General features: G+C 74.7%; 44 protein-coding genes and 1 tRNA gene (1 of these 45 running past the window's edge). 13 read left to right on the top strand and 32 right to left on the bottom strand.

All coding sequences use genetic code 11. The features are described 5' to 3' along the window. The 9 genes from AB0C99_RS05880 to AB0C99_RS05840 all read right to left on the bottom strand — a co-directional run. Positions 1-619, bottom strand: partial view of a GntR family transcriptional regulator gene (locus AB0C99_RS05880; protein WP_362469861.1) — the 5' portion only. Its footprint begins 98 nt before the window's first position; only the first 619 of its 717 coding nucleotides appear in the window; it begins with the start codon at positions 617-619; its stop codon lies off the left edge, out of view. Positions 620-680: 61 nt separating this feature from the next. After that, positions 681-1670 carry an ornithine cyclodeaminase family protein gene (locus tag AB0C99_RS05875; RefSeq protein WP_362469858.1) on the bottom strand — a complete coding sequence of 330 codons (990 nt, stop codon included), beginning with the start codon at positions 1668-1670 and terminating at the stop codon, positions 681-683. Next, positions 1667-2722 (bottom strand): proline racemase family protein, encoded by a 1056-nt coding sequence (locus AB0C99_RS05870; protein WP_362469856.1) that lies wholly within the window; start codon positions 2720-2722, stop codon positions 1667-1669. The genes AB0C99_RS05875 and AB0C99_RS05870 overlap by 4 nt, the downstream gene beginning before the upstream one ends. Further along, positions 2719-3723 (bottom strand): proline racemase family protein, encoded by a 1005-nt coding sequence (locus AB0C99_RS05865; protein ID WP_362469853.1) that lies wholly within the window; start codon positions 3721-3723, stop codon positions 2719-2721. The genes AB0C99_RS05870 and AB0C99_RS05865 overlap by 4 nt, the downstream gene beginning before the upstream one ends. A gap of 136 nt (positions 3724-3859) precedes the next feature. Beyond that, the gene (locus AB0C99_RS05860; RefSeq protein WP_362469850.1) at positions 3860-4795 is read right to left on the bottom strand and encodes a dihydrodipicolinate synthase family protein; all 936 of its coding nucleotides are present in this window, start codon (positions 4793-4795) and stop codon (positions 3860-3862) included. 83 nt (positions 4796-4878) lie between these two features. After that, a complete protein-coding gene (locus AB0C99_RS05855; protein ID WP_362469847.1) occupies positions 4879-6270 on the bottom strand; it encodes an FAD-dependent oxidoreductase in 1392 nt (463 codons plus the stop codon). Further along, positions 6251-6562, bottom strand: coding sequence for a (2Fe-2S)-binding protein (locus AB0C99_RS05850; protein ID WP_362469844.1), 312 nt, complete (start codon positions 6560-6562; stop codon positions 6251-6253). Before AB0C99_RS05850 ends, AB0C99_RS05855 begins: the two co-directional genes overlap by 20 nt. Before the next feature lie 178 nt (positions 6563-6740). Then, positions 6741-7889 (bottom strand): FAD-dependent oxidoreductase, encoded by a 1149-nt coding sequence (locus AB0C99_RS05845; protein ID WP_362469841.1) that lies wholly within the window; start codon positions 7887-7889, stop codon positions 6741-6743. Positions 7890-7960: 71 nt separating this feature from the next. Further along, complete coding sequence (locus AB0C99_RS05840) at positions 7961-10309, bottom strand: collagenase (RefSeq protein WP_362469838.1); 2349 nt, start codon at positions 10307-10309, stop codon at positions 7961-7963. 208 nt (positions 10310-10517) lie between these two features. Here AB0C99_RS05840 and AB0C99_RS05835 point away from each other — a divergent pair, with 208 nt between their 5' ends. The 6 genes from AB0C99_RS05835 (at position 10518) to AB0C99_RS05810 (ending at position 19513) form a co-directional block, all read left to right on the top strand. Further along, positions 10518-11264 (top strand): hypothetical protein, encoded by a 747-nt coding sequence (locus AB0C99_RS05835; protein ID WP_362469835.1) that lies wholly within the window; start codon positions 10518-10520, stop codon positions 11262-11264. Positions 11265-11314: 50 nt separating this feature from the next. Then, complete coding sequence (locus AB0C99_RS05830) at positions 11315-11908, top strand: TetR/AcrR family transcriptional regulator (RefSeq protein WP_362469832.1); 594 nt, start codon at positions 11315-11317, stop codon at positions 11906-11908. A gap of 139 nt (positions 11909-12047) precedes the next feature. Further along, entirely contained in the window at positions 12048-14114 is a 2067-nt protein-coding gene (locus AB0C99_RS05825; RefSeq protein WP_362469829.1) for a discoidin domain-containing protein, read from the top strand. Between the two features lie 381 nt (positions 14115-14495). Continuing rightward, positions 14496-15626 carry an ATP-binding protein gene (locus AB0C99_RS05820; protein ID WP_362469826.1) on the top strand — a complete coding sequence of 377 codons (1131 nt, stop codon included), beginning with the start codon at positions 14496-14498 and terminating at the stop codon, positions 15624-15626. Next, positions 15614-16270: a response regulator gene (locus AB0C99_RS05815; RefSeq protein ID WP_362469823.1), complete on the top strand. Its 657-nt coding sequence runs from the start codon at positions 15614-15616 to the stop codon at positions 16268-16270. Before AB0C99_RS05820 ends, AB0C99_RS05815 begins: the two co-directional genes overlap by 13 nt. Before the next feature lie 141 nt (positions 16271-16411). Then, positions 16412-19513, top strand: coding sequence for an AAA family ATPase (locus AB0C99_RS05810; RefSeq protein WP_362469820.1), 3102 nt, complete (start codon positions 16412-16414; stop codon positions 19511-19513). Positions 19514-19559: 46 nt separating this feature from the next. Here AB0C99_RS05810 and AB0C99_RS05805 read toward each other — a convergent pair whose 3' ends face one another. The 4 genes from AB0C99_RS05805 to AB0C99_RS05790 all read right to left on the bottom strand — a co-directional run bounded on the left by AB0C99_RS05805 (position 19560) and on the right by AB0C99_RS05790 (position 26544). Then, on the bottom strand, positions 19560-21110 hold the full coding sequence (locus AB0C99_RS05805; protein WP_362469817.1) for an ATP-binding cassette domain-containing protein: 1551 nt from the start codon (positions 21108-21110) through the stop codon (positions 19560-19562). After that, positions 21107-24013 (bottom strand): lanthionine synthetase LanC family protein, encoded by a 2907-nt coding sequence (locus AB0C99_RS05800; RefSeq protein WP_362469814.1) that lies wholly within the window; start codon positions 24011-24013, stop codon positions 21107-21109. Before AB0C99_RS05800 ends, AB0C99_RS05805 begins: the two co-directional genes overlap by 4 nt. A gap of 368 nt (positions 24014-24381) precedes the next feature. Further along, positions 24382-25113 (bottom strand): DUF1524 domain-containing protein, encoded by a 732-nt coding sequence (locus AB0C99_RS05795; RefSeq protein ID WP_362469811.1) that lies wholly within the window; start codon positions 25111-25113, stop codon positions 24382-24384. A 90-nt stretch (positions 25114-25203) separates the two neighbouring features. After that, entirely contained in the window at positions 25204-26544 is a 1341-nt protein-coding gene (locus AB0C99_RS05790) for a hypothetical protein (RefSeq protein ID WP_362469808.1), read from the bottom strand. Positions 26545-26659: 115 nt separating this feature from the next. On the opposite strand from AB0C99_RS05790, the gene AB0C99_RS05785 reads away from it, so the two are divergent. From AB0C99_RS05785 to AB0C99_RS05775, 3 genes are all read left to right on the top strand, one after another. Next, complete coding sequence (locus tag AB0C99_RS05785) at positions 26660-27592, top strand: aminoglycoside phosphotransferase family protein (RefSeq protein WP_362469805.1); 933 nt, start codon at positions 26660-26662, stop codon at positions 27590-27592. Between the two features lie 156 nt (positions 27593-27748). Further along, entirely contained in the window at positions 27749-28234 is a 486-nt protein-coding gene (locus AB0C99_RS05780; RefSeq protein WP_362469802.1) for a TrkA C-terminal domain-containing protein, read from the top strand. A gap of 3 nt (positions 28235-28237) precedes the next feature. Continuing rightward, positions 28238-29536, top strand: a complete 1299-nt coding sequence (locus AB0C99_RS05775; protein ID WP_362469799.1) for a cation:proton antiporter — start codon at positions 28238-28240, stop codon at positions 29534-29536. 164 nt (positions 29537-29700) lie between these two features. Here AB0C99_RS05775 and AB0C99_RS05770 read toward each other — a convergent pair whose 3' ends face one another. After that, on the bottom strand, positions 29701-30423 hold the full coding sequence (locus AB0C99_RS05770) for an NADP-dependent oxidoreductase (protein ID WP_362469796.1): 723 nt from the start codon (positions 30421-30423) through the stop codon (positions 29701-29703). 205 nt (positions 30424-30628) lie between these two features. Between AB0C99_RS05770 and AB0C99_RS05765 the strand changes: the two genes are divergently transcribed. Next, the gene (locus AB0C99_RS05765; RefSeq protein ID WP_362469793.1) at positions 30629-31567 is read left to right on the top strand and encodes a helix-turn-helix domain-containing protein; all 939 of its coding nucleotides are present in this window, start codon (positions 30629-30631) and stop codon (positions 31565-31567) included. On the opposite strand, the gene AB0C99_RS05760 is transcribed toward AB0C99_RS05765, so the two are convergent. Together AB0C99_RS05760 and AB0C99_RS05755 are read right to left on the bottom strand one after the other, a co-directional pair. Next, complete coding sequence (locus AB0C99_RS05760; RefSeq protein WP_362469790.1) at positions 31528-32307, bottom strand: DUF2071 domain-containing protein; 780 nt, start codon at positions 32305-32307, stop codon at positions 31528-31530. The genes AB0C99_RS05765 and AB0C99_RS05760 overlap by 40 nt on opposite strands. Further along, the gene (locus tag AB0C99_RS05755; protein ID WP_362469787.1) at positions 32304-32723 is read right to left on the bottom strand and encodes a metalloregulator ArsR/SmtB family transcription factor; all 420 of its coding nucleotides are present in this window, start codon (positions 32721-32723) and stop codon (positions 32304-32306) included. The genes AB0C99_RS05760 and AB0C99_RS05755 overlap by 4 nt, the downstream gene beginning before the upstream one ends. A gap of 172 nt (positions 32724-32895) precedes the next feature. Here AB0C99_RS05755 and AB0C99_RS05750 point away from each other — a divergent pair, with 172 nt between their 5' ends. Beyond that, on the top strand, positions 32896-33504 hold the full coding sequence (locus AB0C99_RS05750; protein ID WP_362469784.1) for an isochorismatase family protein: 609 nt from the start codon (positions 32896-32898) through the stop codon (positions 33502-33504). Positions 33505-33588: 84 nt separating this feature from the next. Here the strand turns inward: AB0C99_RS05750 and AB0C99_RS05745 are convergent, their stop codons facing one another. After that, on the bottom strand, positions 33589-34884 hold the full coding sequence (locus AB0C99_RS05745; RefSeq protein ID WP_362469781.1) for an alpha/beta hydrolase: 1296 nt from the start codon (positions 34882-34884) through the stop codon (positions 33589-33591). A 135-nt stretch (positions 34885-35019) separates the two neighbouring features. Here AB0C99_RS05745 and AB0C99_RS05740 point away from each other — a divergent pair, with 135 nt between their 5' ends. Then, on the top strand, positions 35020-35769 hold the full coding sequence (locus AB0C99_RS05740; RefSeq protein ID WP_362469778.1) for a hypothetical protein: 750 nt from the start codon (positions 35020-35022) through the stop codon (positions 35767-35769). 70 nt (positions 35770-35839) lie between these two features. On the opposite strand, the gene AB0C99_RS05735 is transcribed toward AB0C99_RS05740, so the two are convergent. The 15 genes from AB0C99_RS05735 to AB0C99_RS05665 all read right to left on the bottom strand — a co-directional run bounded on the left by AB0C99_RS05735 (position 35840) and on the right by AB0C99_RS05665 (position 57170). Beyond that, entirely contained in the window at positions 35840-36637 is a 798-nt protein-coding gene (locus AB0C99_RS05735) for a phosphate ABC transporter ATP-binding protein (RefSeq protein ID WP_362470254.1), read from the bottom strand. Between the two features lie 160 nt (positions 36638-36797). Next, positions 36798-37742: a sortase gene (locus tag AB0C99_RS05730; RefSeq protein WP_362469776.1), complete on the bottom strand. Its 945-nt coding sequence runs from the start codon at positions 37740-37742 to the stop codon at positions 36798-36800. Then, the gene (locus AB0C99_RS05725) at positions 37739-39043 is read right to left on the bottom strand and encodes an Ig-like domain-containing protein (protein ID WP_362469773.1); all 1305 of its coding nucleotides are present in this window, start codon (positions 39041-39043) and stop codon (positions 37739-37741) included. The genes AB0C99_RS05730 and AB0C99_RS05725 overlap by 4 nt, the downstream gene beginning before the upstream one ends. 33 nt (positions 39044-39076) lie before the next feature. After that, entirely contained in the window at positions 39077-40003 is a 927-nt protein-coding gene (locus AB0C99_RS05720) for a hypothetical protein (RefSeq protein WP_362469771.1), read from the bottom strand. A 46-nt stretch (positions 40004-40049) separates the two neighbouring features. Continuing rightward, a complete protein-coding gene (locus tag AB0C99_RS05715) occupies positions 40050-41873 on the bottom strand; it encodes a DUF916 domain-containing protein (protein WP_362469768.1) in 1824 nt (607 codons plus the stop codon). Between the two features lie 120 nt (positions 41874-41993). After that, positions 41994-43568 (bottom strand): Ig-like domain-containing protein, encoded by a 1575-nt coding sequence (locus AB0C99_RS05710; RefSeq protein ID WP_362469766.1) that lies wholly within the window; start codon positions 43566-43568, stop codon positions 41994-41996. Positions 43569-43612: 44 nt separating this feature from the next. Continuing rightward, on the bottom strand, positions 43613-44611 hold the full coding sequence (locus AB0C99_RS05705) for a substrate-binding domain-containing protein (RefSeq protein ID WP_362469764.1): 999 nt from the start codon (positions 44609-44611) through the stop codon (positions 43613-43615). 111 nt (positions 44612-44722) lie between these two features. Continuing rightward, positions 44723-47293, bottom strand: a complete 2571-nt coding sequence (locus AB0C99_RS05700; protein ID WP_362469761.1) for a hypothetical protein — start codon at positions 47291-47293, stop codon at positions 44723-44725. Further along, complete coding sequence (pstS, locus tag AB0C99_RS05695) at positions 47290-49023, bottom strand: phosphate ABC transporter substrate-binding protein PstS (RefSeq protein ID WP_362469758.1); 1734 nt, start codon at positions 49021-49023, stop codon at positions 47290-47292. Before pstS ends, AB0C99_RS05700 begins: the two co-directional genes overlap by 4 nt. Positions 49024-49132: 109 nt before the next feature. Next, on the bottom strand, positions 49133-50386 hold the full coding sequence (pstA, locus tag AB0C99_RS05690) for a phosphate ABC transporter permease PstA (RefSeq protein WP_362469755.1): 1254 nt from the start codon (positions 50384-50386) through the stop codon (positions 49133-49135). Positions 50387-50388: 2 nt separating this feature from the next. Beyond that, positions 50389-51393: a phosphate ABC transporter permease subunit PstC gene (pstC, locus tag AB0C99_RS05685; protein WP_362469752.1), complete on the bottom strand. Its 1005-nt coding sequence runs from the start codon at positions 51391-51393 to the stop codon at positions 50389-50391. Beyond that, on the bottom strand, positions 51390-51821 hold the full coding sequence (locus tag AB0C99_RS05680) for a hypothetical protein (RefSeq protein WP_362469750.1): 432 nt from the start codon (positions 51819-51821) through the stop codon (positions 51390-51392). The genes pstC and AB0C99_RS05680 overlap by 4 nt, the downstream gene beginning before the upstream one ends. A 227-nt stretch (positions 51822-52048) precedes the next feature. Beyond that, positions 52049-55243 (bottom strand): M20/M25/M40 family metallo-hydrolase, encoded by a 3195-nt coding sequence (locus tag AB0C99_RS05675; protein WP_362469748.1) that lies wholly within the window; start codon positions 55241-55243, stop codon positions 52049-52051. Positions 55244-55411: 168 nt separating this feature from the next. Continuing rightward, a complete protein-coding gene (locus tag AB0C99_RS05670) occupies positions 55412-56878 on the bottom strand; it encodes a helix-turn-helix domain-containing protein (RefSeq protein ID WP_362469745.1) in 1467 nt (488 codons plus the stop codon). Positions 56879-57082: 204 nt separating this feature from the next. Next, positions 57083-57170 (bottom strand) — tRNA-Leu (locus tag AB0C99_RS05665). Between the two features lie 240 nt (positions 57171-57410). Here AB0C99_RS05665 and AB0C99_RS05660 point away from each other — a divergent pair. Continuing rightward, on the top strand, positions 57411-57620 hold the full coding sequence (locus AB0C99_RS05660) for a cold-shock protein (RefSeq protein ID WP_362469742.1): 210 nt from the start codon (positions 57411-57413) through the stop codon (positions 57618-57620). Positions 57621-57671: the final 51 nt, after the last annotated feature.

Raw genomic sequence — 57671 nt, 5'->3', positions numbered from 1 at the left:
GCATGCAGTCCTCCGCGCCCCGCACGTCCCCGGCGATCATCAGGTCGAGGAGCTCCAGGTGCTCCTCGGCCGAGGAGACCAGCTTGCCGGCCTCGTCCAGGCCGGTCAGCCCGTACAGCCGGGAGCGCTTGCGCAGGTCGCCCACGGTCTCCACGAGCCGGTCGTTCCCGGCCAGGCCGAGGAGGGTGAGGTGGAAGAGCCGGTCCGCCTCCAGATAGCCGATGAGGTTGTGCTCACGGGCGTTGGTGACGATCTCCTGCGCCAGCGGGCGCAGCTCCTCCAGCCGCTCGGGCGCGGCCAGGGCGGTGACCCGGCCGATCGTCGGCACCTCGATCAGCATCCGCAGCTCGGTGCACTGGTCGAGCTCGCGCTCGCTGACCTCGGTGATCCGGAAGCCCTTGTTGCGGACCGGCTCGACCAGGCCCTCGCGGGCGAGGTCGAGCATGGCCTCGCGCACGGGTGTCGCCGAGACGCCGAGCTCGGCGGCGAGGCCGGGCGCCGAATAGATGCTTCCCGGCCGTAGTTCGCCCGCTATCAAGGCGGCCCTCAGGGCATGACCGACCTGGTCACGCAATCGTTCCTGGGCCTTGATGAGACTGTGCTGCTTCAGGTCACCCACGCTGTTCCTCCGAGAACTCGCAGGAGGACAGCGTACAATGTCACGTTTCGCGGGCCGAGGGTCAGGGCACCTCCGGGTTTCCTTCCGGGCCCGTCTCCGTTCGCGCCGCCTTGTACACGGCCACCGCGATCGCCAGGTCCTCCCAGGCCATGCCGACGCTCTTGAAGAAGCGCGGCGCCGCCGGGTCCGCCGGGCCGCGCCCCGCCACCAGGTCGGCCAGCGTGCCCGCGATGTGCCCGGGGCCGATCGCGCCCTCGGCCTCGGGGATCAGCAGGTCCCCCGCCTCGCGCAGCGCCGCCGTCCGCGACTCGACGTACACCTCGGCCCGGCGGACCAGCGCCGTGTCGACCTCCCGGGCGTCCGGCTCGTGCGAGCCGACCGCCACGACGGTGGCCCCGGGGCGCACCAGCCGGCCGTCGAACAGCGGCTCGCGGGCCGTGGTGCAGCAGACCACCAGGTCCGCCTCCGCCACGTCCTCCGCCGTGCCCGTACGGACCTTCGGCACGCCCAGCGCCTCGGCGTGCCGGGCCAGCGCCGCCGCCCGCTCCGGGTTCCGGGCGACGACCACCACCTCGGCGAGCTCCCGCACCTCGGACAGCACGTCCAGGTGCGCGTACGCCTGCGGGCCCGAGCCGAACAGCACGAGGCTCAGCGGCCGGTCCGCGGGGGTGAGGTGACGGACCGCCAGGGCGGAGACCGCCGGGGTGCGCAGCGAGGTGAGCGCGATGCCGTCGAGCAGCGCCACCGGGAGCAGCGAGGCGCCGTCCAGGAGGAGGTAGCCGCCGGTGATCCGGGGCAGCCCGAGGGCCGGGTTGCCGGGGGCGATGCCGACGACCTTGACCCCCGCCCAGGCGTCCGAGGCGGCGGGCATCAGCAGCACCTCGCCGGCGGGCACCGGGGTCGAGGTGCGCTGCGGGCCGGACTCCGGGTCGAGGCCCTCGCGGAGCGTGTCCGCGAGCGCGTCGACCGCCGCGTTCGGCGACGCCAGCCGGGCCACGGCCTCGGCGTCGATCCAGAGCGGGGCGCCGGAGCCCCGCGGGGTGGCGGTCACAGGGCGAACCCCGAGCCGATGAGGTCGTACGGGTCGAGCGTGAAGAGGTGCTCGCCGGTGCGGTGCGCGGTGCCCGTCACGGTGGTGACCAGTCCTTCCGGTGTGGCGCCGCCCGGGGCGATCCGGCCGGTGAAGACCGTGCCCACGACCGACTCGTGGGTCAGTGTGTCGCCCTCCTTCAGGCGGCCCTCGTCGGCGAGGAGGGCGAGCCGCGCGGAGGTGCCGGAGCCGCAGGGCGAGCGGTCGATCTGGCCGTCGGCGAAGACGGTGACGTTCCGCTGGCTCGGCCCGGCCGGGGTGTCCGGCAGCTCCTCGTACAGGATCACCCCGTACACCCCGGACAGCAACGGCCGGCCCGGGTGGCGGGTCGCCGGGTGGCCGGAAAGCGCGGCGCGGATCTCCCGGCCGGCGGCCACCAGCGCGGGCAGGTCGGCGCGGTCCACGCGCAGGCCGAGCGCGGCGGCGGCGACCGAGGCGTAGCAGGCGCCGGCGTGCGCGATGTCGACCCGGACGGTGCCGAGGGCCGTGGCCACCTCGACGGACCGGGCAGTCACCTGGGCCGGGACGTTGCGGAAGGTGACGCCGGTGGTGCGGCCTCCCGCGCGGTGGACGGTCGCGGCGACCCGGCCCGACGGGACGTCGATCCGCACCTCGACGTCCCGGCCCGCCCCCCGGTCCTCGGGGACGGGGACCAGGCCCGAGTCCACGGCCCAGGCGCCGAGCGCCATCGTGCCGTGGCCGCAGGCGGTCGAGTAGCCGTCCTTGTGCCAGAACAGGACGCCCAGGTGGGCCCCGTCGTCGTCCGGGGGCACGACGAAGCCGCCGTACATGCCCGCGTGGCCGCGGGGCTCCTGGACGAGCAGCCGGCGCAGCCCGTCCAGCGGGCCGGGCCGGGGCGCCGTGCCGTCGCCGCCCGGGCCGAGGAGGGTGGCCCGGCGCTCGGCGACCGTGTCGCCCGGCAGCGGCGGCAGGCCGGCGGCGGCCAGGTCGACGATCCGGAACGGTTCGCCGGCCGTGTGGTAGTCGGTGGTCCGCACCTCCGTGGAGCTCACAGCAGGAATCCCGCGGGGAACGGGTCCGTCGGGTCCAGGAAGTACTGGCCCGTGCCGGTGATCCAGGCCCGGCCGGTGACCGTCGGCACGATCGCCGGGAGGCCGCCGACCGTGGTCTCGCCGACGATCCGGCCGGTGAACTCCGTGCCGATGAAGGACTCGTTGACGAAGTCCCGCTCCGGGGACAGGAGTCCGCGCGCGTGCAGCTGGGCCATCCGCGCGCTGGTGCCCGTACCGCACGGGGAGCGGTCGAACCAGCCCGGGTGGATCGCCATCGCGTGCCGCGAGCGGCTGGCGTCCGAGCCGGGGGCGGCGAGGTAGACGTGCTTCACGCCGCCCTGCCGGGGGTCCTCCGGGTGGACCGGGCGGTCCGGGCCCGCGTTGATCGCGTCCATGAGGGCCAGGCCGAAGGCCAGCAGGTCTTCCTTGCGGTCGCGGTCGAAGGGCAGGCCGATCGCGTCGAGTTCCACGAAGGCGTAGAAGTTGCCGCCGTAGGCGAGGTCGTAGGTGACCGTGCCGAAGCCGGGGACCTCGGTCTTGAGGTCGAGTCCGGCGCTGAAGGCGGGGACGTTGGTGAGGGTGACGGAGCGGGCCGCCCCGTCCTCCACCTGTACGTCCACGCTGACGAGTCCGGCCGGGGTGTCCAGGCGGACCGTGGTCACCGGCTCGGTGACCGGGACCATGCCCGTCTCGACCAGGACGGTGGCCACGCCGATGGTGCCGTGGCCGCACATCGGGAGCAGGCCCGACACCTCGATGAACAGGACGCCGTAGTCGGCGTCCGGGCGGGTCGGCGGCTGGAGGATGGCGCCGCTCATCGCCGCGTGGCCGCGCGGTTCCAGCATGAGCAGGGTGCGCAGGTGGTCCAGGTGCTCGATGAAGTGGACGCGCTTCTCGGCCATGGTGGCGCCGGGGATCACCCCGACTCCCCCGGTGATCACGCGGGTCGGCATTCCCTCGGTGTGGGAGTTGACCGCGTGGTAGACGTGAGTGGTGCGCATGGTTCCCCTCGGTCGGTGATGGGCCGGCGGATTCGCTTCGGTTGCGCTTTTGCCCTTGTTGCGCTTTCGCCCTTGTTGCGCCTTGTTTCTTGCGCTTTGGCTTTCTGCGCTTTGCCTTGGCTGGTGCCTTTGGTTTTTAGCGGTGGCCTTCAGCGATCGCCTTTTCCGTCGCGGAGCGTACGGCCGTCAGGGTCTCGCCCGCGAGGGGGTGGCGGGGCGGGCGGGTGGCGCCGCCGGGGCGGCCCGCCAGGTCCATCGACAGCTTGATCGCCTGCACGAACTCGGTCTTCGAGTCCCAGCGGAGCAGCGAGTGCAGCGACTTGTAGAGCGGCAGCGCGGTCGTCAGGTCGCCCTGGACGGCGGCGTGGTAGAGCTCGGCGCACGACGCCGGGAACGCGTTCGGGTAGCCGGCGATCCAGCCGACCGCGCCGGCCAGCGCCAGCTCCAGGAGCACGTCGTCGGCGCCGATCAGCAGGTCGAGCTCCGGGGCCAGTTCGGCGATCTCGTAGGCGCGTCGGACGTCGCCGCTGAACTCCTTGACGGCCACGATCGTGCCGTCGGCGTGCAGCCGGGAGAGCAGGCGGGGGGTCAGGTCCACCTTGGTGTCGATCGGGTTGTTGTACGCGACGATCGGCAGGCCGGCCTTCGCGACGTCCGCGTAGTGGGCGCGGACGGCCTCCTCGTCGGCGCGGAACGCGTTCGGCGGGAGGAGCAGGACCGAACCGGCGCCCGCCTCGGCCGCCTGCTCGGCCCAGCGGCGGGACTCGGCGCTGCCGTACGCGGCGACGCCCGGCATCACCCGCGCGCCGTCGCCCGCCGCCTCGACCGCGGTGCGGACGACCTGGGCGCGCTCCTCGTCGGTCAGGGTCTGGTACTCGCCGAGCGAGCCGTTGGGGACGACGCCGTCGCAGCCGTTGTCGATGAGCCAGCGGACGTGGGCCCCGTAAGTGTCGAAGTCCACGGAGCGGTCCTCGCGCAGGGGGAGGGCCGTGGCGACCATGATGCCTCGCCAGGGGCGGGTGGGGGTCCAGGTGCCGGTGGTGGGGGTGGTGTTGGTGTTGTTCTCGGTCATTCTTTTCTCCTTTGTAGTGTGTGACATTTTACTGACGGGTGTGGGGTGCCCACAAGAGGGTGCGGGCAATCCGTTCCGCCTGATCAGGCCGGGTCGGTGGGGAGCTCCGTCAGGTGCCGGAGCGGGACCGGGCACGCCAGCGGGCGGCGGTCCGGGGACGCGCCCCCGCCGCACAGCGCCGCCACCGCCGGGCCGCACATCCTGCCCTGGCACCAGCCCATGCCGGCCCGGGTCAGGAGCTTCACCGTACGGGGATCCGACGCGCCCAACTCCGTTGTCGCCTCTCGGATCTCACGTGCCGTCACCTCCTCGCAGCGGCACACGTCCGTGGTCTCGCGCAGCCACTCCGTCCAGCCCTCGCCGGGGCGGTGCGCCGCGCCCATCGCGTCCGCGAAGGACCGCAGGCGGTCCCTCGTGCGGTGCAGGCGGGCCGTCTCTTCGCCGTCCGCCTGTCGGCCCAGGCTCGCCGCGATCGTGTGCGCCGCCAGTTCGCCTTCTGTTATGGCCAGTTGGGCGCCGCCCACGCCGCCCGTCTCGCCCGCCGCCCACAGGCCCGGGACCGAGGTGCGCTGGTCCCGCGTCAGGGCCAGCGCCACCGTGCCGTCCGTCGCCGTCCGGGTCGCGCAGCCCAGGCTCGTCGCCAGCGACAGCTCCGGGACCAGGCCGTGGCCCACCGCGAGCGCGTCGCACGGGATGCGGCGGGCGGTGCCCGGTACGGGGCGCCAGTCGCGGTCCAGGCGGGCGACCGTCACCGCCTCCACGCGGGCCGTGCCGTGCGCCTCGACCACCGCGTGCCGGGTGAGCGGGCGCACGTGGTGGCGGGCCAGGGCGGCGCCGTAGCGGGCGCCCTCGAACAGCTTCGCCGGGTTGCGCAGGAGGGTGGCGGTGCTGCGGGCGTAGCCCGTGTACGCCCCCGCCTCCACGACCGCCGGGACGCGGGCGCCCGCCGACGCCAGGGTCGCCGCCACCGCGAGCAGCAGCGGGCCGCTGCCCGCCACTACGACGCGGCGGCCCGGGAGCACCAGGCCGCTCTTCAGCATCGCCTGGGCGCCGCCCGCGCCGACCACGCCGGGCAGCGTCCAGCCCGGGAAGGGGAGTTGGCGCTCGTAGGCCCCGGTGGCCAGCAGGACCGTGCGCGCGTGCACCGTGACCGGGGCGTCCGCCTGGGTGCGGGCGTGCAGCGTCCAGCCCTCGTTGTTCGGCAGGACCGTCCACACGTGGGTCTCCGCGAGGTGCTCGACCCCCGAGTCACGGAGGCGCTTCTCGCGGGTCGCGAACGCCTGCCAGTCGTGGTGCAGCGCCTGCGGGCGTTCGGCGCGCAGGCCCGGGGCGGGGCTGCGGTAGAACTGCCCGCCGGGGCGGCTCGCCGCGTCCAGGAGGACCACCGTCAGGCCCAGCTCCGCGGCGGTCACGGCGGCGGCGAGGCCCGCGGGGCCCGCCCCGACGATCGCCAGATCAGCAGCCGAGTTCGGCACGGCCGGTTCCCTCCTGGGTGGTGATCGAGTCGTCCGGGTTCGCCGGGACGAGGCAGGCCCTGCGGTTGGGCTCGCCGTTGACGGTGACCAGGCAGTCGAAGCACTGGCCGATGCCGCAGAACACACCCCTCGGCGCGTTCTTTCCCCTGGTCGTGCGCCAGGACATGATCCCCGCGGCCCAGAGGACCGCGGCGATGGTCTGGCCCTCTTCCGCGGGGAGTTCGCGGCCGTCGAAGGTGACGGTGTGCGGGGTGGGGGGCGTGCCGCCCACCAGGTCGCGCGGGGTGGTCATCTCGGTGCTCCGTGGGTGGGGGCGTGGGGGAGGCTGCGGGGGCGGCGTCCGGGACTGCATGATTTACGGCGCGGTCCTGGCCCTGGATGCGTGGCCGTGCTGGTTCCGCGCCACAAATCACGCTTGACGTCCCCGACGCCGCCCCCGCAGCCTCCCCCACTCCCGCCGGTGGGGCGCCTCACACCTCGTCCGGGAACGGGCGGTCCGGGCGGAACGGGGCCGGGTCCAGCAGGGGCTCCCGGCCGGTGAGTTGCGCCGCTATCAGGCTTGCCGTCGCCGGGGCCAGGCCGATGCCCGCGCCCTCGTGGCCGCAGGCGTGGTAGAGGCCCGGGACCCTCGGGTCCGCGCCGATCGCCGGCAGGTGGTCCGGGAGGTACGGGCGGAAGCCGTGGTAGACGCGCTGGACCTCGACGTCGGCCAGGAACGGGAAGAGCGCTCGCGCCTGGGTCGCCAGGCGCCTGAGGGCCTCGGTGGAGAGGGTGCGGTCGAAGCCGACCCGTTCCCTGGTCGCGCCGATCAGGACCGGGCCCGCCGGGGTGCCCTCCACCACCGCGGACGACTGGAGCGACGCCGCGTCGCTGGCCACGTCCGCCACGTAGTCCGCCGCGTACACCTTGTGGCGCACCACCCTCGGCAGCGGCTCCGTCACCAGGACGAAGCCCTTGCGGGGCAGGACCGGGAGCGTGGTGCCCGCCAGGGCCGCCATCTCGCCGCCCCATGTGCCCGCCGCGTTCACCACGGCCGGGGCCAGCAGGTCCCGGCGGGGTGTGCGGATGCCCCGGATGCTGTTGGCGGGGTCCACGAGGATTTCTGTTACCTGTTCGCCCAGGTACGTTGTCGCCTTCGACGCTTCCAGGAGGCGGGCCGCCGCCTTCGCCGGCTGGACCTGTGCGTCCTGGGGGTAGTGGAAGGCGCCCGCCAGGTCCGGGGCCAGGTGCGGCTCGTAGGTGTGGAGGGTGTCGGCGGGGACCTCGGTGTTCCTCACGCCTGCTGTCCGTTGTGCCTCCGCGTAGGCGCGGAGGGCCTTCAGGGTGGTCTCGTCGTGCGCCACGACGAGACCGCCCTTCGGCTCGTACTCGGTGTCCGGCAGTTCGCCGGCCAGCTCGTGCCACAGTCTTGTGGACAGCAGCGCGAGGTCGAGCTCGGGGCCCGCCTCCTTGTCGGAGACGAGCAGGTTTCCTTCCCCCGCACCCGTGGTGCCGCCCGCGACGGGACCGCGGTCGACTACGGCGACGGAGAGGCCGGCGCGGGCCGCGTAGTAGGCGCAGGCTGCTCCGACCACGCCGGCACCGATGATCACGACGTCCAGGGAGTGTCTCTTGGGCACGGCAGTAATATGTCACATTCTTTAGGTGCTGCCCAGACCCTTCCGGGCCTGGGCAGCGGTGGGTTGCGCGATCAGGTGCGGAGCGGGCCTTCGCAGGTGAACGAGGAGGTGCCCGCCACCCGGTTGGACCAGATGTCCACCGGGCCGAAGGAGCAGTTCATGTCGGCCAGGTTGTTCGAGGCCGCGCCGGCCCGGTCGAGGATGAAGTAGTCGACCGTCTCCGACATGTCCTTGAAGACCTGGTCCTGGCTGCCCGCGTCCTTCAGGTTGGCCGTGATCCGGCCCGTACAGACGAAGCGCTTCTTGCCGGGGTCGCCGTTCTCCACGCAGTCGGGGTTGTTGTACGTGGCGGTGGAGAACGCCGCCCGGACGGACGAGGCGGACGTGTCGCGGAGCTGGTCGTTGGCGGTGAAGGTGGTGTTCGGCACGTAGAGCTTGTCGACCTGGGCGATCTGGGTGTCCAGGAAGCGGTCGTAGGCCGCCTGGAGGCCCGGGTCGGCGCTCAGGCGCTCGCGCCAGGCGTCGTAGCCGGCCACGTCGTTGGCGCGCAGGTTCGTGTACATCTCGCGCAGCAGGGACGGGCGCTCGGTCCACAGGAACTCGAAGAACGTGCCCGCGTAGTTGTAGAAGCGGAAGCCGTCGCCGTCGTAGGTGGCGTGCAGGAGCTGGCGGACGCTCATGCGGGGGCCGCCGCCCGCGGTGTCGTTGATGATGCCGCGGACCAGGGACTTGCGGACGGCGATGCCGTTGTCGCGGGTGGCACCGTCGAAGAACTCGGCGGTGCCCTCGTCCATGGCGGTGGTGCGGTCGTTCTGGTACCAGGGGCCCTGGCCGAAGGTGCCGGGGACCGCCCAGCGGCCGTTCAGGTAGTGGGTGTACTCGTGCCGGAACAGCTCTTCCAGGGTCAGGCTGGAGTCCTGCGGGACGCGGCGCTGGTACGTGTAGAAGGTGGCGCCGTTCTCGATGTAGATGCCGCCGTTGTTGGTGCTGTAGCCGGTCAGGACCGGGTGGTAGACCTCGTAGTCGGAACGGGACGCGTACAGGACGATGTTGAGGGTGCTGTTGGTGTCGCCCGCGAGCGGCTGGTCGGTGCCGAGCACGCGGTGGAACTGCGACTTGACCTGCTTGCTGGCGTAGTAGAGCTGGTCGACGGTGGCCCGGTCCAGGGCGGTGCGGACCTTGATGCCGCCGTTGTCGTACGTGTACGTGTTGGGGAAGAGCTTCTTCTCGATGTCGGCCTTGCAGACGCCGTAGGGCGCGCAGGCGTTGTAGTAGTTCAGCCAGGAGACGAGGGAGGCCCACTGGGGGCTGCCGTAGCCGAAGGCGGACTCGACGGAGCCGAGGAGGCCCCCGAGGTCGGCGGAGATGGAGTCCTTCAGGCCGTCGATCTGGCCGAAGCGGCCGTACTCGCTGAGCGCGTCGCGGACCACCCAGGAGTTGGCCGTGCCCTTGAGGTGGGTGTAGCCGGCGAACGCCTTGAAGGCGGCCCGGTAGGCGGGGTCGGCCTTCGCGGCGGCCTGGAAGGCCGCGTCCTGGTTGCCCGGGTAGACGCCCAGGTAGTTGGTGGACAGGGCGGCGAGCGCGGCGCCCGCCCAGTTCGCGTCCTTGTTGGTCGCGGTGTGCGCCGGGTCCATGGTGGCGAGCACCCGGGGGATCAGGCCGAGCTGGTACTGGCGCAGCCCCGGGCCGCTGGCCGCGTAGAGGGCCTCGCGCAGGGTGCGGGCGTTGGCGGCGGTGACGTCGAAGGTGCGGGCGGCGTTGCCGAAGTCGGCTATCGCCCGGCGCATGGCGTCGACGGTCGGGGCGTCCGTCACGTCGATCTCGGAGCGCGAGAAGTCGTGGTACACGACCGCGTGGAGGTACGTGAACATCTCCTCCAGGTTCGAGGAGTTCGTGCCGTCGTGGTTCGCCGCGAGGGACGAGATGCGGCGGGAGACCGCCTGGACGTGGGCGTCCGACATGACGGGGGCCAGGCGGGCGTCCCAGGTCCAGATGAGGCCGCGCAGGCAGACGTCGGCGGTGACGGCCTTGTCCGCGAGGAAGTCGGCGAACTGCTCGGGCGACAGGCGGGTGATGCCGTCCAGGGTGCAGGGCACGCCACTGGCGAGGGTGGGGGCCTCGGCGGTGCGGGCCGTGGCGGCGGTGGCCTTCGCGGTGCTCTTCGCCGCGCCCGGGACGCGGGCCTCGGGGGCGCCGCCCGGGGCGGGGGCCGGGGCGGGCTTGTGGGGCTTCGCGTCGGCGAGGTGGTCGACCTCGTCGAAGGGGTTCGCCGCGGGGGCGGGGGCGGCGGCGAGGGAGGCGGGCACGGCTGCCGGGCGCTGGGGGGCCGGGCTGCCGACTGCCTGGCCCGCGGAGGCGACGAGGGTCACCGCGATCGCGGTGGCGAGGAGGGTGGAACGCACGGCCTTGTGCTGGTTCACCTGGGGACTCCAAGTCGGACGGAAAGTGGGGGTCACACGGCTGGAAAGTCCCTGGCACACAAGGAACTTGACGGAGTACCGTCACCATGTGAGCTGTAACATAGTAATGTGAAATTGCACTGACAAGACCTGTGCACCTGTGAGTTCCCACGAGTTCACGAAGGTGTCGGTCCGGGGCCCGCCGGCGTGCGGCGCCTACGCTCGGCCCGTGAGCGAGGGCGAGCGGTCCGGCGCGGAGCGCGCGATGCTGACGGCGGCCCTGTGCGCCGTCCCCGTACTCAAGCTGTCCTGGACGCTCGGCGGCGGCGAGGCCGCCCGCGAGGCGCTGGACACCATGGGGCCGAAGAACTGGCTCGACATCATGAGCGGCATGTTCCTCTTCGAGCCGCTGCTCTCCACCGTGCTCGGGGTCACCGCCGCCCGCGCCTTCTACCTGTACCTCGGCGAGCGCGGGCGCGGACCCGCCCACCCCGGACGGACGGCAGCCGCCACCGCGGCCTCGGCGGCGATCGTGCCCGCCGCGCTCGGGCTCGTGATCGGCGCGCTCAACGGATGGGACTGGGGCCTGACCGCCGGGATCGCCGGGTATCTGCTGCGCCTCGGTGTGCTGGCCGACCACCGGTCCGGGCGGTACGCGGGCGGCCACCGGCGGAGCCGTGCCGCCGGGCCGCTGCACCGGACCGCCGACCTGGTCTGGGGCACCGGCCTGCTGCTCACCCTGCTCGTCCTGCCGGTGCTCGCGCTGGCCGCCGCGCTCGACGGGCGGTCCTGGGCCGGGACCGTGCGGTGCGACGTGGACACCGGTTCCGGCGTCTCGCGGGCGCGCCTGATCGAGTTCGAGCGGCAGGGCGACGGCGTGGTCGGCTGGGACGTCGCGGACGGCGGGGTCGTCAACGGGTCCCGCTGCGCCTCCGACCCGGACGAGGTGGTCCGCGAGCCCTGGTGGCGCGCCTGAGGCCGGGGGTGCGGCGGTTACCCTGTCCGCTCCGATCACGAGGAGGAACCATGGCGCGGATGCCGTCGGCGGAACGGCGCCGGCAGCTGGTCGAGGCGGCGGTGCGGGCGATGGCCAGGGACGGCGTCGCCCGGACGACGACCCGGTCGATCTGCGCCGAGGCGGGTGTCTCGCTGAGCGTCTTCCACTACTGCTTCGACTCCAAGCAGGCCCTGCTGGAGGCGGCGATCGAGTCGATCACCGACCACTACGTGGCCCGGGTGATGTCGGCGGTCGAGCCGAAGGGGACGCTGCGCGAGACGGTCCGGGGCGCCCTCGGCACGTACTGGGAGCACGTCGCCGCCCACCCGGCCGAGCACATGCTGACGTACGAGCTGACCCAGTACGCGCTGCGCGAGGAGGGCTTCGAGCATCTGGCGCGGGCGCAGTACGAGCAGTACGTGGCCTCGGGGACCACCTTGATAGAGCAGGTCTGCGCGGTGTGCGAGGTCGAGCCGAGGGTGCCGATGCGGCTGCTCGCGCACCTGCTCGCGGCGATGATCGACGGGCTGACCCTGCAGTACCTGGTGCTGGGCGACGAGCGGACCGCGGCGGCGCTGCTGGACGCGACCGCCGACCAGCTGGTGGCGCTGATCGGGGACTGATCTTCCGTCAACAGGTCATTTGACCCGGACTATTGACTCACTCGGCGATCCTCGCGATCCTCTGGCCAGTCGCTGTTACCGCAAGAAACATCCGGCGGCCCAGCCCGGTACACCCCCATGACCGAAGGCATCGCTGACCATGAATCGACCAACAAAGCGCCGAGCGGGCGGGCGGTTCGCCCTCGCCTCGCTGCTCATCGCCCTGGCCACCGTCGTCTTCGGTGCGGGGCCGGTCCCCGCGGCCGACGCCGGTTCGTGGTGGGAACCCACCGCGCGGCCCGCCCCCGACTCCCAGATCAACGTGACGGGCGCCCCCTTCAAGGGCACCGACGCCCAGGGCAAGGTGCGCGGCTTCATCGACGCGCACAACCACCTGATGTCCAACGAGGGCTTCGGCGGCCGGATGATCTGCGGCCAGACCTTCTCGGAGGCGGGTGCCGCCGACGCGCTCAAGGACTGCCCGGAGCACTACCCGGACGGTTCCGGCGCCATCTTCGAGCACCTGACCGGCGGTGACAACGGCAAGCACGACCCGGTCGGCTGGCCCACCTTCAAGGACTGGCCCGCCAACAACTCGCTGAGCCACCAGCAGAACTACTACGCCTGGGTCGAGCGGGCCTGGCGCGGCGGCCAGCGGGTGCTCGTCAACGACCTGGTCACCAACGGGCTGATCTGCTCGCTGCTGCCCCGCGACCGCGGCTGCGACGAGATGGACGCGATCCGCCTGGAGGCCCGCAAGTCGTACGAGATGCAGGCGTACATCGACAAGATGTACGGCGGCCCCGGCAAGGGCTGGTTCCGCATCGTCCTCGACTCCGCCCAGGCCCGCTCGGTCATCGAGCAGGGCAAGCTCGCGGTCGTGCTCGGCGTCGAGACCTCGGAGCCCTTCGGCTGCAAGCAGATCCTGGACGTCGCCCAGTGCGGCAAGGCGGACATCGACAAGGGCCTCGACGAGCTGTACGGGCTCGGCGTGCGCAGCATGTTCCTGTGCCACAAGTTCGACAACGCGCTCTGCGGGGTGCGCTTCGACAGCGGCACCACCGGGGTGGCCGTGAACATCGGGCAGTTCCTGTCCACCGGCACCTTCTGGACCACCGAGAAGTGCGCGGGTCCGCAGCAGGACAACCCGATCGGCCTGGTGGCGCCCGCCGCGATGGCCGAGAAGCTGCCGGCCGGGGTGAGCGTCCCCTCGTACGCCTCGGACGCCAAGTGCAATACGCGCGGGCTCACCAGACTCGGCGAGTACGCGCTGAAGGGCATGATGCAGCGCGGCATGATGCTGGAGCTCGACCACATGAGCGTGAAGGCGGCCGGGCGGGCGCTGGACATGCTGGAGGCCGAGGAGTACCCGGGCGTCATCTCCAGCCACAGCTGGATGGACCTGGACTGGACCGAGCGGGTCTACCGGCTCGGCGGCTTCGTCGCCGAGTACATGCACAACGCCCAGGGCTTCATCGGCGAGGCCGCGCAGAAGGCGGCGCTGCGCCAGAAGTACGGGGTCGGCCTCGGCTACGGCACCGACATGAACGGCGTCGGCGGCTGGCCGGGCCCGGTCGGGGCGGACGCCCCGAACGCGGTGAAGTACCCCTTCCGCAGCTTCGACGGCGGCTCGGTCATCGACCGGCAGGTCACCGGCGAGCGCACCTGGGACCTCAACCTCGACGGCGCCGCGCACAACGGCCTGGTGCCCGACTGGGTCGAGCAGATCCGGCTCACCCCGGGCGGCCCCGGGGTCGTGGACGAGCTGTCGCGGGGCGCGGAGACGTACCTGACCACCTGGAAGAAGACCGAGAAGCACGAGCTCGGCGTCAACCTGGCGGCGGGCCGGCCGGCCTCGGCCTCCACCACCCAGTGGTGGAACCCCTTCGTCAACTTCTCCCCCGCGCACACCGTCGACGGCGACACCGGGACCCGCTGGGCCAGCGAGTGGTCGGACGACCAGTGGCTCCAGGTGGACCTGGGCGAGGTGCGCCGGGTCGGCCGGGTCACCCTCGACTGGGAGTCGGCCTACGGGCGGGCGTACCGGATCGAGCTGTCCGAGGACGGCGCGAACTGGAAGAGCGCCTGGTCCACGGAGGCCGGTGACGGCGGCTACGACACGGCCGAGTTCGCCTCCCAGCCGGCCCGCTACGTGCGGGTGCAGGGGGTCAAGCGCGGGACGCAGTGGGGCTATTCGCTCTACGAGCTGACGGTCAGCCGGTCGTAGACCGCGCGTCGTACGGGGAGGGGCCCGCCGGACGTTCCGGCGGGCCCCTTCGCGTGCGGCCTCGGCGGCGCGTGGGCTCGGAGACGCGCGGGCTGGGTGGTGCGCGGGCTGGGTGGTGCGCGGGCTGGGTGGTGCGCGGGCTGGGTGGTGCGCGGCCTCGGAGGTGCGTGGCCCGCTGCGCCGCCGCCGGGGCCTTCGCCCCCGCGCACAGAGCCCCCACAGCCTCTTCACCGTCCGCGCAAAACGGCCGGGGGACCCCCTGTCGGCCGGTTCTCGCTCCGGCAGAATGCGGCCATGGGGCGGATTCGGGCGCGGAAGGGCGTGGTCGTGCAGGTGGGGTCCATGGTGGGGGATCGATTACGGGCGTTACGGCACTCGACCGTGGCGGGATCCGGCCTCCAACGCGCGCAGTCCTTCCTCATTCTGGCCACCCTGCTCTACCGGGCGAGCCACCTCACCGTCGGCGTCGCCGCCGTCGCCCAGCACCGGCAGGGCCACCCCGTGCAGTTCCTCGGGCTCGCCGCCGCCCTCGGGCTGAGCCTGCTGCTCTTCGGCGCGGCGCTCGGCCGCGGCTGGTTCGACCCCCGGCACGTCTGGGCCGACGTCCTGGTCGTCGGCTGTCTGCTGCCCTTCGCGCTGTACGCCTGGGGCGGCGTCCGCGAGACCCCCGCGCTCGGCTGGGCCATGCTGCTCGGCGGCTCCTCCAGCGGCGTGGTGTCCGTGGCGCTCCCCCGGCTCCAGGCGCTCACCGCGCTGGTCCTGCTCGTCGTGACCCATCTCATCGGCTACGAACTGGTGGGCGCCAGCCGGGCCGTCCTCGGCGGGCACGTCAACTCGCTGCTCTCCTCGGCCGTGATGACCTGGGTCTTCTGGTGGTACCTGCGCCGCCAGGGCCGGATGCTCGACGAGGCCAACGCCCGCGCGCTCGCCGCCGAGACCCAGAAGGCCCGGTACGCCGAACGCCTCCAGCACCACCGGGCGCTGCACGACACCGTCCTGGCCACCCTCACCGCCCTCGCCGCCGGCGGCATCGACGCCAACGCGCCCGAGGTGCGGGAGCGGTGCGCCAAGGAGGCCGCCTATCTGCGCCGGCTGATCCAGCAGACCGCCGACGAGACGCACCACCCGGAGCTGGGCGCCGCCCTGGAGGAGGCCGTCGGCTCCGCCGAGAGCCTGCGGCTGCGGGTCACCGCCCAGTACCACGCGCTGCCCCCGGTGCCGCCCGAGGTCGCCGCCGCCTTCGCCGACGCCGCCCGCGAGGCCCTCAACAACGTACGGCGGCACGCCGGGACCGGACACGCCTGGCTCACCGCGACCGCCGCCCCCGACGGGCCCGGCGGCGCCGTCGTCACCGTCGTCGACCGGGGGCCCGGCTTCGACCCCGGCGCCGCGCCGCCGGGACTCGGGCTGCGCCGCTCGGTGCGCGAGCGGATGGCCGAGGTCGGCGGGCGCGCCACCGTCGACACCGCCCCCGGCGAGGGCGTACGGGTGGAGCTGAGATGGCCCGGGTGATCACCGTCGGTGTCGTCGACGACGACCGGATGCTCCTCGACGGGATGCGGTCCTGGCTCGGCGGGGTCCCCGAACTGCGGGTGCTCGCGATGGCGGCGACCGTCGGGGAGCTGCTCGCCGGACCGGCCGGGCCTCCCGGGCCGCCCGGGCCGCCCGACGTCGTCCTGCTGGACCTGCTGCTCCGGGACGGCTCCGCGCCCGCCGACAACATCCGGCGGGTGCTGCGCTCCGGCAGCCGGGTCCTGGTGATCAGCACCGTCCCGGACCGCGCCCGGGTCATCGAGGCGCTGCGGGCCGGGGCCGACGGCTACCTCACCAAGGACAACGACCTGCCGACGCTGGTCGCCGCGATCAAGGACGTGGCGGCCGGACACGGCGCCCACTCCCCCGAACTGGCCTTCGCCTGCGCGCACGACGACGGCCCGGCGCGGCCGAGGCTCTCGCCGAGAGAACGTCAGGTCCTGGTCGATTACGCCTCCGGGATGACCCTGAAGTCGGCCGCCCGCCGCGCCGGGATCACCGTGCACACCGCCAAGGACTACCTGGACCGGGTGAAGGCCAAATACCAGCAGGCGGGCCGCCCCGCCTACACGAAGATCGACCTCGCCGAGCGGGTCCGCGAGGACCGCATCGACGGGTCCTGACCACGGGCGGAGCCCCCGCAAGCCCCCCAAACGGCGGGCTGCTGGGGGCACCCGCCCGCTTCCTATCGTCAAGAGCCCGGCGCACGCGGCCGTCGCCCCGTCCGCCGCCCTCCTCCTCCCCCACGCCCAAAGGAGAGGCAGATGACGAACCCCTGCGCCTGTACCGCCCCGGCCCGGGACCGCGTCCCGCACGACGAGGGGCCGTTCGTGGGCCGGGGGCCCGAGACGGAACGCGTCACGGCCGCCCTCGCGGCGGCCCGCGGCGGCCGGGGCGGGGCGGTCGTCGTCACCGGCGAACCGGGGGTCGGCAAGACCCGGTTCGCCACCGAGGCGCTCGCCGCCGCCCGCGCGGCCGGCATGGTCACCGCCCGGGGCCGCGCGGGCACCGTCGGCCCGGCCGTCCCGTACCGGCCGCTGGTGGAGGCGCTGCTCGCGCTCTGCCGGGCCGAGCCCGGGTCCGGGCACGGACCCGGGCCCGATCCCGAGCCCGCGCGTGCCGAACTCGGCCGTTACGGAGCGGTCCTGGCCCGGCTCCTCGCCGGACCGGCGGAACCGATGGGTCCGATGGACGCGTTGGACCCGATGGACGCGTTGGACCCGATGGGCTCGATGGAGCCGGTGGGCGCGATGGGGCCGGTGGGCGCGATGGGCGCGATGGGCCAGATCGCGACGATGGACCCCGCCGACGCTACGGACCTGGCGGACCCGGCCGCCCCGGCCGCCCCCGCCGTGTCGCCGTTGCCGGTCGCCGAGGCGGTGCTGCGGCTGATCGCGGTCGTCGGGCGGCGGCGCGGCTGTCTGCTGGTCCTGGACGACCTGCACGAGGCCGACCCCGGCACCCTCGCCGTCGTCGAATACCTCCTCGACAACCTGGGGCAGTTGCCCGTCGTGCTGCTGCTCACCGTCGGCCGGGAACCCTGTGGGGCGCACGCTCTCGCCGCCCGCGCCCGGCAGGACGGCCTCGCCGCCGTCGTCGACCTCGCCCCGCTCGGCCACTCGGCGGTCCGCCGGCTGCTGGCGGCCGAACTGGGCGTCGCGCCCGAAGAGGTGAGCCCTGTGCTCGTCCGGCGCGCGGCGGCCGACGGCGCGGGCCTGCCCTTCGCCGTCCGGGAGCTGGTGCACGGCCTCGGCGGCATCGCGCAGAACCTGCGGCTGCGGGCCGCCCGGCTCGGCCCGCGCGGCGAGGAGCTGCTGAGCCTCGCCGCGCTCCTCGGCCCCCGCTTCCCGCTGCCGGTGCTGCGCCGGGCGGCCGGCCTCCCGCAGGACGAGCTGACGGCGCTGCTGGGCGCTGCGGCCACCGCCTGTCTGCTGGTGCCCGACGGCCCCGGCAGCGACGGGTACGCCTTCCGCTATCCGCTGGCCGCCGAGGCGCTGCGGGACACCCTCGGGCCCGTCGAGCACGCCGGATACGCGCGCCGCGCCGCCGCCGCGCTCGGCGCCCTGCACCCTCGGCTGCCCGGCTCCTGGTGCGTGCGCGCGGCGGAGCTCCACGAGCGCGCGGGCGACCGGGCCGAGGCGGTCCGCCTGTACACGGAGGCGGCCCGGCGGGCGGGCGCCGAGGGCGCGCCCGACCTGGCACTGAAGCTGCTGGTCCGGGCGCACCGCCGGTCCGATCCGGGCGCCGCCCCCGAGCTGCACACGACGGTCCTGGAACGGCTGCTGGACGCGGCCGGCGGCTCGGGCCTGCTCGACCGGCTGCCTCCGGCGGCGCTCCCGGGACGGCCGGGCGCGGACGGCGGGCCCGGGTGGCAGCCGGGGCCCTCGGTGCCGCCGGAGCGGCGCGCGGGGCTGCACGCCCGGTCCGCCGAGATCCTGGCGCTGGCCGGGCGGCCGGCGGAGGGGCTGCGGGAGCTCGACCGGGCGCGGCGGCTGCTCGCGGGGCGGGACGACGCGGCGGCGTCGGCCCGCGTCGAACTCGCGGGAGCCCTCCTCGAACCGGCCCGCCTCGCGCCCGAACGGCTGGTCACCGCCGAGGAGTCGGCGCGGCGGGCGGTGGCCGCCGCCCGGGCGGCGGGGCTGCCGGAGGTGGCGGGGCGGGCGCTGGTCGCGCGGGCCCGGCTGTTGCGGGGGCGGGACGAAGCGGCCGCGGTGGCCGGCTTCGAGGAGGCGCGGCTGCTCGCCGAGGCGCACGGCCTGCCGGGGGTGCGGCTCGCCGCCGAGCTCGGGCTGGCCCGGGTGGAGGCGGCCCGCGAGGGGCGGACCGGCGCGGTGGAGCGGGTGCGGGCCGAGGCGCTGCGGGCGGGGCTGCTGCCGGTCGCGCACGAGGCGGGGCTCGTACTGGCGCTGGACCTGGTGCGGCGCGGGGCGTTCGACGCGGCCGGGGAGCTGGTCCGCGAGGGGATCGCCGAGGCGGAGCGGTGCGGCCTGGGCCGGGTGCTGGCGCGGTGGCGGCTGCTCGACGCGGTGCGGTGGGCGCAGCGCGGGCGGCGGGCCGAGATGGAGGCGGCGCTGGGGCGGCTGGCCCCGCTGGCGGACGCGGCGCCGGGGCTGCGGCCGGTGGCGTACGGGATGGCGCGGGCGTTCTGCTCGCTGCTGGAGGAGGACCACGAGGGCGCGGAGCGGGAGTTCGCGCGGGCCCTGGCGTACGACGGGGAGAATCCGGCGACGGCGGACTTCGGCCGGCACGGGATCGTGCTGCTGCTGGGGGTGCTGGCGGGCCGGCTGGGGCGGCGGCACCACGCGGGGGTGCTGGCGGCGAGCGCGGCCGGGGAGCGCGGGAACCGGGTGTTCGTGGGCCTGGCGCACGCGGTGCTGCTGGGCCGGGAGGGCGCGGCCGGGGAGGCGTCGGCCGCCGCGGCGGAGGCGCTGGAGGCCGCGGGCCCGTACCGCCAGGCCCGGCGGCTGGGGATGCGGCTGGTGGCCCGCGCGGCGTACGAGGACGGCTGGGGGGCGCCGGTGGAGTGGCTGCGGGAGGCGGAGGAGTACTTCCACGGTGCCGGGCTGCCCGCTCCGGCGGGGGCCTGCCGGGCGCTGCTGCGCGGGATGGGCGCGCCGGTGCGGCAGCGTCGTTCGGGGGCGGACCGGGTGCCGCCGGTGCTGCGCCGCTGCGGGATCACGGTGCGGGAGTTCGAGGTGGCGCGGCTGCTGGCGGAGCGGTTCGGGAACCGGGACATCGCGGGGCGGCTGCACATCTCGCCCCGCACGGTGGAGAAGCACGTGTCCAGCCTCCTCCAGAAGACGGGGCATCCGACCCGGGCGGCGTTCGCCTCGGCGGCGCGGGAGCTGGTGGGCGGTCCGGTGTAGGGACCCGGGGGCCGTGCGGGGAGGGATCCGCCCGGCCCCCGGGTGGTCAGGCGGGGGTCCCGGCGGCGCGCGGGATCCCGGCGGGGGCGGTCAGGTCGACCACCCGGTCGAAGAGGAGGTCGAGGTCGTCGTCGCCCTGGTGGACGACGAGCAGGGCCCGGTCGGCGGTGCGTTCCCGCAGCAGGTTCAGGACGTGGGCGCGGTCGGGGTCGTCGAGGTCGGCGAGGGGTTCGTCGGCGAGGTAGACGTCGGCGTCCTCGGCGAGGAGGGCGGCGACGCCGAGCCGTCGGCGCTGGTCCGGGGAGAGCGCGGCGGGAAGCCGGTCGGCGAGTCCGTCGAGGCCCAGGGCGGTGCGCAGCCGGGGGTCGGCGACGAGCGCGCGGACCGGGAGCGGGGGCAGGCGGACCGGGGAGGTGAGGCTGGCGACGCGGGGCGGCCGGGTGATCTCGCCTCGGTCGGGGGCGAGGGTGCCGTCGACGATGTGCAGCAGGGTGGTCTTGCCGCAGCCGCGGGGGCCGCGGAGCAGGACCCGTTCGCCGGGGCGGAGGCCGAAGTCGGGGAGCGCCACGGTGGTGTCGGGGCGGGCGTCGTAGCGGACGCGGGCGCCGCGTACCAGGACCAGGGTGCCCTCGTCGTGGTACGGGGCGGGGGCGGCGGTGCGCAGGGTCTCGACGCGGTCGAGGACGGCGTTCTCGTGCGGGGGCCTCGGGAGTGCGCCGACGAGGGCGGCGAGCGCGGTGACGGCTCCCCGCAGCGCGTGCGCGAAGGCGAGGAAGCCGCCGAAGGACAGCCGGCCGCCGAGGACGAGCAGGGCGCCGACGGCGAGGGCCGAGGTGTCGGGGAGGTTCGCGGTGAGGCCGCCGAGGGTCCGCCCCCGCCGGGCGCGGCGGTGGTGGGCGTAGTCGAGGGCGAGGAAGCCGCGCAGGGCGTCCCGGTGGGCGGTGCGCGCCCCGGGCAGCAGGGAGCGGAGCCCGCGCAGGGCGTGGAAGGACTCCAGGGTGCGGGTGAGGGTGTCGACGTACCGGGCCTCGGCCTCGCGCTCGGGGCCGGTGCGCGCCGCGGCGCGGCGGGCGAGCCGTCCGCCGGCCAGGACCAGCGGCGGGACGACCGCCGGCAGGAGGAGCGCGGCCGGCCAGCAGAGGTGGAGCAGGACGCCGAGGGAGGCGACGGCGGCGCAGCCCTGGCGGGCGGCGCCGATGCGGGCGCCGACGGCGGGCAGGACGCCCGCGCGGACGTCGTCGTGGACGCGCCCGACGTAGGAGGCGGCGCCCCGCTCGGCGATCCCGCGCCCGTCGAGGGCGAGGGCGCGGCCGAGGAGTTCGGTCTCCAGGGCGAGCACGAGGGCGTTCTCGAAGCGCCTCCGCCACAGGGCGACGGCGTGCCCGGTGAGGTGGAGGGCGAGGCCGAGGAGCAGGTAGCAGCCGCCGATGAGGAGGAAGCGGCGGAGGTCGGCGGTGAGGACGGCCCGGTCGAACAGGGCCATGAGGAAGAGGGGGTGGAGCAGGGCCTCGGCGCCGCCGAGGAGGGCTTCGGCGGCGAGGACGCCGGTGAAGGGGCGCCGGTGTCCTCGCAGGGTGTGCCAGAGCCGCCGCTTCACCGGCCGGTCCCGCCGGTCCCGTCGGTCCCGCCATTCCCCTCGGCCTCGTCGCATTCATCGCGTACATCGCGCACATCGCGCACATCGAGTACGTCTCGTTCATCGAGTACGTCTCGTTCGTCGAGTACGTCGAGCTCGTCGAGGAAGAAGTCTGCGGGGCCGCCGTGGTTGGCGCGGTGCAGGACCCGCAGGACGCCGGAGGATCCGGTGAGGTAGTCGGTGGAGCAGCGCAGCAGGCCCTCGCCGGGGACGGCGAGCGGGGTGACGCCGGGGCGGCGCGGGACGCCGAAGCGGGCGGCGGGTTCGAAGAGGAACATCCGGCGCACGAAGTCGAGCTGGCGCAGGGCGGTTTCGCGGTAGGAGGCGTCGCCGGTGATCCGGGCGGCGTCCAGGAGGGCGTCGGCGATGCCGCTCATGCCGAAGGAGTAGCCGGGGAGCGCGGAGTGGCCGACGTCGAGGGCGCGCAGGACGGTCCGGGCCGCGTCGAGGTCTCCGTAACGGAGCAGTACTTGGGCCACTCCGGCGGAGCCGACCTCGATGTACGGCTCCATGGTGCCCTCGTGTTCGAACATGACGAGGTCGCTGTCGGGCACGGGCGTGGCGTGGGCCATCTCCCAGTCGAGGGCGGCGCGGCCGAGGGCGCGGTAGTGGGACTCGCCGGTGACCTGGTGCATCCGGAGCAGGAAGAGGGCGACGCCGGCCTGGCCGAAGCCGAGGCCGGTGAGCGGGCCCTCTTCGGAGAAGTCGTTGAGCCAGTAGGCGTGCCGGCCGTCGTGGTGGACGGTGTCCAGCAGGACGCGGGCGCAGTCCTTGGCGGCGGCGAGGTCGCGGGGGTCGCCGGCGCGCAGGTAGAAGCGCAGGTTGGTCATGCCGATGCCGGACAGGCCGTAGTAGAAGGTGTGGTCGGCGGTCTCGGGGGCGCGCCGGTTGGCGTGGCCGAGGAGGGCGCGGCCCTGGCGGCGCATCCCGAGGGACTCGGCGGCCCAGGCGATGCCGGCGAGTCCGCTCATCAGGCCGTCGGGGTAGGCGTCCAGGTCGATGGCGGTGAGCGCGCCGCGCAGCCAGTCGTGCCAGGCGGGGCGGACGGTGACGCCGGAGGCGTTCAGGGCCCAGAGGACGCCGGAGGCGCCGAAGCCGAGGCTGAGGGGGTTGGTCACGTGGGCGAAGGGGTCGACGGGGAAGAGAGTGGCGCGGACGGGGTCGGCGACGGCCTCGACGAAGGCGGCGACGCCGGTCTCGGCGGTGCGCAGGGCGGCGGGGTCGACGAGGGGGCGGGGGCGGTCGCGGCGGACTCCGGCGAGCAGGGCGGTCTCCTGGGCGTCGAGGGCGGCGACGACGTCGGAGAGCCCGACGCGGGCGGCGGCGAGGTCGGTGACGAGCCGGTGGACGGGCGCGGGCCAGCCGAGGCCGTCGAAGACCACCCGGTAGGTGTCGAGGACGTCCTCGCGCAGGGCGGACAGGGCGGCGACGGGAAAGGCGAGGTAGGCCATGGTGGCGGCCAGGGCGTAGAGGTCGCCTTCGACCCCGGCGGGTCTGGGGCCGGGGCCGGGGCGGCTGAAGCCGGGGGTGTGGAGCTCGACGGGCCGGGTGAGGGCGGCGCCGCCGGTGGCGGACGCGGATCCGGTGCCGGACCCGGTGCCTGATCCGGTGGCACCCCCGATGCCTGATCCGGTGCCTGATCCGCTGTTCTCGCCGGTGGCGCCGGTGGCGTCGACGAGCCGGCAGGTCTCCAGGTCGACGATGGTCACGTCGTACGTGTCGGGGTCGATGAGCAGGTTGGCCGGGCTGAGGTCGCCGAGGACGACGCCGCGGGCGTGGGCGGCGTCGACGGCGCGGGCGAGGCCGCGGAAGACGGTGAGGAAGACGCGCAGGAAGGCGCGGGAGCGCTCGGGGTCGAAGCCGGGGCGGACGAGCGGGTTGTGGGCGAGGAGGACGGAGCGCAGGTCGGCGCGGTCGACGAACTCCTCGGCGATGTAGTGGTGTTCGCGGTGCCGGAAGCGGGCGATGGGGTCGGGGAAGGCGGCGACGTCGGACAGCCGCTCCAGGAAGTTCCATTCGCGGCCGAGGATGTCGACGGCGTCGTAGTCGAGGCGGAGGTTGGGGTTGGTGTGCGGGCGGGCCTCCTTGAGGACGACGGCGCGGTCGCCGTCCAGGGTGTCCTCGGCGGTGTACACGCCGCCGCTGTTGGTGAGGTGGAGGGCGCCGGTGACGCGGAAGCGGCCGCCGAGGAGGCCCTCCCCCTCGGTCTCCTCGGCGGGCTTCCAGTCGGGGAACGGCCACGGCACCCACCAGGGGTGGATGTTGCCGGGCCGCCGGTCGTCGGTCTCCGGCCGGCCGTCGGGTCCGACGAGGTGCGGGACCCGGCGGCCGAGCACGTCCACCGTGTGGGCGGTGAGGAACTGGCCGTAGCGGAAGGAGAGCGCCTTGCTGTCGCGATATCGCAGATCGGACAGCACGTACGCGCCCTCCGCGCCCTCCAGGAGTCGGGCCAGGTCGGCGAGGCACGTCCTGAACTCGTCCTCGTCGCGCGGGTATACGGTGAGCAGTTTGCCGCCGCTGCCGCGGTCCATGGCCTTGGAGTTGAGCATCTCGAAGACGTCGAGGTCGAGCGCGATCTTGAAGTCGATCCCCCGGGAGACGAGGTGGCCGATCGCCGTGGCCGCTACCTCCCGCACCTGGCGGTGCCGGGAGGACACGTGGATCTTCCAGCCCTGCTGCGGGAGAGCGGGGTCGTGCCGATGGCTCCACCAGATGCCGCTGCGGACGAAACGGGCCCGCGTCCGCTCGTCGAGTCCGGCGAGGAAATGGTCCTTCCGGGGCTCGTGGTGCGTGTCGAGCGGATCGAAGAAGAGGGAGTCGTTCCGTACGTAGAGGAAGCGGTGGACCCGTCGTTGGTCGCGCATGTCAGCCTCTGAGGTCGTCGAGGTCGCCGCCGACGGCAGCTGCGGGGCGAGTGCGCCGCGGCGGTCCGGGCGGGGGCGTGGGGCGCCCTCGCCGGGACGGTGCCGGGGCCGAGGATGACTGAGGATGCCTAGGGCGGGACGCTCATGCCGTCTCCTCCGGGTCGGGTGCGCGTGGTCGGCGCGCACCGGGGCGGCTTTCCGTGCCGTTCGGCGCCGAGCGACATGCGCAAGTCAACACGAGCCGTCCGGTGCGCACATGGGAGCTGCCACCCCATAATCCGGTCGCGGATCCGCCGCGAAAGATGGGGGTGCGGGTGTGACGGGACAGGCGGGAGGGCCGGTGGAGATGGGAGATACGGGAGGGCCGGTCAGCTCCCGCAGGTGTCCAGCATCCGGCCGAGCGTGGCCTTCTCCTGGGGCGTCACGGTGAGCCCGTAGACCGACTTGACCTCGGTCCAGGAGCGGGCGTACGCGCACCAGTAGGAGCGCGCCGGGGGCTGCCACTCGTCGGGGCCCTGGTCGCCCTTGGAGCGGTTGGAGACGGCCGAGACGGCGAGGAGCTGGGGGTGGGTGAGGTCGTTGGCGAACGCCTTGCGCTTCTCCTGGGTCCACTTGGCCGCGCCGGAGCGCCAGGCGTTGGCGAGCGGGACCGTGTGGTCGATGTCGAGGCCCGACGCCTTGGTGAAGGTCTTGCCGTCGTAGACGCTGGTCCAGGTGCCGGAGACGGCCTTGCACTGCGCGTCGCGGCGCACGTCGGCGCCGTCGCGGGCGAGGACGGTCTCGCGGGTGTTGCAGTTGGCGCCCTGTTCGGCCCAGTGCGGGAAGCGGTCGCGGCTGTAGCCGGTCATCGGTCCCTCGGGCGCGACCTTGAGGGCGGCGAGCCGGGTGCGGGCCGCGGCGGCGCTCGGGACGCCGGGGAGGGTGCCGGCGGCCGGGGGCTTGGCGTCGCCGGACGGGGTGCGAGGCGCGGATGCCGTGGGCTTTCCCTTGGCGTCGCCGGAGGCGCCGCCGCTCCCCTGGCCCGCGCAGCCCGTGATCGCGAGCAGCGCCGCCGCGACCGCCGCCGAACCCGCTATGTACACACGCTTCTGACGCCCCATGAGCGAAATCTTCCCCTTCGTCCTTCATCGGTACGCCTGGCAGCGTACGACGTGGGGGCCGCGGCACGGTGCCGCGGCCCACACGGGGCGTCAGGCGGGGTACCTGACGTCGGGTGTGTAGGTGGCGCCGGTGAGGCAGTCGCGGATCTCGTGGCGGGGTGCCGCCGTGCCGGTCCAGCGGAGGAACGAGGTGGCGTCGGCGCCGGTGGACTTGGCCATGTCGATGAAGCGGCAGCCGTCGTAGAGCACCTTGCCGGCGGTGGTCGGCGTGCTGCCGGTGCTCACCCGGTGGGAGCCCATCAGGGCGCAGTCGGTGTAGCGGACCATGGGGCCGCTGTTGCCGATGGCGTCGAAGGCGTACGTGTGGGCCACGGCGCCGTTGGTCCACGCCTGGTGGCTGACGGCGGTGTCGTCGCAGGACACGAAGGTGATGGTGCCCTTGTGCCAGCGCGAGTCGATGACCTTCTGGTCGGCGTTGTGCAGCTCGAAGCGGACGCCCTGGACGTAGAGGCGGGCGACGGAGTCGGCGCGGGTGGTGGCCTCGGAGCCGAGCTGGAAGAAGGTGCCGGGGGCGACGGGGTCGGTCAGGATGTAGGAGCCGCCGGTGAAGTTCATGGAGCCGCCCCGGTTGTTCTTCACGAACACCCCGGACTTGAACTCGACCTTGCAGTCGCGGAACCAGAAGTTGAGGAACTGGTCCTGCTGGGTGGCCGTCGGCTTCATCCCCATGACGAGGAACGCCTCGGAGTAGCTGCCGCCGATCTGGCAGTGGTCCCAGCCCATCTCGCTGTTGAGGTCGGACTCGGGCAGGGAGTGGTCGGGCGAGTCGACGGGCCCGTCGAGCCCGATGCCGCGCTTCCAGCTGCCGCGCCACTCGACGTCGGTGTACCAGGTGTCCTGGACGCCGTAGCCGCCGTCGGTGGAGTAGGCGTAGCAGAAGCTGGAGGTGGGGTTATTGCTGGTGAAGGTGAGTCCGGAGATCCGGATGTTCTTGTAGCGGCGGTAGTTGGTCCACAGGGTGGTGTCGTCCGTGGTGGGCGCGTACACGATCCGGGAGAGCCGCTTGCCGTAGCCGGTGATCGAGAGGCCGTCGACGATGCCGCCGTTGCCCTTGCCGTCGATGCCGGGCAGCAGCGAGTCGGGCTGGGTCAGCAGGTAGTTGCCGGGCGGGATCACCAGGACCTTCTTCGGGATCGCCCCGGAGATCGGGCCGCCCTGGAACGAGGCGAGCACCTCGGCGGCGGCGGCGCGGAAGGCGGTGTCGCTGGGTGTGGCGCCGGTCGGGTCGGCGCCCTTGCTGATGACGTCGACGCTGTACGGGTCGTCGCCCGCGCCCGCGGCGTACGCGGGGGTGGCCCCCATCGTCACGGCTCCGGCGGCGACGCCGATGCCCGCGGTCGCCATCCCCCGCATGACGGAACGTCTGTCCATGTTTCCGGTCATTGACTGCCCCCAAGTGTCACGATCGTCCGAAAGAAGACACATCCGATCATGGCGCTGGTGCGGGTGCAAGGCAGTTCCGGCCCGCCGCCCGTAGGGTGCCGGAATGATCGTCGTTCCCCGGGAGTTCGCCCGCGCCACCGTCGCCCGCGAGGGCGGCGCGGGCGCGGCCTGGATCGCCCGCCTGCCGGCCGTCGTCGACGCCTCGCTGGAGCGGTGGGACTGCGTGCCGGACGGCGCGGTGCTGCACGGCGGCGTGGGCGTGATCGTGCCGGTGCGGCGCCGCTCCGGGGAGCCCGCCGTCCTGAAGGTGTCCTTCCCGCACCCCGGCAACACGCACGAACCGGACGCCTTCACCGTGTGGGCCGGCCGGGGCGCGGTCCGCCTGTACGCGCGCGACGACGCGAGCTTCGCGATGCTCCTGGAGCGGGCCGAGCCGACGACCCTGGAGGCGCTGGGCGACCCGGACGAGACGGCCCGGGTGGCGGGCGCGCTCGGGCGCAGGCTCGCCGTGCCCGCGCCGGCCGGGCTGCCGAGGCTGAGCGAGCGGGCCGGGGAGTGGGAGGAGGAGCTGCGGCGGGACACCAGGGAGCTGACGCACACGATGCCGGACCGGGTGGTGGGCGCCGCGCTGGCCACCGTACGGGAGTTGGCGCGGGCGCAGCCGGACACCCTGGTCCACGGCGACCTGCACGCGCGGAACGTGCTGCGGGCGGAGCGCGAGCCGTGGCTGGCGGTGGACCCCAAGGGCTGCGCGGGCGATCCGGCGTACGACGGGGGCACGTTCCTCAAGACGCGCGCCCTGCACCTGCTCGGCCTCGCCGATCCGCGCGCCGCCGCGTTCCGGACGCTGGCCGTCTACGCGGAGGCCGCCGGGCTCGACCGGGAGCGGGTCCGGCGGTGGGCCCAACTCCTGGTGGTGCAGGTGGCGTTCTGGGGGCGGCGGCACGGGCTGCGGGTCGCGCGGGGCGGGCCGGAGCGGGACGGGCTGATGCTGTTCGCCGACCGGCTCGCGGAGGCCCTCACGGACCCGGAGTAGCCCGGCCCGGGCCCTTCGGCCCCGTCCGTTCTGGGGGTGATCCTCCGCTATCCCGGCGAATCGGCCACTTTGTTGCCTGGGTAAAGTAATTCTCAAGACGCCCGCCGCGCGGTCCGTCTTCCTTCATGCTGCCCACCCCCGCCGAGGAGACCCGTCATGCCCGCTGCGCGCATGAGCCGTACACCGCTGCCCGGGATCGGGGTCCGCTACGACCTCACCACGCGTGAGGACCGGCGCCTCTCGGTGGTCGCGGGACGGGACGGGAGCCGGGTGCTCAACGCGTACCGCAGCGACGACCCCGACGAATGCTCCTTGTCGGTCCGGCTGACCGCCGGGGAGTCCGAAGCACTCATCGACGCGCTGATGCCGTCCCACCACAGCCCCAGCCTGCTCTCCACCACGGACCTGGGCCTGGTCGCCGAGCGGATCGAACTGGCCGCCGGCTCGCACTGGAGCGGCCGGCTGCTCGGCGAGACCAGGACCCGCACCGAGACCGGCGTCTCCATCGTGGCGGTGCTGCGCCGCGCCGACGCCGTCCCCTCCCCCGGCCCGGACTTCCGGCTCGCCGGGGGCGACACCCTCATCGTCATCGGCACCCGCGAAGGCGTCGACGCCGCCGCCCTGATACTCGGAAGGGAGTGATCCATGCACTCGTCCGCCGTCTTCCTCATCGAGTTCGGTGCGATCATCCTCGGTCTCGGCCTGCTGGGCCGGCTCGCCGGACGGCTCAAGTTCTCCCCCATCCCGCTCTACCTCCTGGCCGGTCTCGCCTTCGGCGAGGGCGGGCTGCTCCCGCTGGGCGCCAGTGAGGAGTTCGTGGCGATCGGCGCCGAGATCGGCGTGATCCTCCTGCTGCTGATGCTCGGCCTGGAGTACACGGCGACCGACCTGGTCACCAACCTCAAGACGCAGTACCCCGCCGGTCTCGTCGACGCGGCGTTCAACGCGCTGCCCGGTGCCGTCGCCGCGCTGCTGCTCGGCTGGGGCCCGGTCGCCGCCGTGGTGCTGGCCGGCGTCACCTGGATCTCCTCCTCCGGCGTCATCGCGAAGGTCCTCGGCGACCTGGGCCGGCTCGGCAACCGGGAGACCCCGGTGGTGCTGAGCATCCTGGTCCTCGAAGACCTGGCGATGGCCGTCTACCTGCCGATCGTCACCGCGCTGCTCGCCGGGGTCGGGCTCGCCGCCGGCAGCGTGACCCTCGCCGTGGCGCTGGGCGTCGCCGGGCTCGTGCTCTTCCTCGCCCTGCGGTACGGGCGCCTGATCTCCCGTTTCGTCTCCAGCGACGACCCGGAGAAGCTGCTCCTCGTGGTGCTGGGCCTGACCCTGCTGGTCGCGGGGGTGGCGCAGCAGCTCCAGGTGTCCGCCGCCGTCGGCGCGTTCCTCGTCGGCATCGCGCTCTCCGGGGAGGTCGCCGAGGGCGCCCACAACCTGCTGAGCCCGCTGCGGGACCTGTTCGCCGCGGTCTTCTTCGTCTTCTTCGGCCTGCACACCGACCCGGCGAGCATCCCGCCGGTCCTGCTGCCCGCGCTCGCGCTGGCGGTGGTCACCGCCGCCACGAAGATCGCCACGGGGTACTGGGCGGCCCGCCGGGCCGGGATATCGGTCAAGGGGCGCTGGCGGGCGGGCGGCACGCTGGTGGCGCGCGGCGAGTTCTCGATCGTCATCGCGGGCCTGGCCGTGTCGGCGGGCATCGAGCCCTCGCTGGGGCCGCTGGCCACCGCGTACGTGCTCATCCTCGTCGTCCTCGGCCCGCTGACCGCCCGCTACACCGAGCCGGTCGCCACCCGCCTGTCCGCGCTGCGGCGGCGGCCCCCGGCCGGGCCCGAGGCCGCCGCTCCCGAGGCCGCCGCGGCCGGTGGGGCCGGTGGGGCCGGTGCGCCGCCGCGCGAGGAGCTGCTGGACCTGGACCCGGTCGGGGACGGGAGCTCGGGCCGCCTGCCGTAGGGCGGGCCCGGCCCGGCCTCGGCGGCGGGGGCGCGGGGGCGGGGGCGGGGCGTGGGGCGGCCGGTGGGCCCGCCGCCCCGCGATCCTCGCGCCCCATGCCCCGTGCCCTGCGACCGACGTCCGGCCAGTCGGCCAGTCACTCAGTGACTCAGTCACTCAGTCACTCAGTCCGCCACGAGGACCACCTTCCCGATCATGTCGCCCCGCTCCCGCAGCGCGTGCGCCTCGGCGGCCCGGGACAGCGGGAAGGTGGCGGCGACGCGCGGTACCAGGGCCCCCGTCCCCGCGAGGTCGGCGATGGCCCGCATCCCCGCGTGGTCGCTCTGCACCGCGATCATCCGCACCCGCCCGGCGGAGCCCTCCGCGCCGAGGATCGGCGTGGGCACCGTCGTGACCATCGTGCCGCCGGGACGCAGCAGGGCCATCGACCCGGCCCGCACCGGGCCTCCGACCAGGTCCAGGACGAAGTCCATCTCGCCGGCCACCGCGGCGAAGTCCGTGGCGGTGTTGTCGATGACCGCGTCAGCGCCCAGCCCGCGCACGAACTCCTCGTGGTCGCCGAGCGTGGTGGCGGCGACGTGCGCCCCCCGGGCCTTGGCGATCTGCACGGCGAGGTGCCCGACGCCGCCGGTGGCCGCGTGGATCAGGGCGCGCTGCCCGCCGCGCAGGCGCGCCGTGTCCACGATGGCCTGGTACGCGGTGAGCGAGGCCAGGGGCAGGGCCCCCGCCAGGACGTGGTCGAGCGACTCCGGCTTCAGGGCGGAGGCACGGGCGGGGCCCGTCGCGAACTCGGCGTGCGCGCCGACCCCGTGGGGGTAGGGGAGCATCCCGAAGACCTCGTCGCCCGGCTCGAAGAGCGTGACACCCAGGCCGACCGCGTCGACCACTCCGGAGATGTCCCACCCGAGGGTCAGGGGAGGTCCCTGAGGAACATGCCGCCGGCGCGGTGCCCGCAGTCCGTGGGGTTGAGCCCGGCGGCGCGCATGGCGACGCGGATCTCGCCGACGGCCGGCTCCGGCCGCGCCACCTCCCGTATCGGGCGACCATGGCATACATGCCATGGTTCGGTAGGATTGCGCCATATCATGCAAAGTGGTCACTCTCGCCCTGGACGGCGTGTACCCCTTCGACCTCGGCATCCCGAGCCGGATCTTCGGGGTGGCGGACGGCCGGTACGAGGTGTCGACCTGCGGCGTGGACGGCGGGCCGGTCCGCACCAACGCGGACTTCTCCGTCACACCGGCCCACTCGGTCGAGGCGCTGTACGAGGCGGACACCGTCGTGATCCCGCCCATCGACCCCGGCTGCCTGTCGCGCGAGGTGCCGCCCGCCGTGGCGGCGGCGCTGCACGAGGTGCGGACGAGGGCCCGGCTGGTGTCCTTCTGCACCGGCGCCTTCGTGCCGGCCGCCGTGGGCCTGCTGGACGGGCGCCGGGCGACGACCCACTGGGAACTGAGCGGGGCGTTCCGCGCGCGGTTCCCCCGGGTGCTCCTGGATCCCACCGTGCTCTTCGTCGACGACGGCGACGTGCTGACGGCGGCGGGCGCCACCGCGGGCATCGACCTGTGCCTGCACCTGGTCCGCGAGGACCACGGGAGCGAGGTGGCGAACGCCGTGGCCCGGCACTGCGTGGTGCCCGCCTGGCGCGAGGGGGGACAGGCCCAGTTCATCGCCCAGCCGGTGCCCGCGCCGACGGCACAGAGCACCTCGGGCACCCGCCGGTGGGCCCTGGAGAACCTCCAGGCCCCGCTGACCCTCGACGACCTCGCGGCCCGCGCGCGGATGAGCCGGCGCACCTTCATCCGCCGCTTCCAGAACGAGGTGGGCGTCAGCCCCGGCCAGTGGGTGATCCAGCAGCGCGTCGCGCACGCGCGGCACCTGCTGGAGTCGACCGACTACCCGGTCGACACGGTCGCGGCGAAGGCCGGGTTCGGCACCGACACCTCACTCCGGCGGCATCTGCACGCGGCCGTCGGCGTCTCCCCCGCGGCCTACCGCAGGACCTTCCGCGGCCCCGGCCCGGCGGCGTAGCCCGCCTCGGCGGGCGCGGTGAGGGGCAGCTCCGGCAGGGCCTGCCAGCCCACCGGGACCTGGCGCATGACCAGGACGGAGTCCAGGGTCGCGGTGCCCGGCGGGAAGCGCTCGGGGTCGTCGAAGTAGCTGGAGCGGGCCGCGACGATCCGGCCCGGCTCGACGCTCCAGGCGTCCGTAAGCAGCCGCATCCCGTCCAGGGCGCGCCCGGAGCGGGTCGCGGACCAGCCCCGGTCGCCGGCCCGGAAGAAGGCGGACGCCTCGTCGATCCCGTCGAACAGGGCGCTGCCCTCCAGCCGGTCGGCGACCCGCGCGGTGACGTCGACGCCGGTCAGGCCGTCGCGGGTGGTGTACGCCACCCGCAGGGTGTCGGGGGTCTCCCGGACCGTGAAGTCGGCGTGGCCGTGCTCGCCGGGGAAGATCCGGCCGCCCGCCAGCCGGTTGACCAGGGAGGCGGAGTCGCGGCGCGGGATGTAGACGCCGGTCTCCACGCCGTCCGGGCCGTCCCATTCGACGGCGATGCGGTGGGCCGCGTTCTCGCTGCGCAGCCCGAGCGCGGCGGGCGCCCACGCGGGGCGCACCGAGCCGAGCCGGAGCAGGCAGATCCCGGCGACGGCGTACCCGCGCACGAGCTGCGGGCGCAGCGGCGCGGGCAGCAGCGGGGCGACGGCCTCGGGCGCGACCCGGTAGTTGACGAGCAGGCGGCGCTCGATGACGGAGGCGAGCTGCGGGGGTCTCATGCCGGGTTCTCCTGCGCGTGGGGCTTGTGGGGCTCATAGGGCTGGTGGGGCTCGCGGGGGCCATCGGACTCGCGGGCTTCGCCGCCGGGGCCGGGGCCGGGGCCGGGGCGCCACTTGGTGTGGCGCAGGACGATCTGCTCCGGGCAGACGGCGCTGAGGAAGCGCCCCACGGTGGTGGCGAGCCGGTCCTCGACGAGGGAGTAGAGGATCCGGTTGCCGTCCCGCCGCTCGGTGACGAGTCCGGCGCCCTTGAGGACGCCGAGGTGCCGGGAGACGGAGGGGGCGCTGATGGCGAAGCGGCCCGCGATCTCGCCGGCGGGGAGTTCGCCGGCGGCGCGGAGGTCTTCGAGGATCTGGCGCCGGGTGGGGTCGGCGAGGGCGCGGAACACGCCTGCGTCGTCGTCTGGTTCGCTCACGGAGATCTTTTTAGCACTGTGGCTAAGTAGCTAACAACGCAAGCCCCTGTCGATGTCCGGATCTGCAAGTCGCATGACATTGCGGCCATCGGGTGCGCGTTCGTAGCGTGGAGACACGGCGCCGGGGGCTCCCCCGGACCCGTTCCCCGCCACCTCCCGGAAAGGGCGACCCATGTCCGCCTCCTCCCCCTCCCCCTCCACCACGCTGCGCGAGCTCAACGGCTTCGACACCGCCCCCGCCGCTCTCGCCGGGGCCACGCTGCTCCTGATCGACTACCAGAACACCTACACGCGGGGCGTGATGGAGCTGGACGGCTGGGAGGCGGCGCTCGACTCCGCCGCCGGGCTGCTGGCGCGGGCGCGGGCGGCCGGTGCCAAGGTCGTCCACGTCGTCAACGACGGCGGCGAGGGCACCCCGTACGACATCCGCGCCGAGATCGGGGCGATCCACCCCCGGGTCGCCCCCGTCGAGGGCGAGCCCGTCGTGGTGAAGACCGCGCCGGACGCCTTCGTCGGCACCGACCTGGCCGAGCACCTGGACGCGGCCGGGAACAAGGACCTCGTGATCGCCGGGTTCATGACCCACATGTGCGTGGCGTTCACGACCGCGGGCGCCTTCCTGCGCGGCGACCGGCCGACCGTCGTCGCCGACGCCTGCGCCACCCGCCCGCTGGGCACCGCCGCGGGCGAGGTCACGGCCGGGGAGCTGCACCGGGGCGCGCTCGCGACCATCGGGGACCTGTACGGGGTCGTCGTCCCGACCGGCGCGTCGCTGAGCTGAGCCGGGGCGGGGCGGGTCCCCGAGGGGCGGCACGGGGGTGCGCCCCTCGGGTCCCGGGCCCCGGGTCCCGGGCCTCAGGTCGGCTCAAGGCCGCTGGAACTTGACCTCCGGGTGCAGCGGGCTCGGCCCCGCGAGGAGGGGTTCGGAGCGGCCCCGCAGGTGCCGGTCGAAGAAGGCGCCGACGTACACGCGGGTGAGGGCCATCGCCCGCTCGGCCTCGATGCCGCCGGTCGGCAGCCCGAACCGGCGCTGGAGCAGCGGCCCGTCGGAGAAGCTGAAGTGGTCCGTGCCGGCCACGGTCAGCCAGCGCTTCCAGCCGCCGAGCAGCGGCCAGGTGGCGTCCCAGGTGGCGTCCTGACCGCCCGGCAGGTGCACCGCGTCGTCGGTGCCGAGCAGCAGGAACGGGCGCCCGCCCAGGCCCCCGGCGGGCAGGGTGTCCCAGAACGCGCCGTCCATGTTCACCCCGGCGTCGACGCGCCGGTCCGCGAGCATCGCGGTGGCCGCGCTCGCGCCGCCGATGGAGTGCCCGGCCATGCCGATCCGGGTCCGGTCGATGGCGGCCGCGTACCGCCACGCGGGGCGCGGGCCGGTCAGCCGGTCGAGCAGGAAGCGGGTGTCCGCCGCGCGCGCGGCGGTGACGGTGCTCGGGGGCACGCCGTCCTCGTCTAGCGCCTTGCAGGCCACACAGGTCAGGATCCGGCCGTCGGGCACGGCCGTGCCGAGGGACTCGTAGGCGTGGTCGACGGACGCCACGACATAGCCGCGCGAGGCCAGGTCCTCGGCGAGGTGGGTGAGGGTGTAGCGCGGCGCGCTGAAGCCGGGCGAGAGGACCACCAGGGGATGGCGCCCCGGCGCGGGCCGCACCCCGGTCTCGCTGTGCGTGGGCATCGCGGCCAGCGCGGGCGCCCCCGCCGGGTCCTGGACGCCGAGGCCGCCCAGCAGCAGCCGGGTCTCCGCCTCGGTGGCGTACGGGGCGGGGGCGCCGTGCGAGCGGCGGGCCGCCGGGTAGTGGAGGGTCACCATCAGCTCGCGCCCGTCGGCCGTGGGCACCCACGGGTCGGGGCGGGAGCGGTCGACGAGGTGGAGGACGGTGCTGCCGACGCGCTCCGGGCCGGTGGGCGCGGGCAGTTCGAGCGGGGCGGGGGCCGAGGCACGGACGGCGGCGTTGGGGGCGGCGAGGGCGGCGGGCCCGGCAGGCACCGGCGCCCAGGCACGTATGGACGCGGCGGGCCCCGCAAGCGCGGGCGCCGAGGCGCGGACGGACGCGGCGGACGCGGCGGGCCCGGCGGGCGCAGCCGCGGCGGCGGACGGCACCGTCGCCGGTAAGGCGAGGGCGCAGGCGAGGAGGGCGGCGGCGGCCGCCCGGGTCGGTGTGAGCATGGGGGCGACGCTACGGCGCCGGGCCCGCCCGGCACGTCACCCCACGGTCGGACCCTGTGGCGGGGGCGTACACCGGAAGTCTGAGCGTTCCGCGTACGCTCGGCCCCGCTGCCCCATGCGCGACGAGGAGGACCCATGAACGCCCACGACGAAGGACGGCAGCAACTGGACGCGGCCAGCGTCGGCAACGCCCGGACCACGCTCGTCCAGCTGCTCGCCAGGGCCGGGGTCTACTCCGGCGACGCGGAGGAGCTGATCGGACTCGTCGAGGCCGGCGCCCTCGCGCTGGCCCACCAGGAGGTGGACGCGCTCGCGCGCCGGACGCCGCCGGGGGCGGACCCCGGCTACGGCTCGGGCTGGCGCGACGGGGCCAGGGCCGCGGCCGACGGGCTCGGCGGGATCGCCGAGGACGCCCTGCGCCGGGCCGTCGCGGCGGGCGTGCCGGAGCGGTCCGCCGACGAACGGCCGCCGGTCGGGCGGATGGAGCTGGAGCGGACGAAGGTCGCGGTGCTGCCGCTGTACCTGTCGTTCACCGAGGTGTCCGACCTCGACCCCGAGGCGACCGACCAGGTCCTGAAGGCCGTCCTCGCCACCCGCACCTCGCGCCAGCGGGCCGGGTATCCGGGGCGGCTCACGGAGTTCACGGACCGTCACCGGGCGCGCCTTGAGCGGCTGTTCGAGGCGTACGGGGCGGGCAGCGCCATCGCCGTGCACGGCCGCTACTCGCTCGTCCACTCCCCCACCAGCATCGCCGTCCTGGAGCGTCTGCTGGACGACCCGGAGCCGCTGCGGGCGGAGTGGGACGCGGCCGAGCTGCCGCCCGCCTGGCTCGACGGGCTGACGACGGCCTGGGAGCGGTCGGCCCCGGCGGAGTCGGCGGCCTGAAGGACGGGCGCGGGACGGGCACAGGACGGTCGAGGAACGCCCACGGACGGCCACGGACGGCCGGCGACGCTCAGCCGAAGCGGCCCTCCACATAGTCGGCGGTGCGGGGGTCGGCGGGGGCCGAGAACATGGCCGGGGTGGGGCCGTGCTCGACGATCGCGCCCGGGGTGCCCTGCTCCGCGAGGAAGAAGGCGCACTGGTCGGAGACCCGGGCCGCCTGCTGCATGTTGTGGGTGACGATCACGATGGTGACCTCGTGCGCGAGCTCGCGGATGGTCTCCTCGATCCGGCGGGTCGAGGTGGGGTCCAGGGCCGAGCAGGGCTCGTCCATCAGGAGGACCTTGGGCCGCACGGCGAGCGAGCGGGCGATGCACAGGCGCTGCTGCTGGCCGCCGGAGAGCGCGCCGCCGGGCTGCCGCAGCCGGTCCCTGACCTCCTTCCACAGGCCCGCCTTGGCCAGGCACTCCTCGACGAGCGCGTCCTTCGCGGCGCCGCCGAGCCGGGTGCCGGTGAGCTTGAGGCCGGCGGTGACGTTGTCGTAGATCGACATGGCGGGGAACGGGTTGGGCTTCTGGAAGACCATGCCCACCGTCCGCCGCGCGTCGGTCAGCCGCTGCCCGGCCGCGTACACGTCCTCGCCGTCGACGAGGACCTCCCCGGCGAGCGAGGCGGCGGGCACGAGCTCGTGCATCCGGTTGAGGATCCGCAGGAAGGTCGACTTCCCGCAGCCGGACGGGCCGATGAGGGCGGTGACCAGCCCGGCGGGCATCGTGAGCGACACCCGGTCGAGGACCTTCCGCTCGCCGAACCAGGCCGAGATCATGCGTGCTTCGAGCGTCGCCCCGGTCGCCCCCGTCGCCTCTGTCATCCCGATCCCGTCCCGGACACCCGGGAGCGCCGGGAGCGGGAGGGTGGTCTCGGTGGGGAGGGTCGTCTGTTCGGTCACGGCACGTCCTTCGGTCGGGTCACACGGGTCGTACGGGTCGCAAGGGCTGTAAGAGCCGTACGGGTCGGGCTGGTCGTCCCGGTCACAGCAGGCCGGGCAGGAGCAGGAGCAGGTGGTCGGCGGTGGCCAGGCCCAGGGCGCCGAGCAGCGGGGCGCCGACGGCCCAGGCGTGCGGGCGGCCCCAGCGGGCGCGGGCCCAGGCGACGGCGGCGGCCGCGAGGAGCAGCGCCTGGCCCCACAGGACCAGCGGCAGCCAGGCCGAGGACTGCCCGGCCATCGGCTTCTCGTCCTCGGGCAGGGCGCCGGGCCGCACGGCGGGCGCGGGGGTGGGCTGCGGGTCGGAGACCAGGTCGGCGTCGACCCGCAGGACGCCGTCGGGCATGTACGGCGTGCCGTCGGCGGTGACGAGGGTGAGCCGGCCCCGGCCCGCCGCCGGGGCGGCCGGCTGGGGGTCGCCGGCCCGGCGCGGGCCGATCACCCGGTAGCGGTGGGTGCCCTGGCCGGTGATGACGGTGAACGTGTCGCCGGTGCTCAGTTCGGCGAGGTGCCGGAAGGGACCGCCGTAGGCGGCCTGGCGGCCCATGACGACGCTGGTCCCGGACTGGCCCGGCAGGGGGGTGTCCCGGCGGTGGCCGGGGCCCCGGGTGAGGCCCTCGGCGGTGGTGCCCTCGCTGATGACCTCGCGCAGCCGCAGCGCGGGGATCTCCAGGACGGCCACCGGTTCGCCGGGCTCGGGGGCCCGGCCGCCGCCCGCCGACGCGCCCACCGGGGCGACGCCGTTGGCGAGGGCGGAGCGGAAGGCGGCGTAGTCGACCTGCCGGTCGCGGGCCTGCCGCAGGTCGCTGACGAGGCCCGCGTCGGCGACGAGCCCGAGCAGCAGGGCGGCGAGGATGCTTAGCGCGGCCCCGGCGACGCGCAGCCGGGGCCCGGCCTGCGGGGGCGCGGGGCGGGCCGCCCCGCCCCCGGGGGCCGCCGGTGGGGCGGCCGCCGGGGGCGGGGTGGCGACGGGCGCGGTGGCCGCCGTCATCCGATCCTCACCGAGGCGGAGGTGGCGGTGCCCTTGGCGTATCCGGGGCGGGCGGCGGTGACGGTCACGGTGAGCCGGTGGCCCCGGTCGGCGCGGGTCGCGGTGTAGGTGGCGCGGGTGGCGCCGCCGATGACCCGGCCGTCGCGCTTCCACACGTACGTGTACGTGGTGGCGGCGGGGGTCCAGCCGCCGGCCTTGGCGGTCTGCCGGTAGCCCGCCTTGTGGGTGCCGGTGATGCTCGGCTTCGTCGCGTTGCGCGGGGCGGGGCCGAGGGCGACGAGCGGGGCGGGGCTGGTGGAGAGGGTGCTGCCGGTGGTGTTGACGGCCTTGGCGCGGCAGCCGACGCGGTGCGGCTGGTCGGCGGCGACGAGGGCGCGGGTGCGTCCGGTGGCGCCCGCGACGGGCACGCCGTCGCGCAGCCAGGCGTAGCTCACGGAGGCGGCGCCGCCGAAGGCGACGGCGCAGGTGACGGTGGAGCCGACCCGTGCGGTGCCGGTGACCTTGGCGGGGGTGAGCAGCGCCGGGGGCTTGATCTTGACGGTGAGGGTGAGCGGGGCGGTGGCGGAGGGCGCGTGGACCGCGGGGTCGGCCGGGGTGAACTCGGCCTTCAGGGCGTGGGCCCCGACGGTGAGCGCGGCGGTGGTGAGGGCGGCCGTGCCGGCGGTGACGGGCACCGGGGCGCCGAGCGCGGTGGTGCCGTCGAGGAAGCGGACGGTGCCGGTCGCGCTCGCGGGGGCGACGGTCGCGGTGAGCTTGACGGGCGTGCCCTGGACGACCGGTCCGGCCGGGTTCGCCGCGAGGGTGGTGGTGGTCGCGGTGACGGGCGCGGTGCTGCGGTAGGCGGTGTTGGAGGTGAACCAGATGGGGGCGGCGAACTCGCCGTAGGTCGCGGAGCCGAAGGCGGCCCGGCAGGTGAGGGTGAAGTCGTAGCGGCCCTGGAGGGTGGTGAACCCGGCGGTGCTGGCGTAGTCCCGCATGGTCTGCGTCAGGGGGACGACGATGCCGCCGTTCGGGGCGGTGGCGTACGTGGCGATGGGCGAGTTGCTGACGACGATCTGGCCGTCGGCGGGGAAGCCGGAGCCCTTGACGCCCACGATGAGGTGGGTGGCGGGATCGGGGCAGGGGGCGCCCGTGGTGAGGGTGATGCCGCTGGTGTCCGTGCCGGTGGCGGGGGTCACCTCCAGCGTGCCGGGGGTGGCGGCGTGGGCGGCGGCGCCCGTGCCGAGGCCGAGGGCCCCGGCCGCGAGGACGGCGACGAGGCCGGCCGTCAGGGGGCGGCGTACCGCCTGGGGGATGCGCATGGTGTCGTCCTTTGCTTCCGTGGGGTGCGCGGTTCAGACCTGGGGCAGGTCGGTGGCGGGGAAGTCCTCGCGGCGCCGGGCGCGCCGGACCAGGACGACTCCGGCGAGGACGAGCGCGGCGGACAGGGCGCCGAGCGCCCCGGCCTGCGCGCCAGTGTTCGCGAGGGTGCCGCGACCGCCCGAGGAGCCGCCGTTGACCTGGGTGGAGACGTCCTGGGAGCCGCCGCCCGTGGTGCCGCCGTCGGCGGAGGCGGTGGCGCTCGGCGAGCCCGTGTCGGTCGGGGAGGCCGTGTCGGTGGGCGTGGGGCTGTCGGTGGGCGTCGCCGTGTCGGTCGGGGAGGCCGTGTCGGTGGGCGAGGCGGTGTCGCTCGGCGTCGTGGTGACGGTCGGCGTGGCGGTGCCCGTGGGGGTGGCGGTGGTGGTGGGCGGGGTGGTCGGCAGGGCCGGGTCGGTGTTCCGGTACGCGGTGTTGGAGGTGAACCAGACCGGGGCCGCGAAGTCGGCGAGGCTGGTGCCGTTGAACGCCGTGCGGCAGGTGAGGGTGAAGTCGTAGCGGCCCTGGAGGGTGGTGAATCCGGCGGTGTTGGCGTAGTCCCGCATGGTCTGCGTCAGCGGCACGCCGATCCCGCCGTTCGGGGCCGAGGGGTAGGCGCTGATCGGCGAGTTGCTCACCACGTTCTGGCCGTCGGCGGGGAAGCCGGAGCCCTTGACGGACACGATGACGTGGGTGGCGCCGGCCGGGCAGGCCCCGGCGGTGGTGAGGGTGATGCCGCTGGTGTCCGTGCCGGTCGCGGGGGTCACCGTGATGACGCCGGGGGCGTCGGCGGCGTGGGCGGACTGCGCCTGGGCGAGCAGCCCGGCACTGGCCAGCAGCCCGGCGGTGCCGAAGGCGGCGACGAGGGTGCCGACGCGGGCGCCGGTCCTGGCGGACCCGCGCGGGGTCCGGGTGGTGGTGGTCACGTTCTCTCCCTGGAGGACGGAGGGGGCGGTGGGCTGGATCGGTGGTTCAGGTGGCGGCGGGGGCGTCGGCGGCGGGCCGTCGTCGTCGGCCGCGCCGCCAGAGCGTCGCGCCCGCGAGGAGCGCGAGCAGCGCGACGCCGAAGCCGGCCGCCGACCAGGCGGTGAGGGCGCCGTCGGAAGCAGGGGCTGCGGGGGCTGCGGGGGCTGCGGCCGGGCGTGGAGTGGGCGCCGGGACGGTGCCGGTCGCGGCGGGGACGGGCGCCACGGCGGGTCCGGTGGGCGTGCGGATCGTGCTGCCGTCCCGGTAGGAGCTCGTCGCGGTGAACCGCAGGGTGCCGGTGAACTCCCTTAGCCCGGCGGCCTGGAAGGCCCCTTGGAGGCAGCTGACGGTGAAGGCGTAGCCGCCGCGCAGGGTGGTGAACCCGGCGGTGGCGGCGTAGTCCCGCAGGGTGGCGAGGAGCGGCACGGACAGCCCGCCGCCGGGGACGCGCGCGTAGGTGCCGACCGGGGCGTTGCCGACGACGATCTGCCCGTCGCGCGCGAACCCGGCGCCGAAGACGCGGGCGATGACGTGGGTGGTGCGGGCGGGGCAGGGCGCGTCGGTGACGAGGGTGATCGGCTGGGTGTCGGCGCCGGACGGCGGCAGCACGGCGAGCGCGCCCGCGGCGGCGGGGGCCGGGGCGGCCTCGGCGGCGCGGGCCGGGGCGGCGGGCGTCGCGGTGGCGGCCGTGGCGGCGGCCAGCAGCACCGCGGCCGTGGCGACGGCCGTGCGCCGGGGGCGCGGCGGGGTGCGGGCCGGTTCGTCCCGGGCGGCGCGCGCCCGGCGTCGGCGGCGCACGGCGAGGGCGGCGGTGCCGGCGGCGAGCAGGAGCAGCAGCGCCAGGGAGGCCCAGGGCACGGCGGTGAAGCCGGCGGTGCGGGTGACGCGGGGCAGGATCCGGTGCCGGACGTCGCCGCGTACGGGCGCGGGGTCGACCGTGACGGTCGTCGTGCCGGAGAAGGCGGGCAGCACGCCGGTGGCCGTGGTGGTGACCTTCAGGCTGTCGCCGGGCAGGAGTTCGGGGACGTCGCGGAGCTTCGGCACGTCGGCGGTGCCGCCGAGCGGGTCGCGGACCTCGACGCTCTGGCGGGCGGCGAGCCGGACGTTGCCGGTGTTGCGGAGGGTGTACGTGACGGTCGCCTCGCCCGTGCCGAAGGGGTTGGGCGTGCCGTGGTAGCCGGTGGTGAGGTCCTCGACGGCGAGCCGGGGGGCGAGTTCGCCCGCGACGCGGACGTAGATCCGGGCGCCGACCCGCTGGTCGACGGCGACCTTGGAGCCCTCGCGGCCGGTGCCGAGCGCCGACAGGGAGGCGACGACGCCGCCGGTGTGGTCGCCGGGGGTGGCCCCCGGGGGCACGGTCAGGGTGAAGGGGACGAGGGTGTGGGAGCGGGCGGGGACGGTGACGCGGTCCGTGCGGAGGCGGACCCAGGCGCCGACGCCGGTGGGCCGCCGGGCCGCCGCGTACAGGTCGAAGCCGCCGTCGGCGGTGGTGAAGGCGTCCTGGGCGTAGACACGGAGGGTGAGCGGCGCGGTGCCGTAGTTGAAGACGGCGAGGTGGTCCTCGACGACGGCGCCGGGGGTGGCCCCGTACGAGAAGTGGGGCCGCGCGTCGGGCTTCTTCGCGGTCGCGGGCTGGACGCCGAAGGTGGTGCGGCCGGTGAGCTTCGCCGGGGTCCCGTCGCCGGGCGCGGCGGGGGGCGCGGGTGCGCTCGCCGGGGCGGTGGCCGCCGGAGCCGCGGGGCGCGCGGCCGCGGCGGGGGCGGCGGGCAGGGCGGCGAGGAGGCAGGCGGCGAGGGCGGCGGCGAGGCGGCGGGCCGGGAGGGTGGTCATGTCGGGGCGTCCGTTCGAGCGCGGGCGGGACCGGTGCGCGGAGGCGCGGAGGGGGCCGGGGGCCGGGGCGGGCTGGGGGCCCGCCCCGGCCGGCGGCGTCGGATGGCCTTCAGATCAAGGTCAGATGGCCGTCAGGGTGAGGGTCGCGGTGTAGGTGCCCGCGACGGTGGAGGTCGGCGCGCTGAGGGCCAGGTCGGCGCCGAGGTGGGCGGTGCCGAGGCCGGTGCCGGTGGCCAGCGAGCGGGAGGACTTGAGTCCGGCGGTGCCGGGGTCGGCCGGGGCGAGGCCGCCGCCCGCGGCGACCGGCGTGCCGGGCGTCACGGTCTGCGCGGCGCCCTTGTCGACGACCTTGGGCGTCCAGCCGAGGTTCTGGCCGTTGATGCGGTGGGTGCCGCCGTCGGAGAAGTCGGTGACCTGTCCGCTGACGGACCAGCCGGGGTTGCCGGCCCGGGTGTCGGTGAGCGTCACCGGGTTGATGGCGCCGGTGGTGGCGAGGAGGTCGCCGCCGCTGGTGAGCGTCGGGGACGGCAGGGTGACGTCCGGGTTGTCGACGCTGATGACGAGGGCGCCGGACTGGACGGTGGTGGTGAGGTTCTGGGAGGCGGTGACGCCCTTGAAGGAGCCGATCGCGTAGGGCACGGCGCCGGAGGTGGAGCCGGTGAAGGCGGCGCTGTCGGCCGGGACGAAGACGGCCGTGAAGGAGTGGTCGCCGGAGGGCAGGGCGCTGGTGGCGAACGCGGCCCGGCCGCCGGTGACGGGGACGGTGGCGAGCGTGGTGGTGGCGGCGCCGACGGTGTCCTGGAACTTCACGGAGCCGGCCGCCGTGGCGGGCGACACCGTGGCGGTGAGGGAGACCGGGCTGTACTGGTCCGCCGTGCCGGCCGGGGAGACGGCGAGCGCGGTGGTGGTGGCGGTCGCCGGGGCCGCGTCGACGGTGTAGGAGACACCGGCGGAGACGGAGGCGTTGTAGGCGGTGCTCGCCGGGGTGAACGCGGCGGTCAGGGTGTGGGCGCCGCGGGTCAGGGCGCCGGTGGTGAGCGCGGCCCGGCCGCCGGAGACCGTGACGGGGGCGCCGAGCGCGGTGCCGTTGTCGCGGAACTGGACGGTGCCTGCGGCTCCGGCGGGGCCGACGGTCGCGGTGAGGGTGACCGGGGTGGCCTCGGTGACGGGGCCGGCCGGGGAGAGGGCGAGGGAGGTGGTGGTGTCGGTCTTCACGGCCGGGTCGGTGTTCTGGTAGGCCGTGTTGGAGGTGAACCAGACCGCGCTGGAGAAGTCGCCGAGGCTGGTGCCGTTGAACGCGGTGCGGCAGGTGACGAGGAAGCCGTACTTGCCCGTCAGGTTGGTGAAGCCGGCCGTGTTGGCGTAGTCGCGCATGGTCTGCGAGAGCGGGATGACCAGCCCGCCGTCGGCGGTGGTGCCGTAGGCGGCGATCGGCGAGTTGCCGACCACGTTCTGGCCGCCGGCCGGGAAGCCCGAGCCGGTCACCGCGACGATGATGTTCGTGGCGGCGGGCGGGCAGGCGGCCGAGGTCGTCAGCGTCATGCTGGAGGTGTCGGCGCCGGTGGCCGGGGTGACGGCCGCGGTGCCGATCTCGGCGGCCTGCGCCGAGGGGGCGAGGGCGAGGCCGCCCGCCAGTACCGCCACGAGGCTCGCGAGGCCCCCTGCGAGGGTCCGCGAGAACGTTCTGTTCCGCACAGTCGTGCGCTCCTTCTCGGAAGTGCCGGGAGTGGACGGACGGGTCAGGGGGTCTGCTTGGTGGTGTCGCCGCAGTTCGGGTTGGTGGCGAAGCCGTAGGTGTTGATGACTCCCTGCTGCTGGCAGACGAGGGAGCCGGAGCCGACGAAGACGGTGCTCCAGGGCGCGGTGCCGAGCTTGCTGGTGGGGATGACGTTGTAGACGTCGCGCTTCACGCCGAAGCCGTTGTTGAGGACGGTCGGGGCGATGCCGTCGACGGTGCCGAGGAGGGCCCGGCCGCGCAGGTCGGCGATGGTCTGCGAGCTCTGCGCGTTGTACTGGGCGATGGAGAACGGCACGATCGACTTGTCGTCGAGGACGCGGCCGTCGTGCTCCTGGACCGGGGCGCCGTTCTTGGCGTCCTTGATGCAGGGGTAGACGCCGGCGACGACGTCGGCCTCGGTGATGCCCATCTGGGACTCCCAGAAGCTGCGGGTACCGGAACCGGCCTGCGGCAGGTAGACGGTGATCCCGAAGTTGGGGGCGGTGCCCACGTAGTCGGGGTTGCAGTGGTAGATCGCCTTGAGGTCGTTCAGGGTGAGCTTGCGCGGCACGGTGCTGGTGGGCGTGACCGCGTAGCTGACGGCGTCCACGGCGAACGGCACGTAGGTGAGGCCGGGGCTGGCCGCGCCGAGGTTGAGGCTGGAGGAGCGGGCGAAGTCCAGGCAGCCGTTGTTCGCCTGGAGGGAGTTGAGCAGCGCGGTGCGGCCGGCTCCGGAGCCGTTGGGGCGGGCGATGGTGCAGCCGGGGGTGGTGGCGGGGTCCTTGGTGGTGATCTGGGCCGAGCCGGTGGCGTCGTAGGAGCCGATCACCTTGGTGCCGTTGATGGTGATGGCGTTGGCCAGGCCGTTCATCACGTCCTGGGTGGTGTCGGAGCCCACGCCGGACAGCTGGCGGTAGGCGGGCGTGCCGGAGGGGTCGGCGGCGGCCTGGGTGGCGGTGACGATGCCGGTGAGCAGACCGGCGATGCCGACGGCGGCGACTGCGGCCAGGGACTTGTTCACGTGCGGTACCTCTCGGGTTAGGCTTCCGCCCGGGCGGTGGTGCCCGGCGCGGTGGATCGGACAGTTCGTTGGCGCGGACCTGTCGTGGGATTCGCTAAGGCGCTGCGGGCATCACCTCCCTTGTTTTCCGGGCGACTTGGCGGCGCCGCGCCGGTCGTGGAGCGCGGCGGCGAGACGGGGGGCGACCCTCGGCAGGAGCGGTCCGCAGACGGCCGCGGCGAGCCCCGCGACGAGGGCGATCAGGAGCGCGTAGCGGACGGCGCCGAGGGCCTGTTCCGGGGTGATCCCGAGCGCTCCGCCTGAGGCGGCGACGGGGACCGGCGCACCGGTCGAGGGGCGGGCGGTGGGCGGGGTGGCGGACGGGGAAGTGCCGCCGGTGGCGCCGGTGTTCGCGCCCTGCGCCTGGTCGCCGCCGGAGGAGCCGGAGCCGCCGGACGTGCCGCCGCCGGAGCTCGTGCCGCCGCTGCCGCCGGTCGAGCCGCCGCCGGTGGTGCCGCCGGTCGGCGGGGGCACGGCGCGGGAGGTGACGGCCGCGGCGGCGGTGCGGGTCTCGGCGCGCAGGGCGGCGGGCAGCGGGGCGTATCCCTCGGGCAGGGTGCCGGCCGCGACGCCGGGCCGCTGTCCGTCGCCCGCCGCGTACCGCAGCAGGGCCGCGTAGTCCTGGCCCTCGCGCGCGGTGAGGCGTTCGGGGACGGTCGCCGCGTAGGTGAGCAGGGTGAGCGGGTAGGCGTCGCGGGCGCGGGCGGCCGGGTCGGGCAGCCGGACGCCGCTGGCGGGGTCGCGGCGCATGGCGGCCTGCCCGGCGAGCAGCCCCTTGGCGTCGGGTCCGACGAACACCCCGGCCGCGTTGCGGAGCCGGGCGGTCACGAGGCCGTAGCGGGCCGCGGTGGCGGTGTCGGCGAGGGCGAGGACGGCGCGGCGTCCGGCGGGCTGCGGCGGGTTCTTCTTGTAGCCGGGCGGGGTGGCGGTGCCGTCCCAGGTGGCGCGGGCGAGCGTGTCGCCGCGGGCGGCGGCGCGGGCCGCGGTGCGCATGTCGACGGTGTACGGGTGCTTGTCCTGGATGCACAGCGGCTGGGCGGGGTGGTCGTCGAAGTGCTGGCAGAACGGGTCGCTCTTGGGGTAGGCGTTGCGCGGCAGCTTCAGCCCGCGGTAGTGCGGGTTGACCTTCATGCCCGCGTTGCCGGCCTCGCCGTACCGCCCCCGGTCGTCGGGGGTGCCGTCGAGGAACTCGCGGGCCGCCGGGTCCTGGTCGATCCAGTTCCACAGCTCCCAGGCGGCGTCGGACAGGGCCTCGGGTACGAGGATGTCGCCGAGGGAACCGCCGAAGTCGAGGTTCCGGTAGGTCGGGTTGAGGCGCAGGAACTCCGGGTCGTGGCCGAGGTTGGCGGGGTTGCCCTCGGTGCTGGGGGCGAAGCGGGAGTTGCCGTCCGGGTAGGACTCGGTGAGGAGTTTGGCGACCAGCCGCGGGGTGAGGTCGAGCGAGGTGAGCCGGGTGCCGTCGCGGTCCTTGACCTGGTCGGGGGCGTTGTAGCCGGCCTGGCTCTCGATGAAGAAGCCGATGGTGAGGCCGGACAGGGCGACGGGGGCGTAGACGGGCTGGTGGACGGGCAGGGCGCCGGTGCGGATCTGGTTGGCGGAGGCGGGGCGGCCGACGAAGACCAGGCCGGGGCTGCCGGAGACGAGTTTGGCGCGGGCGGTGTCGTCGGTGACCTGGGCGTAGCCGTAGATGGTGCGCCCGCCGGACTGGCAGAGCGCGGGCTGCCAGCGGGCGACGGCCTCGGCGACGGGTTCGTGGCCGAGGGTGCCGCGTTCGGAGGCGCCGATCGGGCAGAAGCTGCCGGTGGGTTCGAAGCGCAGGGGGACGACGAGGCGGTGGGCCCAGTTGCTCGCGCTGAGCGGCGAGGACTGGAGCATCCCGCTGGGCTGCGCGGTGTACGCGGAGCCGTCGACCTCGGTCCGGCCGCGCGGCACGACGACCAGCCAGCAGGAGCGCCCCTCGGTGGCGCCGGAGGTCCCGGCGCGGACCTCGCCGCAGCCGAGGCCGGGGGCCTCGACGCCGGTCTGGGTCTCGAACCAGACCTCGCCGGTGCCGTCGGGGCCGCTGCGGGCGTAGGGGACCTCGTTGCTGGTGGTGACGTCGTAGAAGTCGTTCCAGTTGCCCTTGGTGCTGATGTCGCCGGTGACCGAGCGGAAGCGGACGTACGCGATGCCGGTGCCGGTCGCCGGGGGCAGGGTCTGCGCCGGGTCCTTGAGGCCGCCGTAGGACAGCTGGCGGGTGTTGGTGTAGGCCCCGGCGGCCTGGCTGCCGGCGCCCGCGCCGAGCGCGGAGGAGCCGCCGAACTGGCACTGGTCGGGGTCGGGCCCGGTGGCCGCGTCGCCCCAGCACTGCATGAGCTGGAGGTAGTCGGCGGCGTAGGTGGTGTCGGAGACGGTGGGGGCGGCGCCCTGCCAGCTGACCTTGACGACCTGGTCGACCAGGTTGCGGGTCTGGCCGACCGTCACCTTCAGTCCCGCGTAGGGGCCGGAGCCGGTGACGGTGACGGCGGAGCGGGTCTCGGCGGCCTGGGCGGGCGGCGGCGCGGTGAAGAGCACGGCGGTGCCCGCGAGGGTCAGCAGCACGGTGACGAGGGTGACGAAGGTGGCGGCGGAGGTGGCCGCGAAGCGGCGCAGCGCGGCGGTCACGGGCGGTCTCGCTTCAGGCGGCGGGTGAGCAGCGGGGGCCCGACGGTGACGGCGAGCAGCAGCACCCCGGCCATGGCCATCAGGGCGGTGCGCAGGCCGCCGCCGATGTCCTGGGAGCTGGTGACGGGGACGGCGAAGGCGTCGGCGCCGCCGGGTCCGGCGGCGGGGCCGCCGGTGGTGGCGGCCTGTCCGGTGTCGGGGTCGACCGCTCCCCCGCCGGTCGTCGCGCCGCCGGAGCCGCCGCCCGCGGCGGTGCCGGTGCCTCCGGTGGCGCCGGCCGTGCCCGCGCCGCCCCCGGTCCCGGTGCCGCCGGTGGTGGTGCCGCCGGTGCCGGAGGCCGAGCCGGAGCCGCCGGTGGTGCCGGTGCCGCCGGTGGCGGAGCCGCCGCCGACGTGGGTGGGGGTCTTGGCGCCGCCGGTGCCGGTGTCGCACTGGGCGGTGCCCTGCTTGTCGCAGGCGGGCGGGAAGGGGGCGTTCTTCACCAGGGTGTTGGTGCCGTCGGCGGAGAAGGTGGGGTTGTGGCAGTCCTTGAGGCTGACCCGTTCGACGTCGACGCCGGGGATGCGGCGGACCTGGTCGAGACCGGCCCGCACGAGGTTGACGGGGAGCGGGGAGTAGCCGAGGTTGTCGACGCTCTGCTGGCCCTGGCAGAGGAAGTAGTAGGCGAAGGCGCCGAGCGTCTTGCCCTTCTGGGCGTTGAAGTTCGACTCCAGCTTCGTCGGGATGATCATGTAGCTGTAGCTGGAGAGCGGATAGGCGCGCGGGTCGCGGTCGTTGTAGACGTCGTCGAGGATCTGGGTGAGGTAGCGGGGCGAGGAGGGGTTCTCGTCGATGCGCGCCTTGGTGAGGGCCACGGCGACGTTCTTCGCGGTGGGCTCGGTGTAGTACCCGGCCTTGTTGAGCACCTTGGCGACCGGGAAGCCGGTGGTGTAGACGGCGAAGGAGTACTCGACGTAGGTGAGGGTGCCGATGTGGCTCTCCTCGGCGACGTAGCCGGAGACGCCGTTGGAGCCGGACTGCCCGACGAAGCCGCTGCCCGCGACGAGCGGGTAGTTCGAGGTGGCGCCGCAGGGCGTGGAGCGCCCGGCGCGGGCGCAGTACGCGTCCCAGAGGGTGGGGTACTGGCGGCTGAGCCAGGTGGTGAACTGCGCGGTGGTGCCGGAGCCGTCGGAGCGGACGACGGGGACGACCGGGCGGGCGGGCAGGGCGGCGGCGAGCGCCGGGTTGTCGGCCTTGATCGCGGGGTCGTTCCAGGTCTTGATCTGCCCGGTGAACATCTTGGCGACGACCTCGCCGGACAGGCGCAGGTTGGTGACCCGCTTGCCGCCGATGACGAGGTTGTACATGAAGGAGGTGCCGCCGGCGACGATCGGCATGTACGCGAAGTTCCGGGAGGGCGGCGAGTCGACGACGCCCGAGTCCTTGATGCCGTACGGGATCTCGGACACGGCGTAGTCGACGGTGCCGTTGCGGAACTGGTTGCGTCCGTCGGAGGAGCCGTTGCCGGTGTAGTTCACGGTCATGCCGTACTGCTTGACGTTGGCCCGCCACTGGTCGAGCGCGTTCTGGCTCCAGGTGGACCCGGCGCCCGAGACCGGCACGTACGTGGCGGCGACGGCGGGCCGGGCGCCGGGCAGCGCGACACCGAGCAGCAGGGCGGTCAGGAGGACGAGGGCGGCCGCCGCACGCGTACGGAGGCGTGCGGGGGCGGCCGGAGGCGATCCGGGCATGACGGGGAGCTCCTGGTCGGTGTCGGTGCGTCGGAGGGGACGGGCGGGGGCGCGTACGGCCGGGGGCGTACGGGCGGGGGCGTACGGGCAGGGGGTGTGCGGGTGGCGGCTAGCCGGGCGGCGGCGCGTCGGCGGCGGCGCCCGGCGCACCGGCCGCGCCCGGCGCGCGGGCCGCCATGCGGGCGGCGTCGCGCCGGGAGGCCAGCACGCGGCGGTGCCGCTGGCCCCGGGTGAGCTCGCCGGGGGCGCGCCCGCCGATCACCCGGGCGGCCACGAAGAGCAGCAGCACCAGGGCCATCAGCAGGGCCGCCGCGCCGAAGCCGCGGGCGATGAGCTGCGGCTGGGGCGAGCTGACGAGCTGGAAGGTGGCGAGCGGCAGCGAGACCTGGGGGCCGCTGAGCGCGTTCAGGTTCAGGTCGGCGGTGGCGCCGGAGGTGAGGAGCACCGGCGAGGTCTCCCCGATGCCCCGGGCGGTGCCGAGGATGACGGCGGTGGTGAGTCCGGACCTCGAGGTCGGCAGCACCACCGTCCACACCGTGCGCCACTGGCTCGCGCCCAGGGCGTAGGAGGCTTCGCGCAGCGAGCCGGGCACGAGCCGCAGGACCACGTCGGCGGCGCGGATGACGATGGGCAGCATCATCACGCCGAGCGCGAGGGAGGCGGCGGCGCCGGACTTGTCGAAGCCGAGCGCGAGGATGACGGTGGCGTAGACGAAGAGCCCGGCGACGATGGACGGCAGGGCGGTCATCGCCTCGACGACGGTCCGCACGAAGCGGGCGTAGCGGCCGGGCACCTCGTTGAGGAAGACGGCGCAGCCGAGCCCGAGCGGCACGGTGATGACGAGCGCGAGGGCGATCTGCTCCAGGGTGCCGACGACGGCGTGCAGCACGCCGCCCTCGGAGAGCGGCTGGAGCGGTCCGGTGCCGCTCATGTCCTCGGTGAGGAAGTTGAGGTGGACGAGGGCGGACCGGCCGCGCCACAGGGTGTAGCCGACGACGAGGAGCAGCGCGCCGAGGAGCAGCGCGGCGAGGCTCTGCCAGAGGACGGCGGCGACCTTGTCTCGTACCAGGGCGCCGGGTTCGTCGAGGGAGACGAGGACCGCGTACAGGCCGAGGAAGAGCAGGTAGGCGACGACGGCGAAGCCGAGGAGGGTGTCGAAGGGGGCGATCCAGACGAACAGCAGGGTGGTCAGGGCGAGCGAGCCCACGGCCGCGCCGGCGAGCGCGAGGAGGTCGGAGGCGCGGACGGCGGAGGTGGCGCGGCGGGCCTCGGGGGTCCGGTCGTCGGGGTCGGGCGGGGCGGGGCGGACGGTCGCGGGGGCGGGGGCGGCCGGAGGCGCGGCGGACAGCAGGTCGGACGTCATGTTCATGCCTCCGTGCCCGCGCCGGACCGGCTGCGGGCGGCGATCGAGGACGCGAGGAAGTTGACGACGAGGGTCATCAGGAAGAGGGCGAGTCCGGCCGCCATCAGCGCCGACATGCCGAAGGCGCTGGCGGAGCCGTAGCGCAGGGCGATGAGGGCGGAGACGGAGTTGGCGCCGTTCTGGAGCAGGTGCGGCTGTACGGCGAAGACCGGCGAGATGATCATGTAGACGGCGATGGTCTCGCCGAGCGCCCGGCCGAGGCCGAGCATGGTGCCGCCGATCACGCCGCCCCAGCCGTACGGGAGGACGACGGCGCGGATCATGCCCCAGCGGGTCCCGCCGAGGGCGAGGGCGCCCTCCCGTTCGCCGGCCGGGGCGCGGGAGAAGGTCTCGCGCATGACCGAGCAGGCGATGGGGGTGACCATGAGGGCGACGACGATCCCGGCCACGAAGGTCGAGGAGGTGTAGACGGTGGTGGTCTGGAGCGGGTCGGCCGGGTCGGCGCCGTCGACCCGGAAGAGCGGGATCCAGGAGAGGTAGGTGGCCATCCAGCGGGACAGGCCGACGATCTCCTCCTGGAGGAAGAAGGCGCCCCAGAGGCCGAAGACGACGCTGGGCACGGCGGCCATCAGGTCGACCAGGCTGACCAGGGTCCGCTTCAGGCGGCGGGGCGCGTACTCGGAGATGTACAGCGCGGTGCCGAGGGCCAGCGGCACGGCGAGGCCGATGGCGACCAGGCCGATGAGGACGGTGCCGGTGAGGACGGCGGCGATGCCGAAGCGGTGGGAGTCGGGCTCCCACACGGAGGTGGTAAGGAAGGAGCCGCCGGCGACGTCGAGGGCCTGGGCGGCGCGGTAGGCGAGGAAGACGCCGACGAGGAGCATCACGGCCAGCACCAGGGCCCCGCTGCCGCGGGCCGCGCCCCGGAAGATCCGGTCGGCGGGGGTGGCCTTGCCGCGCGGCGCCCGCTTAGTGTCGGTGCCCGCCTCGGGCACGAGGGCGCTCATCGCACCGCCGCCCGGGAGCCGCTGCCGCCGCCGGGCCGGACCCGCGGCCGGGCGGGCGCCGGCTCAGCGAGTTCGGCGACGGGGAGCGCGTGGAGGAACTGCCCGAGGTTGAACTGGCAGTCCCGCTGCCGCTGGTAGGTGCGTCCGGCGACCGCCACGGGCCGCCCGTCGAGCTCCAGCCGCCAGGCCCAGCCGCCCGTGCCCCCGGCGGCGGTGTCCGCGGTGGCGAGCGTCGCGCGGGTGTCCGCCACCCGCTCGCGCAGCCGCAGCAGCGCGGCCCGGCACTCCGCCGGGTCGGCGTACTCCTGGGCGCCGCGCCCCAGTTCGCGATGGTTGGCCCCGACGAGCCGCCATCCGAACCGCCGCTCCTCCACCGCGGGTCTCTGGCGCGCTCCGGGCATCACGTACAGGAATCGTGCCGGAACCATGGAAACCACCCCCCTTTCCTTTCGAAAGCGCACTGAGAGTCCCGGACTTGTGTGCGACCTGTGTGCACGGATGCGTGAAGGCCGAACGGAGGGCACATGAACGGAAAACGCCGGTGATCAAGGGGCCCTCGGGGGCCGTGGTCCGGCCGGGAAAAACGGGACGTCCCAAGCCGGCGGAGCGGCTTGGGACGTCCGTGTCGCGGTGGCCCCGGGCGGGGCCGGGTGGGTCAGATGGCCTGCCAGAGGGCGGGCACGTTGGGCGGCTCCCAGCCCTGGTAGGCGGTGTGCCCCTGGATGCAGCGGTAGCGCACGCCGTTGTACGTGACGATGTCACCGGCCTTGTAGGTGGCCCCGAGCTGCCAGGTGGTCTCGCCGCCGCCCCCGCTCACCGTGAGCGTGTAGGTGGTGGTGTGGGTGGCCGAGCCGGTGCCGGTGAAGGTCAGCGTGTAGGTGCCCGCGGTGGTGCCGGCCGCGACCTGCACGGTGGCCGTGGCGGACTGCCCGGAGGTGACCGTGGCGGGCGAGAAGGACACGCTCACGCCGCTCGGCGCCCCCGAGGCGGACAGCCGCACGCTCTGCGCGGAGCCGCTGACGGTGGCGGTCCGGACGGTCACCGTCGCGGAGGCGCCGGGGGCGACGGTGCCCGAGGCCGGGTCGGCGGTGACGGAGAAGTCGTCCGTCGGCACGGACACGTCACCGACGGAGGTCTTCCAGACGGTGTAGGCGATGCCGTCCGCGCTGCGGTCCAGGGCGGTGGCGTTGATGTTCGACGTGGTGTCGCAGGCCGAGTGGTAGCAGGAGTCGTAGGCGCGGCCCGCGGTGCCGCCCCACTTCGCCGCCTCGGCGGCGGACTTCACGGCCGAGGCGCCGGTCGCGTAGCCGGAGGTGGCGATGCCCGCCTGCTGGAAGGAGTAGTCGTCCGAGCGGCCCTGGCCCTCGACGTTCTCCTGCGGGGCGAGCCCGAGGGAGGCCCAGTACTCCTTCATGGGCGCGGCGGCGGCGGAGTTCAGGTTGTTGATGAAGTAGCCGCCGTTGAGCGAGCCCACCATGTCGAAGTTGTAGTACGCCTTGATCCGGGCGCGCTCGGCGGTGGGGAGCGTCCGGGTGTAGAAGGCGGAGCCGTTGAGGCCCTGCTCCTCGTCGGTCCACCAAGCGAAGCGCACCCGGTTCTTCATGGCGGGGTTGGTCCGGGCCAGGGTCAGCGCCGCCTCCAGGACGGCGGCGGAGCCGGAGCCGTTGTCGTTGATGCCGGGACCGGCGGAGACGCCGTCGAGGTGGGCGCCGAACATGTAGACGCTGTTGGCGTCGCCCTTGGGCCACTCGGCGATCAGGTTGTTGCCCGCCCCGGCGGTGCAGCCGGAGGTGCAGCTCTGCTCGGTGACGGTGAAGCCGGCCGCGGTGAGCTTGCCCTTCACGTAGGCGAGCGAGTCGCGGTAGCCGGTGCCGGTGGAGCGGCGGTTGCCGCCGTTCTGCGCGGCGATGGTGCCGAGCTGGGCCAGGTGGGCCTGGATCTGGGCCACGTCGACGTCCGGCGGGGTGGTGGGCGTGGTGCCGCCGCCGACGGTCAGCGTGTACTGGACGGTGTGGGTCTTGCCGCCCGCCGCGCCCTGGACCGTGATCGGATACGTACCGGCGGCGGTGCCCGTCGTGGTGGCGATCCGCAGCGTGGAGCTGGAGCCGGAGGTGACGGTGGCCGGGCTGAAGCTGACGGTCACCCCGGCGGGGGCGCCGGTGGCGGTCAGCGCGATCTGCTGGGCGGCGCCGGTGACGGTCGTGGTGTTGACCGTGGCGGTGGCGGCGGCGCCGGGGTCGACGCTGCCGGACGCGGGGACGAGCGCGAGGGAGAAGTCGCTCTGCTGGCCGGAGCAGGTCGGGTCACCGGGCTGCGCGGGCACGCTGATCGCGTTCCAGGCGGCCTTCGTCGCGTCGAACAGGGCGCAGGAGGCGTCCAGGTTCTTCGCCGAGGTGAGGGTGGCGGTGCGGTACTGCTTGTAGGTCATGCCGCTGGTCTTGAGCAGCATCCCGCCGTAGAAGATCTTTCCGGCGTTCTGGATGCCCACGCCGGTCACCGTCGAGTTGTCGCAGGTGGGGCTGGTGGGCTTGCCGCCGCCGGGGTTGGAGCCCTCGGATAGCAGGTAGAACCAGTGGTTGAGCGGGCCGGCCGCCGCGTGCTCCTCGGTGCTGGGGATCGAGGCCGAGTAGCAGTTGGGGTTGTTGCTGATCAGCGAGGGGTTGTACATGTTGCGGATCGGGCCGCGCCCCTGGAGGTTGATCATCTCGCCGACGGTGAAGTCGGGGGTGTCGTAGGGGGCGGGCTCGTTCGCGTACGCCTCGGTCAGGGCGCCCATGATGTCGCCGGTGCCCTCGCCCAGGCCGCTCTCGTGGTTGGCGCCGCCGGGGGTGAAGGAGTCGAGGCCGTGGCCGTACTCGTGGGCGACGACGTCGACGCCGGCGATCCACTTGTTGGCGGTGTTGCGGCCGATGGTGACGGTGGAGCCGTCCCAGTAGGCGTTGAGGTCGTTGAGGCCGACCTTGGCGGGCCAGCTGCCGCCGTTGCCGTTGTGCCCGTTGCGGCCGAGCCAGTCGCGCAGCATGTCGGAGTTCTTCTGCGCGGCGAACATGACGTCGACGCAGCCGGTCTCCTTGCTGGTGGCGTTGCCGGTGCCCCAGTCGTCGGTGGCCTTGGTGAACAGGCCGCCGCTGTAGTCCGAACACTGCAGTCCGGGCCGGGTGGTGTCGCGCAGCACGTAGTTGCTGCCCGAGCGGGAGGTGTCGATGGTCAGCGGGCTCGGGCCGTTCCACTCGCTGCGGCCGGTGCCGGCGCGCACCTCGTCGTAGCTGTCGACGACCTTGCCGGTGAGGGCGTTCACGAAGACGTGCAGGGTGCTGGGGCGCCGGTCGGCGGTGCTGCCGGTGACGACGGTCTCCCAGGCGAGGGCCTGCGCGCCGTCCTTGATCCGGACGACCAGGCGCGGGGTGCTCGCGCCCGTGACGGTGGCGACCCGGGCGCGGCTGAGCCGCTCGGCGCGGTCGGCGGTGACCTTGGCGGTGGTGGGCACGGCGACGGCGGAGCCGTCGGCGGACCGCACGGCCCGGACCCTGCCCTCGCCGTCCGCGAGGACGACCGCGTCGCCGCCGACCACGGGCAGGCCGCGGTAGGTGCGCTCGTAGGCGACCGAGAACAGCTCCCCGCCGCCCCAGGGGGTGACCCCGCGGCGGTCGTAGCGCTCCTCGGAGTCACCGGCGACGAGGGCGTCGAGGCCGCTGTTCACGGCCTGGTCGGCGGCGGCGACGGCCCGCGCGGCGGGCGAGGGCCCGTCCGCCGCAGGCCGGGGCGCGGCCTCGGCGAAGGCGGCCGGCACCACCACCCCGAGGGTCAGGGCCAGGGAGGACATCCCGGCCACAGCGGCTTGTCTGAGCATCGTGGCTCCTTGTGAGAGGTGGGGGCTCCATCGACAACCCGCCGGTGACCGTTGCATGTCACCCGACGGGCGGCTGAACCCTCACACCGCCCCGCGCCCGGGTCAACGGCTCCACCGCCCCCGTCCGGTGCCGGCAAAAAACGGCAAGTCCCGTACGGGCCAGGCCGGTCAGCCGCCCGAGTCGAGGAGCAGCTCCCGGTAGGCCCGGACCTCCGGGACGTCCCGCCACCGCCCGCTGAGCCTGCTGTGCAGCCCGCGCAGCTCGGCGCTGACCATGGACTCCCCCGCGCGCAGGGCGTCCCCGAGCACCTCCCCGGCGAGCACCGCGGCGGCGGCCGGGTCCCCCGCGCAGGCCCAGCTGTCGGCGAGCCGCAGGGTGAGCAGCAGCCGGGTGGCGGGCATCTGCGCCGGGACCTGGGCGCAGGAGTGGGCGGTGACGGCGACCGCGCGGCGGGCCGTGGACCGGTCGCCGGTGGCGACGGCCAGGTCGCGCAGCGCGCCGCCGATCGCGGAGTCCACCCGCATCTCGCCCTCGGTCCCGGCGAGCCAGGGCGCCTCCAGCAGGTCGCGCCCGTCGAGCCGGGCGAACTTGCGGCGGGCCTGGGCGATCTGGCGGCGGCACTCGGCGGCGTCCCCGGCGAGCGCGTGGCCGCGGGCCTGGTACAGCCCGGAGAGGGTGCCCATCCAGCGCCGCCCGGTGTCCACGGCGCCGACACCGGCCGCGTACGAGAGGAGCGATCCGGCGTCCCCGTCGAGCCGGACCAGGGTGCACAGGTCGCTGAGCAGGGTGGCGCGCGCGGGGGCGTCGTGGACGGCGTCCGCCCACAGCAGCCCGTGGCCGAACCAGGCCATGGCGACGGCGCTCTGCCCCCGGGCCATCCGCAGCCGCCCGGCGACCTGGGCGTACTGGGCGGCGAGCCGGAGCTGTCCGTAGGGCAGCCGTCCGGCCGTGTCGACGGTCTCGGCCCAGCGGACGAGGGCCCGCAGCAGCCCGTCGACGACGGCCACGCCCCGGTCGTCGGCCGGCTGCCGGAAGGCTTCGCGGATCAGGGCGGCGAGCAGGGCGGTGAGCCCGTGCAGGACCTCCGGTTCGGCCGCCACCCGGCCCTGGGAGAGTGCGCCGACGGAGATGAGGAAGGGGACGGAGGGGTCAGAGGAGGCAGAGGGGCCATAGGGGGCCGCCGGGCCGCCGAGCAGTCCCGCCAGCTCCGCCGGGCCGGGGGCGGCGCAGCCCGCGGTGCCGTGCAGCGGGCAGACCAGTCCCTCGGCGGGCAGCCGCGCGGGCCACAGCGCCGGGTCGGGGGCGGGGTGGCCGTCGGGGGCGTCGGTGCCGGGCAGTGGCGCGAAGAGCGCGGGATCGACCGGATTCCGGTCGGGTCCCCGGGGCGCCTCGCGGGGCGCGGCCAGCACCTCGGCCAGTTCGCCGCCGGTCTCCAGGACGGTGTCGAGGCGGCGCACCAGTCCGAGGGGCGGCTCGCGCAGCCCCGCCTCCAGCTTGCTGATCACCGAGTGGTGGTAGCCCACCCGCAGGCCGAGCTGCAGCTGGGTGAGGCCGGCGGCCCTGCGCCAGTGGCGCAGCTTCCGCCCGAACTCCCCCCACCGCGCCTCGCCGGTCCGCGCCGCTAACACGCTCATGGGCCTCCCTCCACCCGGCCACGCCTCGTGGCCTGCCGCTCAGGGACAGCACAGGGGAGGGCGGGGGCGGCGTCAATGAGTTCACCGAGGAAAGGTCTGGACCAAATTCGGCCATCGCGCGACCCTCGGGCGGCCGCTTTACGGAAGGGGCCCGCCCGCCTGGCCCGAAAACGCAAAAAACCCCAGATGAATTGGGGTTTCCGCTGGTGTCCGAGGGGGGACTTGAACCCCCACGCCCGATAAAGGGCACTAGCACCTCAAGCTAGCGCGTCTGCCATTCCGCCACCCGGACAGGTGTGCCGTCGACCGTGGGGTGTTCCCCGCGGCGACAGAGATCAATCTACCAGGTGTACGAGGCCCCTCGACGCGTCCCCCGTGGTCAGCCCATCGACGGCGCGAGTGTGTTAGGCTCGGAGGCGTTGCAGTTGTGGTACCCATGAACCTCTTGCGTCTGACGGGAATACTTCTCTTCAGGCGCATTTTGTTTTCCGGCATCTCCGGATGGGGCCTCTGCCTACAGAAGGAGAAGGTCATGGCACAGGGAACCGTGAAGTGGTTCAACTCGGAAAAGGGCTTCGGCTTCATCGAGCAGGACGGCGGCGGCCCGGACGTCTTCGCCCACTACTCGAACATCGCCACCCAGGGCTTCCGTGAGCTCCAGGAGGGCCAGCGGGTCTCCTTCGACGTGACGCAGGGCCACGACGCCCGGCACGGCAGGCAGACGAAGGAGGTTTTGCCGTAGGAGCCCATGGGAGCGCAGCCTAGGAAGGGGCGGGGGCGGGTCGCCAGCGGA

The organism is Streptomyces sp. NPDC048659, from assembly GCF_040650575.1.
In the GTDB taxonomy this organism is placed as follows: Bacteria; Actinomycetota; Actinomycetes; order Streptomycetales; family Streptomycetaceae; genus Streptomyces.
This window is presented reverse-complemented; position numbering and strand designations above follow the sequence as displayed.

Excerpts from the sequence above, each read along its gene's own strand:
- AB0C99_RS05800 (WP_362469814.1), bottom strand. The coding sequence starts at position 24,013 with ATGCGCGACCAACGACGGGTCCACCGCTTCCTCTACGTACGGAACGAC.
- AB0C99_RS05760 (WP_362469790.1), bottom strand. The coding sequence starts at position 32,307 with ATGAGACCCCCGCAGCTCGCCTCCGTCATCGAGCGCCGCCTGCTCGTC.
- AB0C99_RS05745 (WP_362469781.1), bottom strand. The coding sequence starts at position 34,884 with ATGCTCACACCGACCCGGGCGGCCGCCGCCGCCCTCCTCGCCTGCGCC.
- AB0C99_RS05660 (WP_362469742.1), top strand. The coding sequence starts at position 57,411 with ATGGCACAGGGAACCGTGAAGTGGTTCAACTCGGAAAAGGGCTTCGGC.
- AB0C99_RS05785 (WP_362469805.1), top strand. The coding sequence starts at position 26,660 with ATGATCGTCGTTCCCCGGGAGTTCGCCCGCGCCACCGTCGCCCGCGAG.
- AB0C99_RS05865 (WP_362469853.1), bottom strand. The coding sequence starts at position 3,723 with ATGCGCACCACTCACGTCTACCACGCGGTCAACTCCCACACCGAGGGA.
- AB0C99_RS05775 (WP_362469799.1), top strand. The coding sequence starts at position 28,238 with ATGCACTCGTCCGCCGTCTTCCTCATCGAGTTCGGTGCGATCATCCTC.
- AB0C99_RS05740 (WP_362469778.1), top strand. The coding sequence starts at position 35,020 with ATGAACGCCCACGACGAAGGACGGCAGCAACTGGACGCGGCCAGCGTC.
- AB0C99_RS05750 (WP_362469784.1), top strand. The coding sequence starts at position 32,896 with ATGTCCGCCTCCTCCCCCTCCCCCTCCACCACGCTGCGCGAGCTCAAC.
- AB0C99_RS05730 (WP_362469776.1), bottom strand. The coding sequence starts at position 37,742 with ATGACGGCGGCCACCGCGCCCGTCGCCACCCCGCCCCCGGCGGCCGCC.
- AB0C99_RS05815 (WP_362469823.1), top strand. The coding sequence starts at position 15,614 with ATGGCCCGGGTGATCACCGTCGGTGTCGTCGACGACGACCGGATGCTC.
- AB0C99_RS05830 (WP_362469832.1), top strand. The coding sequence starts at position 11,315 with ATGGCGCGGATGCCGTCGGCGGAACGGCGCCGGCAGCTGGTCGAGGCG.
- AB0C99_RS05850 (WP_362469844.1), bottom strand. The coding sequence starts at position 6,562 with ATGACCACCCCGCGCGACCTGGTGGGCGGCACGCCCCCCACCCCGCAC.
- AB0C99_RS05675 (WP_362469748.1), bottom strand. The coding sequence starts at position 55,243 with ATGCTCAGACAAGCCGCTGTGGCCGGGATGTCCTCCCTGGCCCTGACC.
- AB0C99_RS05715 (WP_362469768.1), bottom strand. The coding sequence starts at position 41,873 with ATGACCACCCTCCCGGCCCGCCGCCTCGCCGCCGCCCTCGCCGCCTGC.
- AB0C99_RS05680 (WP_362469750.1), bottom strand. The coding sequence starts at position 51,821 with ATGGTTCCGGCACGATTCCTGTACGTGATGCCCGGAGCGCGCCAGAGA.
- AB0C99_RS05735 (WP_362470254.1), bottom strand. The coding sequence starts at position 36,637 with ATGACAGAGGCGACGGGGGCGACCGGGGCGACGCTCGAAGCACGCATG.
- pstS (WP_362469758.1), bottom strand. The coding sequence starts at position 49,023 with ATGCCCGGATCGCCTCCGGCCGCCCCCGCACGCCTCCGTACGCGTGCG.
- AB0C99_RS05860 (WP_362469850.1), bottom strand. The coding sequence starts at position 4,795 with ATGACCGAGAACAACACCAACACCACCCCCACCACCGGCACCTGGACC.
- AB0C99_RS05780 (WP_362469802.1), top strand. The coding sequence starts at position 27,749 with ATGCCCGCTGCGCGCATGAGCCGTACACCGCTGCCCGGGATCGGGGTC.
- AB0C99_RS05790 (WP_362469808.1), bottom strand. The coding sequence starts at position 26,544 with ATGGACAGACGTTCCGTCATGCGGGGGATGGCGACCGCGGGCATCGGC.
- AB0C99_RS05670 (WP_362469745.1), bottom strand. The coding sequence starts at position 56,878 with ATGAGCGTGTTAGCGGCGCGGACCGGCGAGGCGCGGTGGGGGGAGTTC.
- AB0C99_RS05725 (WP_362469773.1), bottom strand. The coding sequence starts at position 39,043 with ATGCGCATCCCCCAGGCGGTACGCCGCCCCCTGACGGCCGGCCTCGTC.
- AB0C99_RS05825 (WP_362469829.1), top strand. The coding sequence starts at position 12,048 with ATGAATCGACCAACAAAGCGCCGAGCGGGCGGGCGGTTCGCCCTCGCC.
- pstC (WP_362469752.1), bottom strand. The coding sequence starts at position 51,393 with ATGAGCGCCCTCGTGCCCGAGGCGGGCACCGACACTAAGCGGGCGCCG.
- pstA (WP_362469755.1), bottom strand. The coding sequence starts at position 50,386 with ATGACGTCCGACCTGCTGTCCGCCGCGCCTCCGGCCGCCCCCGCCCCC.
- AB0C99_RS05810 (WP_362469820.1), top strand. The coding sequence starts at position 16,412 with ATGACGAACCCCTGCGCCTGTACCGCCCCGGCCCGGGACCGCGTCCCG.
- AB0C99_RS05795 (WP_362469811.1), bottom strand. The coding sequence starts at position 25,113 with ATGGGGCGTCAGAAGCGTGTGTACATAGCGGGTTCGGCGGCGGTCGCG.